Origin of the sequence: Paenibacillus sp. FSL F4-0097 (assembly GCF_038593125.1) — a bacterium.
GTDB lineage: Bacteria > Bacillota > Bacilli > Paenibacillales > Paenibacillaceae > Paenibacillus_AQ > Paenibacillus_AQ odorifer.
Window position 1 is genome coordinate 4,498,373 of the sequence record NZ_CP151965.1, and the last position, 57,671, is coordinate 4,556,043.

The window sequence follows — 57,671 nt, forward strand, 5'->3', positions numbered from 1 at the left end:
TGAGCGTGACCTGAAATCCTTGCTCCTCCAGCTTGCGGGACAAGCTCCCAGCCAGCCGTTGGCAATTCCCTGTCTGGGACCCAAACAACACGGTCACTTCACGTGAAGCTACAGGTTGACTAACGGCACTACCTTCCGCATTTCCTATCGCATTTGATTGCACTGCTTGAACCCCGGCACCTGCCGATGGTGCAGTAGTAAGGCCCATGGCCGACAAATAACCGCTAAGCCATATTTGCTGTGTCTCCGTTAAGGATGGTAGAAGACGATTGAGTAGCTCCACTTGGCTCTCGTTAAAAGGACTGTTCGTTACCTGTAGTTGCAACAATATCCACCTCTCCTAAACATGAAATCTTCTGATGATCCGTACCTCATGAAATCAGGCTATCACAATAATTGTAAACGATCAATGATGTCGATTTAACCTAATAATTGTAATTTATTGAAAAAGTATCTATATAGTACGTAAAAACCGATCAAAACAGTATGATTTAACCTGTTTTGATCGGTTTCATTATAAAAAGTGATACTATTTATAAAATATTGTGATAAATAAAAGCTATAATTTTTGCTTACTTTCGGGAAATAACACCTCGCCGATCCCCGTCTTAATCTTCACTATCTCCTCAAGCGTATTCGATAGCTCACCGGGCGGATAAGGTTTAGTTAAATATTTTTGAATTACATCGTTTAATTGATTCTTATCCGATTGATCCAGAGCAGAAGAAATAACGATAGGGATATTTTCAGTTCTTGGATCTTCTTTAAGCATTCGGATCAAATCCCAGCCATCCAGCTCTTCACCCAACATCAAATCTACCACTATCGCCACAAATGGTGTTTTCAAGGCCTGATCAAAAGCTTGCTGTGGATGGTAATGATGGGTAACACGGAAGCCCTTCCCTTTAAGCTCTTCTGATAAAAGCAACGAAAGACTGTAATCATCTTCAACGATCATTACATTAGGCTTGAGCTCTTTATCGGTGCTCCATTTATTAAGCTCATCCTGTTGCCGGCTCGCTTCCGCATGGAGGATAGGGAGGCTAAACCAGACGGTAGTGCCTTCTCCTTCTACGGAATCTATACCGATATTTCCCTTTTGCTTCTCAATGATCTCCTTACAGATAGCAAGTCCAAGTCCTGTTCCTCCAATTCTTTTAGAGGCGCTATTATCCACTCTTCTGAATTTTTGGAATAGCTGTCCTATTTGATCCTTAGGAATGCCAAGACCATTATCCTGGATACTTACAATAATCCTATCCGACTCGTTATGCAGCAGTACTTTAACTTCATTGTTATCAGGCGAGAACTTAATCGCATTACTTAACAGATTCGTCAGAACTTGGACAATCTTATCCTTGTCCACATCAACATCCGCATTCAAAGCCTCATCCACTAGGAGCACATGATGGGTACTGCTCAGTTTATATTGATCAATTACTCCTAATACAATTTCACTGAGATTCAAATGCTCCGTGATATATTGCTGCTTACCTGACTCCATTCTCTGCAAATCAAGAAAATCATTTATGAGCTCCGTCAGTCGTTTAGCTTCTTTATGAATCGTCTCCAGATATTTAAGCTGCTTCTCAGGCTTCATGGTCTTAGACAATAGCAGTTCTGTGAAACCAAGCACACTCGATAGCGGTGTTCTTAGCTCATGACTTACCGTACTGACAAGATCAGATTTCATAAGGTCCAGCTCATATTCTCTAGTGATATCTCTGTAGACAAACAATGTACCAATACGCAGCTCGCGACGGAATACAGGGATCGCATACACATCAATATGCTTCATCGATTCAGTTCCAATGGAGTATTGCATGCTGCTGGATTCCAGAGCATCCTCAGCAATCGCTTTTTCAAAAAACATCCGAAGTTCATGGTTCTCATTCGAGTGCTCGATGAAATAATCCATCCATTTCTGTCGGGGAATCAAAGTTCCTTCTGTCCACTCATAATTAAAAATGTTGCTCAACGCTTTATTCATCTGCAGGAGCATACCTTCTGTATTCACAAATTGTATGCCCTCGTTCACATTATTTACGATGTCCCGATTCAGCTTTCGTCCATGTTCAATCTCTTCATACATGAATAAACGTTCAATCGCCAGCGCTACGCGGTTCATCATCCCCTGAACCTCATTAATCTCTTCTTTGCTGAAGGAATGACCAATCCGGCTGCCACAGAACACTGCAAGAATCTCATCCTCTGCGTTCACAACAGTAGTGTAGAAGTCGTAAACATAGACCTCACTCGCAGAAATCCCTTGCTCTGGTTGTGTGGCCAAACGCTTGATTAGGTACGTTTTTTCCGCTTGCAAGCGATATAACATCTCATTGTTCTCATGATCAAGATAACGCTCCACATTCTCCTGCGGAATGCCTTTCACAGCTGCGATATTATCTTTCACAAGCAGGAAGAAACTCGAATCAAAGGCATACAAGCGATGCATAAACTCAATAAACTTATCAGCAAATTCATGCTTATCCAAGGTATAAGTAATATCATGATTCAGCTGATTATTAAGCTCAAGCATCATCTTGGTCTGTTCTGTATTTTTTAACGTTTCGGCTAGCTCCTGCTGTACGCTCTTCATTGAGGTGATATCGTTCGCAATAAGGATGTATTGATAAATCACACCCTCTTCATTCAGGTACGGCACAATCGTTAGTTGCAGCCAGATGGGCAATCCGTCTTTGGCTAGAATCTGCAGCTCATTGTTCCACACTCCGCCTGTATTTAATTTGTTAAAGATTTTCTGATAACCCTCGTCAGAGATATTATAAAGTTCAAATAACTTATAGGTGTAACCGATAATCTCAGACTTTTTATAGCGGGTATATCCACTTAAATTATCATTCGCGTAGGTAAAGACACCTTTAGCAGTAAGGATCCCGACCGCAGACGATTGATCCAAAGCTTTCATCATACTTTCAATTTCACTAAGCGAGCGTTGCAGCCTATATTGCTGATCCTGAAGTTCATCCTGCTGCGCATGCAGCTCTTCATTCTGCATCATCAATTCTTCTTCTTTATCTTGAATACTTCTAGCCATATTAAGAAAAGCATCATAAAGTCGGCCAATTTCATCTTGATTCTTAAGCTTGCCCAGAAGAATTTCTTCTCCTGCAGCCAGGGAATGGGTTGCCCCTTCCAGCTTCAGAATAGGATCTATAAGGTTCTTCAGAATCCGCCAGATCATAAAGGTGAAGATTAGCAGAATAATCGTGCTGAAAAAGAATGCGATAAAGGTAAATTCATTGGCACGTTTGATGTAATCCATAGCCATAGTATTTAATGCGGCATCGGATCGTTGCTTGTACTCTTTTGTATACATTAAAAAATCATTCACTGATTTCGTGTTGCCATCTGCGGATAGAGCTCTCAAAGACACATAATCGTCTGCCTCGACAAACCGAATCGCTTCAGGTAAAACTTTAGTTTTGTACTGAACATAAAATGCTTTCAAACCATCTCTAAACAAGGCTTCTTCCGGAGATAAATTGAGATTAGAATAGGTATCCAGAATCTTATCAAAGTTAACAAGTCCTAAGTTTAGGAGATCTAATTCATTGTCACTCTTAAGTGCGCTGAATCCCCTCGCTCGGAAAAAAACCTCATTTAATGCAGTCGCCAATTCGTTAATCGTGTCCGCCTTATTCTGCAGAACTTCACGGTCTCTACTTAATTTGTTCTGCTCATTATTTATGAAAAATAAAAATACAGATCCCATAATAATGATTAACGAAAAAACCAAGGCAATGATACGAAAATATCTATTTTTAATACTGTGATTAGAGCTGCTTCCCTTTGTCACTTAGGATCCCCTCCACAATCTGCAAGAGTTCCATCGGACTAAAAGGTTTTGGCATAAAATAACGTGCGCCTGCATCTACCGCTCGAAGACGATCTACATCTTGGGCTTTGGCTGTTAACATTAAAATAGCTGTAGCCTTCTTTTTCTCATCATCCAGTTGGCCTAGGACTTCAATCCCTGTCATTTCAGGCATCATATAATCCAATATCACCAAATCATAATGATCCTGTGACAATTTTGAAAGCGCCTCTAATCCGTTCTCGGCAGTATGGATCTCCACGTCTTCCAAATCTTCTAAGGTGTCTACAATTAACATTCGTAATACTTCTTCATCATCCACTACCATTACCTTTTGCATAGCTGCCTAATTCCCTCCGCTTTAGATCTCTCCTGGTGCTCACAACATATTCAGAAACCAATTAGAACAAAAATCTATGAGCCAACCGCTCTATTCTCGACAATAACTCAGGCATATGAACCGGTTTCACTACATAATCATCGGCACCCATCTGCAGGGCATGTACAATATCCGCCTGATTATTTCTTCCCGTCAGCATGATCACTAATATATTTACTTCCGGATACGTTTTGCGGATTCTTTCCAGAACTTCTACTCCATCCAGATCAGGCATCACACCATCCAGCAAAATAATATACTTCTCATCCACGGCATACCAATCCGATTGCAGAAAATCAAGCCCATTCGCATAGCTGCTAACCTTCACCTCAGCAATATTATCCGGCTCCCAAATGGCGAACTGACTGGTCACAATTCTACGAATTAGCGTATCATCATCTACAACAATCACATTCAGAACCGAATGCTTTTTAGTAGTGGATAAATGGTCCGAATAAAGCGTTGTCTGATTCCTTCCAGCATGCTTACTGGCATAAAGAGCCTGATCTGCTTCCTCAATCAATTTATCGGCTATATTCTCGGCATCTGTTACCTCAGAAATCCCGCTAGAGATGGTCACATGAAAGATTTCATTTTTCGCAAAAAAGTCAGTAGCCGCAAACCGCTCTTGAATACGCTGTATAACCAACATTGCAGATTCCGCATCCGTGTGAGGTAAGAACACTGCAAACTCTTCTCCCCCATAACGGCAAAAGGTATCCTCCAGACGGATGGAATTCTTCACAAGCTCGGAAAAGCCCTGCAGAACTTCGTCTCCAATTAGGTGACCATATGTATCATTAACGTTTTTAAAATAATCCAAATCAATCAGCGCTAACGAAAATACGCGGTTAGTCCGCTTAAAATCACCAATCAACTGCTTCATGACTTGATTAAAGTGTTTGCGATTGAATGCGCCGGTCAAATCATCCACGATGATGGACTCCTGCCATTCTCTCTTAAGCTGAAAGCGATTTTTGATCAATACCAGAAATAAATCAATATCTACAGGCTTCGGTAAAAAATCCATCACCCCCAGCGAATACGCATGCATTTGCGTCGCTTTGGAGTACTCCCCACTTATAATGATAATGGGAATTCGTTCCTTTTTAGCCTTGCCGATAATTTGGTTCAACACCTCAATCCCACTTTTATCCGGTAAAAGAATATCCAGCAGAATGAGATCTGGTTTCGTTTCATAAAAGATTTTGAGTCCCCGTTCAGCAGATAAGGCTATGCTTACATAGTAATTCTGCTTCTCCAACGACTCTTTCAGATAAGCAACTAACTCTACATCGTCGTCGATAAGAAGAATATCATTCTGCGTGAGCGTCTCAGCAGGTCCCTTTTTATCCAATGCTTTAACAGAGCTTGAAGCTGCCAATGAATGGACATTAAACAATGGAATCAGTGGATATAAATAATCCCCCCATTCCTCAACCGACCAACTCTTAAGACTGCTTTCCATGAAATAGGGCAGCGTATCCTCGGCAAATTGTTCGACATCTGGTAATCCGACAGTTCCAGCAGTGCCTTTTAAATTATGCAAAAAACGATAAATGTCCTTTTCCTTCACTTCCGCCTGTTCCGTCCATTCCTGGAGGGTCATCTTCGTTCTTTGCTCAACCATGTCTTTATATTTTTGTGTAGTCATATTTACTCCTTCAGACTATCATATCAAACTCTCAGTTCATCACATTTTTTATAGGCTGTCAAATGAATTTTCTATAATTTCAGCTGTCAAAATAAATATTTAATCAAACTGACAAAAAACCTTTGGTTGAAGCTTGTTTCATCATTTGCAATAATAGTTGGAATGGTTCATTCCGTATACACGGTGAAATCAATAAATATAAAGGGAGGCTGTATTCATGAAGGGAATTATTACTGTATTAGGAAAAGATAAAGTAGGGATTATTGCTAAAGTATGTACATATCTAGCCGAACACAATTTGAACATTCTGGATATTTCGCAGACGATCGTTCAGGATTATTTTAACATGATGATGATTGTAGACATTTCTAGCTCAACTAAAGCTTTTGAGAATATCGTAGAGGAATTACATTTGCTTGGCGAATCGATTGGCGTGGAAATCAAGCTTCAGCATGAGGATATTTTTAATATTATGCACCGAATCTAGGAGGATGGCTGACCATGATATCACTAGTGGAAGTACAAGAAACGAATAAGATGATTCGTGAAATGAATCTGGATGTGCGTACCATAACGATGGGGATCAGCCTCATGGATTGTGCCCACACGGATATGCGCACCTTTAATCAAAATGTATATGACAAAATCACCAGATCCGCTGAAAAGCTCGTAAAGACGGGTGAAGATCTGGAAAGACAATTTGGGGTTCCTATCGTTAACAAACGGATTTCTGTCACACCCATCGCTATTGCCGCTGGTGCGGTGAAGACAGATACCTATGTACCTGTTGCTGAAATCCTGGACAAGGCTGCAAAAGAGGTAGGCGTTAACTTTATCGGCGGCTTCTCTGCACTTGTACAAAAAGGCTGCACCAAAGGCGATCGTATTCTGATCGACAGTATTCCAGAAGCATTGGCAGTCACTGAAAGAGTCTGCTCCTCGGTCAATGTCGGTTCCTCCAGAAGTGGAATCAACATGGATGCTGTGAAATTAATGGGTGATATCATTATCCAAACTGCGGAACGCACCAAGGATCGGGATTCCATCGGCTGCGCCAAGCTGGTAGTCTTCTGTAATGCCGTTGAGGACAACCCTTTTATGGCCGGAGCATTTCACGGGGTTGGAGAGCGGGAATGTGTCATCAACGTTGGCGTCAGCGGTCCTGGTGTCATCAAACGTGCGCTTGAAGAGGTTCGAGGACAGGATTTTGAAACCTTATGTGAAACCATTAAACGGACAGCCTTCAAAGTCACACGTGTCGGTCAGCTAGTTGCTCAAGAGGCTTCCAAACGGATGAATGTTCCTTTTGGGATTATCGATCTATCCTTAGCTCCTACTCCAGAAATCGGAGATTCCATTGCCGAAATCTTTCAAGTCATGGGTCTGGAGGAAGCTGGGGCTCCGGGAACAACCGCTGCTCTGGCGATCCTAAATGACAATGTTAAAAAAGGTGGCGTGATGGCCTCCTCCTATGTAGGTGGACTTAGTGGAGCCTTTATTCCAGTCAGTGAAGATCACGGCATGATTCAAGCGGTTCAGCGGGGTGCCCTTACACTAGAGAAGCTGGAAGCTATGACCTGTGTGTGTTCCGTGGGACTGGATATGATCGCTATCCCCGGAAGCACCACCAAGGAAACCATTTCCGGCATCATCGCGGATGAAGCTGCAATCGGCATGGTGAATAACAAAACCACTGCGGTTCGCGTGATTCCAGTAATCGGCAAGGACGTTGGTGAAATGGTCGAATTTGGCGGCCTGCTCGGATATGCACCAGTTATGGCAGTGAATGGCTTCAACTGCGCGAATTTCGTTAATCGTGGCGGACGAATCCCTGCACCAATTCATAGCTTTAAGAATTAATAGAAACCTCTAACAGCAAGTCCCTATTTGTACTTAGGAGACTTGCTGTTTTTTTATATTCTAAAGCTGAGAATATTAGTTTATCTTGATTAAGCCCGTTGAATGCCGATATTAGGCGTTCCGCCAGTCAAATCGATAAATAATACATAATCATTTCCATCTGTGCCCTTCAGCACGAGACCCGTCTGACCTACAGCACCTACAGAAAAGTATCGAACCTGTTGCAGGCTGGTAGGAGCGCCTGGTGGCAATGTTGCTTGGTTCGTAGCGATCAACCGGGTTGCAGCTCTGATGGTGCCTGCCCCGCTAATTTCACCGGTAACCCCCAGATGACCGAGTATGGATTCACTGCCGTTCACATTTAGGCTTCCCATTATAGTCTGACTACCATTCAAATGCAGATTCGAATCGATAGTCTCATTTCCATTAACGTGCAGATCATTTTGAATGGTCTGACTTCCTGTAACTAGAACGCTATCGAAGGTTGGCAAGGCGATCATCCCTTTCAGGTTTTATAGTATATCTTATGTTAAACAAGCCAGCCCTGTCATAGATAGATATACAGCTTTCACTAAATCCGCTTTTTATCTTCGAGACTCTGATTAATGGTCTTATACCTAAAGTCAAAATAACCCCCTACACATATAATGATTAGCAAGACTCGGTGCTAGAGCGGACGACTGGCTCCACAGAACACAGGAGGAATTATGAAGAAGACAGCTAATAGGCTCACTCCTGAAAGGCCTTCAAGTCACGAAGTCACCATCAGCCAAGTTAATCCATCGCAACACCATAACCTCATCCTAGAGATGAACTCTTATAGAGCAGAGCCTTTGCAACGGGAACTCAAACAATTAAGAATATTGCTGCTGGTTCCTACAGAGGCAAGCGGTAAAATGCCTAATGTACGACTTTTTAAAGATCAACTAAGGCATCTGGTCAAAGAAGTACTTGCTATTAAATTCCAGCATAATCTGGAGGAATATTTAGCCCATTTTCAACCTGATCTAATATTAGCTCTAGGATCGGAGACCCTATTTCCGGAGGAGAACCTCCCTGCTCTGAAAGCTTCCAATGTTCCCAAAGCGGTATGGATGGCAGATGCCGCTTGTCTTACTCCAATAGAACGTAATCTGGCATTGTTATTCGATTATATTTTCACACAGAACATAGCTAATCTGATCTATTACCAGGGTTTATGGGGCAAACACTCCAGCTATCTCCCATATGCTGCGGATACGGATCTCTATTATCCAAGACGTGTGGAGGACTGTTATCAGAGTGACGTACTCATTCTTGGCGATTTTCAAATCGATAGTGTGCTTTACACGTTGGCGTATTCAGACCTACTTCAAGGCCTTAAGGTAATGATCGCCGGGCGTGGTTGGGAACCCCCCAGAAATTTCATTGATATCACCCATAGTAAAGATATGTCCAGCTATTATAATGGAGCAAAAATCGTCATCAATTGCACTGGTTCTGTGCAGCAGATTATGGAGGTCACCGCTTGCGGTGTATTTCAGTTAGTGGAGGATCATCCCCATCTTCATAATTACCGAATTGCAGAAGAAGATCTCATTCGTTTCCAGAACTTCAAAGAGCTCTCCGATAGCTTTAAGCACTATTTTTCACATAGTGAAGAAAGAAGAATTTCTGCCTCTCGTGCCCTAAAGGAACTTAAATATAACTATTCTTATATCCAGCAAGGAAAGTTACTGCTGAGAAAAATATTCAAGGAACCATAGGGGGTGACCTGACTTGAAATGCATTGCTTTTGTATTGCCTCAGTTTCATCAGATCTCAGAGAACGATTCCTGGTGGGGTGAGGGTTTTACAGAATGGACGAATGTCAGGAAGGCTGCAGCCCTTTATCCTGAACATGATCAGCCCAAGAAGCCATTAAATAATAACTACTATGATTTAACGGATCCTAAAGTGAAACAATGGCAGGCAGAGACCGCAAAGGCTCATGGCATTTACGGTTTTTGTTATTATCACTATTGGTTTAATGGCAGGCGACTGCTGGAACAACCGGTTCAGCAGATTCTTGCGAGCAAAGAGCCTGACTTCCCCTTTTGCCTTTCTTGGGCTAACGAACCTTGGACACGTAGCTGGGATGGCACCGAAGAGGATGTCCTGATGCCACAGGAATACGGAGAAGAACGGGATTGGCGAATGCACTTTTATGCTTTACTGGAAGCCTTCAAAGATGATCGTTATATCCGGGTGGAGGATAAGCCTGTCTTTATCATTTATCGGTCTGCTAGTATCCCGCACTGTGAAGAAATGCTTCAATATTGGCGCGAATTGGCTCTGCAGAACGGACTTAAAGGACTTCATCTGGTCCGGACACTGGGCGGTTTCCCCCTAAAGAAAGAGCAAGGATTCGATGCCAGTCTGGAATTTGAGCCGCATTACACATTCGCACATGGCGGGGTTAAGCATTTATGGAGCTCAAAGCAGGTGGAGGATCAGAGGCATATCGTAATTGATTATGATGAGTTATGGGAATCTATGTTGGAGCGGACACCCCATAGAGACGGAGAAATCATATATCCGGGAGCCTTTGTCAACTGGGATAACACACCACGTAAAGGCCCTGCCGGACAAAGCACCTTAGGCGCTAATCCTCAAAAATTCGGCCAATACCTTTCACGACAAATTGAGCGCGCCAAAAAAATGTTCAAAAGTGAATATATTTATATCAACGCCTGGAATGAATGGGCTGAAGGGGCCTACCTAGAACCGGATGTACGTTATCAATATCAATACTTGCAAGCCGTTAAGGAAGCCTTACAGTTTCATCACAAAGAAGATCCTTCTTAGCCGTAGCGCCAGAAGGATCTTTTTCATGGTATGTTATCTTTCCGATGACTGCACTCTGGCGCTTCTTGCACTCACCAATCTCCAGCCAGTTAATAAAGCAGCCACTAGACATATCGATGCCGAGGTTACAAACACTACATGCATGCCCTCGATAAATAACTCTGGCCGACCAGGAACTAGCCCTGTCACCCTATAGCCGGCTTTACTGCTCATCACTTGAAAAAGAATTGTAGTAGCAATTGTTATGCCGACAACCATACCCACATTACGAACTAACGAATTGACACTACCCGCAGAACCAAGCTGTGTTCTTGGTACCTTAGACATGACAAGCGAATTGTTCGGCGATTGAAATAAACCACTTCCTATCCCCAGCATAGCGATCCACACACCTACCAGCACAACAGAGCTTCCTACATGAAGCTGTGCTAATCCGAACTGCGCAATAACCATGACCACCAGCCCTGCAAAAGTCAAAAATTCCGAGCCTATTTTATCCGATAGCGCTCCACTCATTGGAGCCACGACTACCATACATATCGGCAACAGCATTAACAAAAAGCCTGCATAGAATGGCGATAAATTAAGCATGTTCTGTGCATAAAACGGCGCGATAATATTGAAGCAGAAATTCGCTGTAAATACGAGAAAACCACATAAGATACTTAAAGAAAACAACGGATTCTTAAATAATGACAGCTGCAACAGCGGTTCTTTTCTGCGAAGCTCCATCCATATGAAAGCAACGAAGCTGACTACAGCAACAATTATTGATGTAACAATTAAGCTGTTACCATATCCAAGCTGTTGACCTAGTAATAATCCTGCGAACAAAGTAATGATAAAGACAGCGAACAGTAAACTGCCCGGCACATCAATCGAAGATTTCACTCTCGTTAAATCCTTAGGCAATACCTTCCATCCAAAAAATATAGCGATCAGGCCAATAGGGACGTTTACCCAAAAGATATACTCCCAGCCTAAGGTGGAAACCATAATCCCGCCTAAACTTGGACCAGCTATACTTCCCAGAGACACGAATGTACCAATGAAACCAAGGGCTTTGCCACGCTCCGTGGCAGGAAAGATATCCGTAACAATTCCCTGACTGTTCGCCATGGTCATCGAAGCACCTAAGGCTTGAACAACGCGTGAAGCAATTAAGGCTGGTAAGCTTACACTAAGCCCACACAGCATAGATCCAATAATAAATACAATCGTGCCAATCTTAAAAATTCGAATCTTTCCTAGGATATCTCCAAGCTTGCCGAAGAAAAGGATCGCCGCACAGATCGCCATTAAATATCCTGTTGTTACCCATTCGATTTGCGCCATGGGCAGCTTCAGTTGTTTGGATAGCTCAGGCAGAGCAATATTGACAATACTACCATCAAGGGTGGACATGAACGTAAAAATATTCAGAACAATTAAGATCATCCAGCGCTTCTTCTGAATTTCTTTATCCTCCTGATAGGTTGCACTTACAGAACTCATAACTAACACCTCATTAAATATTAATAATCACTGTTTAGTTGCGCACGCAACCAAACTCGCCATACCCAGTGTACAACAATTTAGTTGCGTGCGCAACGACTTTATTGTACACTTTATTTCAAGGCAAAAAATGAGCGAACTTATAACCCAAAGAGGTGTCTATATTGGCAAGAGAGCCTATCGGGAAGCTAATTTCCCATCTTCACCGTCAAAATCAAAAGAAACTGGTTAAGCAGTTTGTCCCTTATGGAATCGGTAGTGGTGGACAGCATAGCTTTCTTAAATTGATTCTTTCTCGGCCAGGCATTACTCAGGATCAGTTAACTGCCGAATTGAAGTTCGATAAAGCAACTACAGCACGTTCTGTGAAGCAATTAGAGAATTCGGGGTATATCGAGCGCAAAGACGATCCTAATGATCGACGCTCCCACCTTCTATATCCTACCCCGAAAGCCATCGATTTCTTCCCAGTTTTACAGTCCATCTTAGATGAATTTAATAAAAGCCTTGTGGGCCATTTAACCGATGAAGAAGTAGAGCAACTACATTTCCTGCTGCAAAAAATCAGTACAAACGAAGAATAGAACATAAGAAAAAGGATGTCCCAAAGCCACTCGGCTGTTGAGGCATCCCACTTTTACGTTTACTTTTGCTTTACAATTTCAGCAACTTCTTCCGTAATCTCTTCCCCGCCCATACTCTTCCACTTAGCTACAAACACATCAAAATCACTAAGCGGTGAATCACCCACAATAATATTTAAGAACGTCTCATTCTCCAGATTCTGCAGTTCCGGCCACTTGGTCTTCATAAGTCGGGTGTTCCCATAAAAGACCCCACGCACTCCCTCTATAGCAGTTGAGGTTAACACAGCTACTCCATATTTATACGCATTCGCTGCTTTCCAGCCTTCAAGATCTTTTTTGGGCTGCTCTGTTTCCGCTACCCATTGATCATAAATGAGCCGGGTATCAGAATTTAATGTATCCGGGTCTATCTTTCCGTGCAAAGCCTGCTGGATATCAGCATAATGTTTCTCAATCGCATCCCTATAATCTATCAAAAGATCGAACGGATAATAAGCACGCAGCTGAATGCCTGTCTGCGCAGAGAAATCACCCAGCTTTTTTACCTCCTCTTGATTAGGATCTTGTCTTCTTTCGAGTCTTGTAAACACGTTCAATTGCTTGATTACAGCCTCTGGATGTTCAAACCCTTTACGCACAACAAGATATCGATCTGTTACCGGAGCCAAATGAGCGACAAACTTACCGGAATCATCAACTGGAGCTGCATATGCTCTCCATTCTGCCTTCGTATCCAAAGCCACTGCCTCTGACAAAGGATAATAAGGCATCCACCAAGGACCAAAAAACATCCCTGATTTACCTGTAATAATAGGCTCCTGAGTTTCCTTATATAGTGCAAAGTCCGGATCCAGCAACCCGTGTTTATACCAATCAGCAAGTTTAGCAAGCGCTTGTTTGGTTTCTGGTGTAATGGAGCCATACACGATATTTCCGTTTTTATCCTTAATCCAATTCGTGGGGAAAGCATGAAATGCACTAAAAACAGCATCCAGACCATTAACTAATGGTTTAGTTCCATATACGATATTTTTGTAGCCGCTTAGACCGACGGTATCTCTTTTTCCATTCCCGTCAGGGTCTTTTTCAATAAAAGCTTTGGCAATTTTCTCGATGTCTTCAAAAGTTTGTGGAGGTCGCAGCTCCAGCTTCTCCAGCCAATCCTGACGTACCCAGAGCAGCACGGGAGAGTCTGCATCAATAGCTACATTCGGCAATCCATATAATTTACCGTCGCGGGAAGCGTCCTCTAATGCCTCTCCCTTTGTAGAATTGTACATATCCTTGATAAGTTCAGATCCATATATTTTATATGTCTCTGTCAAATCTTCAATCATGTCATTATCAATTAATTTCTTCAATTGATCCCGATCCACAACCATGGCATCAGGCAAATCGTTGCTATCAATGGCAAGCTGCACCTTTTGCGTAAAAGCATCCTCACCCTTCGCTTCCCAGGAGTGAACCACTTTGATATTCGTAATGCTCTCTAAATAACGGGTGATTGGATTGTTATCGTTGCTGTCACCTGTATTAAGCCGCGAGTCGGGAACCTTAAATCCCACCCGGATCACAATCGGATCCTCATATTTACTATAAGCGATAGAAGTATCTTCATCCCCTGCCTGAGGGCTTGCAACTGAATCTACTGTACCGATATTGTCACGACATGATGTCATTCCAATGACCATAAACACTAGGAGGATAGATTTCCAAAATTTCATATTTGGTTTTTCCCCTCCGCACGGAATTCACTTGGTAATTTACCAATACGTTCTCTAAACAATCTGCTGAAATAACGATCATCCTCAAAACCGGACCGCGAAGCAATCTCACAGACGGGAAGTGTAGTCTCCAGCAGCAGTGATTTGGCAAGCTCCAGCCGCATTCCCCGTAAACATTCACCAAATGTCTCTCCGGCAAAACGAGCGAAACACTGGCTGAAATAACCACGGCTCATATTAATGACGGCTGCTACGTCGCTCTGATTGATTTTGTCACCTGCATGGCACTGCATATAACGAACTGCGCGAATAAGACAGGACATAACCTCTTTAGTTAATCCAAGCTCCAGCATTCTTCGTCCCACATGATCAGAAAATCGCCGCAGCCAGTTCTTCCAATGACACCAGTTCAGATTATGGGAAATGTCCTTTTCCAGTTGAGCAGCATCTTCAGGCTTTAAAAGTAAAGAACTCCAGCTTTGTATTAGAGAGTGTGCAAACGCCAGAAACTGATCAGAACGGGGTTTCTGCTGAAGTATGTTTGCTACAAATTTCTCCCACTCATTTCCATCAATTGTCCACTTCAAATTCTGTGCTTGCTCCAGCAAATTATCCGCCTCTTGTTTTGAATAGGGAGCCCCTGGTTCCTTCTTTATGTCTTCATATTTCAATGAGGTCAAATCCTCAGGTTCAGGATGATAAAATAGAATACGGCGTAATTTCGCAGTGAGCTGTTCCTCCAGTTCCTGCAACGGTTGATCTCTCAATCCACTGATCAGTGCGGTCTGCCATCGTCCGGATAGCTGGATCTTTAGTTCACGCTTGCTCTCATCTATTGAGAAACGATGCAATAAGGGCGACATCCACATCTCATGAAAAGTAATAAGCGGATTATTTTTCACACTGGACAGCTGAAATAATTCTTCTTCATTGCATTGATGATTTAATGGCAAATATAGCAGAGCCTTATCAGCAGCCATACGTTTACTCTCCCCACGAACCAGAGCATCCCGCGTATTGTCCTCCCATTTAATACGATCGACAAGACGTCTGATAGTTTCATCCGCATTTTCCATCTCAAGCAGTGTTTTTACAATATAGTCAACGGCACCTAAACGCATAGCCTCCTGAACATAGTCAAATTCATGATGACAAGTAAGGACAACACAGCGAATACCTGCGAACCGTTGTCTAACCATTTTAATAAGCTCGAAGCCTGAAATGCCAGGCATGGTCAAATCCACAAATAATAAATCAACTTCCTGCTGTTGAAGCAGCTCCAAAGCAGATTTACCATCACCTGCCTCCCCAACTATAACAATCCCTAAGGATGACCAATCAATCAGGGATATGAAGCCTTTTCGCACGAGTCTCTCGTCATCGACAACTACAGCCTTAATCATCGAAGTCCTCCTTACCTTTCCTCGGAATCACAATGGATACAACCGTACCTTCTCCTGGCTTACTGAACATCTCTAGCTTCATTTGTTCTCCATAATAGGTTCTAAGCATCCGGTTCACATATGAAAAACCAATTCCAAGTCCCCGTTTTTTCGCTCCATCATCAGACAACAGCTGATCTAATGTATCTGCATCCATCCCAGCTCCGTTATCTTTTACACATAACTGAACTTCTCCTTCACCATGTTTCATTATCTCAACATCTACCTTGCCATTATCGCTTAATCCATGATAAATCGAGTTCTCCACCAGAGGCTGAAGCAAAAATCTCGGGACAGCCACAGACAATACATCCTCATCAGCTTCAACGTTAAATTCAAATTCATAATCATAACGAATACGCTGCAGCTCCATATAATTTCGAATCGCTTCAATTTCCTCGCCAATGGTAACAATGATGCTTTGCTTGCCCAGATTATAATGCAGCACCTTTACAAGAAGAGTGACCAGCTTGTCGATCTCCTTCTGGCCGTTTAACCGGGCCATCCACTGTACCGTATTTAAGGTATTATGCAAAAAATGAGGGTTGATCTGGCTAAGCAACTTCTCAATCTCAAATTGGCTTTTCTGCTTCTCATTATGGGCAACCGCAACAATCAGCTCATTCACCTGTTTTTTCATCTGCTGAAAGTTGGTAAGCACAAAATCAAATTCTTCCACATTCGTATAGGCTACCGGAGCGGTAACATTTTCCGCCATTCGGTTGATTTCAAGGTTGACCTTACGCAACGGACCATAAATTTTCCTCCAGATGATCCAAGCCAGAAATCCGGCAAAAAGAAGGGTGGAGAAGGCAAGTAAGATCATTTTATAGAACCAAGAATAAATTTCACTGTTGAATTCTGATTTTTTCACAACGGCAATAAGCTTCCAGCCCTGAGGACTCGCGTAACGAAACAGATGATATCCACTTAGCGTTTCATGGGTGAGATTGGAGTTGCTTCCCGCAGCTTTAATAATACTTAGCGGAAGTTTGCCGTCGATCACTTTTGTACTATTACCTTGCTGATTAACCAGCAGATGATTTACTTTCATCCCGTAGGACTCCTGATTAAAGATTTTGCGAAACAAACTATAATTCGTCTCCAAATAAATATAAAGCTTATGCTGGCCCGGCACACGGACAATCCGCTGTTCCGAGAACACGAGATTATCACCAACAGCGTACATAGTGGGATGTGGTCCATAATAATCAGCCCCGTTATATCGCATAAAAGACGGCAATGTACTGATATCAAAATTTCTGCGTGCGCTCATGTTGGTGAACAGAACGGGATCATCGCTGTCCGGCATAATGTAGGCTGTAAGTCCAATATAAGGGTTCGTAAAATTAACTAGATTGATCTTCTGGTTGATGGAATTCATCATTTGCGATTTGCGAAAAATTTGTTTTTCCTGAATAAATGAGGACATCTCCTGCACAATCTGCCCGTCCAGAGCAAACTGCTTGGAGGCAAAATCCATATTGTCGATGGCATTCTCCAGGCTTGAGGCTTCCTGTCTCAGACTAGCGCTGATCCCGTTGCCAATTTTACCTGAAAGGATGGAGTAAATAGAGGTGTAGGTTACGAATCCTACTAAGAGAAGCGGAAGTAGTGTTCCGATTACCAGATAGATAAATAAGGTATTGCGTAAGGATTTGACAGCTGGAGTATGACTCCGCAGGGGTACTCTTACCATCTGGATCATCCTCTTCTTTCTATCTGAAAGCGTTTTATATTAATGTGAGAATACCACATTTATCCTTAATTGAATAGAATAAGGCAGAACAGCCTCCACGCCGCCCCGCCTTATTTTATAGTTACTAGCCGTGTTTATTTAACGCTTTTACGGGCCTCGAACAATTCCTCAGCCTTTTTAATCGAGAAATCCATAACTTCGGAATAACCAAGACCATTTACCTTATCATGCATTTCTTTATTCAACTTATCATATTCCGCTTGATCTTTAGCAAAGACCATTTTCCAGGAAATCTGTTGAATAACCGTACCGATTTGTTTATTCTTTTGTTCCACTGTTTTATCCATGGTTAACGGCTCTTTGCCAGTGAAGCCTTGTGGTGCTACAGCCAATAGATTGTTTTTCTCAAAATACTCCTTAGGAGTCAGAACGCCCATCTTCGCTCTCCAGTCACTATCAAGCTTGGAAGGGTTACGTTCCAGGGTTGTTGTCCACAGATTATGATCGAATGGCTCACTATTCTCTGGATTCACCATCGCCGGAACCACAAACGAGAAGTTCATTTGATTGGAGCCATAGTAGTAGTCACCCCCGCCGTATTCAGCAGGAACTTGAGTATTCTGTTGATCAGTATAAGCTTTCCAACCAAAATCAGTCACTGCAGGTTTGCCGTTTGCATCAATATCCCAAGTCAGACCTTGAGGTCCGTTAGGTACTGCTGTACCACTTCCTGCAGAAATCATTGCACCTTCCGGTGTGTACATCCAGTTAATGAATTCCATAATTCTAGCAGGTTCCTTAGCTTTTGCGCCGATTGCAATAATACCGTTACCACCGTAAACATTGAAGCCTGTGGAATACATCAATTCATCTTTGAACGGAACTAGCGCAAAACCTTTACCTTCGGCTGTTCTTTCTGGTGTATTGTAGTTAGCAGCTCCTAGCCATGGGAACCAAGAGAACAATAGACGACCATCTTTGTATTTCGCTACAACATCGTCGAATTTTTGCGTCATAGAGTCCGGATCAACCAGCCCCATTTGGTTAGCTTCAAAATACAGTTTGAGCGATTTCATGTACCAGCTATCTTCGGATAAAAAGTCATAATACTTTTCTTCATCTGCCTTAACATACACAGCAGTATCAGGAATTTCGTCATAGCCCATCATGTTTGCGAACTGTTTAGCCAATGTCATTTTATAGTTGCCATCCCAATCAGACCACATCGAGAAAGCATAGGTTTTTTTGCCTTGTTCATTCTTAGGCTCGAGCTCTTGCATTTTTTTCAGCACAGGCAGATAATCTTCAATCTTTGTAATTTCTGGCGCTCCAATTTGTTGGTAAAGATCAAAGCGCAGGTCTGGACCCCAAGTCATATCTTTTCCTTCAGAAGGTCCGGATGGGTTAGAAGCTACGCTGTTCCCCATACCAAAGACTGATGATCCACCGCCAAAAGCTACCTTAGCTTTTTCAATAGCTTTTGGAAAAGTGCTAGAAATGTCTTTTCCGTATTTGTCCAAAAGACCGTCCTGTGTCCAGTCCAAGAGCAGCTTTCCTTTGATGGCGTTTGGATAGTGGTTCTTGTCGTCACCGAAAATGATGATATCTCCAAGATCTCCGGAAGCCATCATTGCAGAGATTTTGGTATCTCCACCAGTCAGGTTTGAAGCTACAATGTCCATTTCGATGTTAAACTTATCCTTGATAATTTTTGCAAACCATCCGGTCTGTGGACCGGCATAGTTAGCGGTTGTTGAGAATACAGTCAGCTTCAGCGGCTTGGAATGATCAAGCGCTCCGTCATCCGGTGCTGCTGTCTCTTCCGCCGGAGCATTCGTGGCAGCCGACGTAGGTTTCTCTGTGCTCGTGTTTTTGCCCGAATTAGCCGTATTATTCCCCCCGCCACATGCTGCAAGAACGAAGACCAGGATTACGGATAGCATGACAAGCGATGCTCTTCTTAATCTCATTGTTTTATACCCTCCCTTTCATCTCTTCACTTATAGTTCAACTCTGCTTATAGCAGAGGAAAACCCAGTTCTGGTCTAGAGCGGCCACCCATCAGCCTTTAACCGCACCGATCATAATTCCTTTGACGAAGAAGCGTTGGAAGAACGGATACACGATCAAAATCGGCAATACGACGATCATCGTGACAGTCATCCGCACAGAGGTTGGAGTCTGCATATTCGCTGCACTAGCGGCCATATCTGGCGAATTACGAATTAAGGCCGCGAGCGAGCTGGATTCGTTCAAATAACGCCATAATAAGAACTGGAGCGTAAAGTATTTCGTATCTGTCATTAGAAACGCCGTATCAATAAAGGCATTCCACTGATTCACCGCTGAGAAAATCGTAATCGTAGCCAAGATAGGTGTTGTAAGAGGAACAATGATACTCCAGAACACCCGGAAGTAACCTGCTCCATCCATTGACGCCGACTCCTCAAGTGAGGGCGGAATAGCCTCGACGAAGGTTTTGACCAAAATGATATTAAAAGGAGTAATAATAGTTGGCAAAATATAAGCCAGGTAATTATTAGTCAGATGCAAGTTATGCATGGTGATATACCATGGGATCAGCCCTGCGCTGAAATACATCGTGACTACAACACTGCGGTACCAAATACTCCGGCCCCACATTTCCTTTTTGGTGAACAAGTACCCAAGAAATGCCGAAGATCCAACGGTGAGCAAAGTACCAACAACTGTTCTATAAATAGAGACTGTCGCCGCATGACCTAAACCACTGATTCTTAGAACTTTACTATAGTTATCAAAATGGATCTGCCTTGGATAAAATTTGATATCCCCCGCTGCGCTAAGATCATTCGAACTGATTGTATTAATGAACAAATAGTAGAATGGATAAATGCATGACAGGGTGAACAATCCAAAGAGTGTGTAGATAATAATTTGAAAGATTAATTCTCCAGAAGTTAGTTTTTTCTTTCTCAAATGGGATCACCCCTGCCTTAAATGATAGATTCGTCACGCACCATCTTGGATAATGTGTTTGCCGCGAACAGTAGAATTACACTGACGACCGACTTCAGCATACTGACAGCAGTGGCAAACGGAAAGTTGTTAGCGAACGCAATATTGTATACATAAAGATCCAGCACTTCTATGGAATCTTTATTCATCGCATTTTGAAAGGCAAAGTACTGCTCCATCCCGTTATTGACTAGGTTACCTATGGAGAGCAGCAGTAGGACAAAGAAGGTTGGGACAAGACCCGGAATGGTAATATGCCAGATTTTACGGAACCGGCTTGCACCATCCACCTCAACGGCCTCGTACAATTCTTGATCAATGCCTGCGATTGCAGCAAGATAGAGAATGGCACCCCAGCCTAACGATTTCCACCAATACCAAATAATCATCGTGACCCAAATATTCGAGCTGGAGGCTAAAAAGTTATAACCTTCATCAACGATTCCAAGCTGCACTAAAATGTGCGTGATGACCCCGTTATCAACGGAGAACAACGAGAAAGCCAATGCATATACCAGAATCCAGCTGATAAAGTTCGGAATCGTGGTTAGCGTCTGCACCATCTTGCGATACCAGCCTGACTTAATCTCGGTCAGAAAAATCGCAAAGATCACTGGAAATATCGAGGTAATTAGTCCAAGTGAACTCATGGCAAGAGTGTTCTTCAGCACGCGCACAACCTCTGCGGTCTGTGTTGGATTGGATACAATCGTCTTGAACCATTTCAACCCGACATATGGCGTGTCAGACAACGGTATTCCGGGAATGAAATCATAAAATGCATAAATCCATCCGCTGATCGGCAGATAATAGAAAATAAAGGTGACAACAAGAAACGGAAAAGCCATGAAGAACAATTTATGTTTGTTCTTCATCTTCCAGCGGGATCGATGAACCGGATCGACGCTGGGAAGTAATTCACCAGAAGGTACCCCCATGTCGGAATCTCCTATACCCAGATTTTGATTACGTTTTCATAGTATCAGAACCTTTATGTATGGCGAGATAGAACACAGAACGGCCTCACTGGAGAACCGTCTGATGCTTGTGAACCAAATTCGCATATATTTCGACCATTTTCTACCTAATCACTGTGGGTCTAGTGATGGAGAGCCTACATGCCTTTTGGCTTATAAAAAGTGGCAGGATGACGGGAATTCCCCTCATCCTGCCGCTGAAAGAGATGGTTTCTAAGGAGCGCTTGGGAGCTATGGGCAACTAGACCCTCCTCGTTCCTTATATCATCAACTATGGTGCGCTTTGTCCTCTTCATCTGCTACATCAACTATGGTGCGCTTTGTCCTCTTCGTCCGCTACATCAACTACGGTGCGCTTTGTCCTCTTCGTCCGCTACATCAACTATGGTGCGCTTTGTCCTCTTCGTCTGTTACATCAACTGTGGTGCGCTTTGTCCTCTTCGTCTGCTACATCAACTATGGTGCGCTTTGTCCTCTTCGTCTGCTACATCAACTATGGTGCGCTTTGTCCTCTTCATTTGTTATGGTCTTTCACACTTCATAGTTTTGGCATCGGACCCAGATGCACTTATTTCCGGAATTCAGCGCTTTTCATCGTGCTATCGGACTCAGGTGCAGCTATTCACACAAATATAGTCCAAATATGAGCAAATTCATGCCGATAAGAGCTATACAGTCCGAAACTACGGCAAAGTAGCTCAAAAATCAGCAATAGCGACTATACGGTCCGCAACATACTTCATGCAGCGAAATCAGGCACACTTTTATCGAGAATTCATCGCATTCACTCATACAGTCTGACTCATTCTTGGATCCACCGCATTCCCTCATGCTATTGGACTCAGGTGCAGCTATTCACACAAATATAGTCCAAATATGAGCAAATTCATGCCCATAAGAACAATACAGTCCGAAACTACGGCAAAGTAGCTCAAAAATCAGCAATAGCGACTATACGGCCCGCAACACAATTCATGCAGCGAAATCAGGCACACTTCTATCGAGAATTCATCGCATTCACTCATACAGTCTGACTCATTCTTGGATCCACCGCATTCCCTCCTGCTATCGGACCCAGATGCACTTTATTCCGGGATTCTGCGTTTTTCCTCGAGCTATCGGACTCAGGTGCAGCTATTCACACAAATATAGCCCTAATACGACCATACGCATGCCGGTAAGAGCTATACAGTCCGAAACTACGGAAAAGTAGCTCAAAAATCAGCAATAGCGACTATACGGTCCGAAACACTCCACGCATCATTTTTTGGCACACTTCTCTCGAGGATTCAGCGCATTCCCTCCTGCTATCGGACTCATTCTTGGATTCATCGCATTCCCTCATGCCGTCGGATCCAGATGCACTTATTTCCAGGATTCATCGCATTTACTCATCCTTCAACGCAGCTCCCTTACTTCGAGGGTTCATGCTCATTTGTACTCCCAACCACACATAAAAAAGCAGCCTCTCAAATGAGAAGCTGCTCCATCACTTTACAACCATAGTTTGTTTACACCAATCACTGCATTCCGAATAATACGCACTATTTTCCGCTCATTATTCGAATGCCCAACGTCTTCCGCCACAGCCTAATGCCCGGGCGTCTTAACTTCCCCCTCCGCGGAGGCATCCATTTTCTGACGCCCCATAAAAAAGGAAGCCAGCAAAGCTAATGCAGCTGGAATAACCGCCCAAGCGAAGGTGTTCGCAATGGAAGAGGAAAGTCCCTCTGTAATTTTGCTCAAAATTTCCGGTGGAATGAGTGCTCTAGTCTCAGGCGACAGCAGGGAATGCGGATCTTTAAAATCCATAGCCCCCACAGCCCCCGCAGAAGCAGCTCCTCCTCCATTTGCTGTGAGCAACTTAGTTAGACTGCCCGAGAAATAATGGCTTTGAATAATGCCAAATGTGGTAATTCCGATGGTCATGCCAAGCGAACGAATGAAATTTAGTGTTGCGCTGGCGGAGCCGCGTTGCTGCGCTGTCAGACCATGAATAGCTGCTGTGCTTAACACAGAGAAGGAAGCGCCGATGCCCAATCCGATTAAAATCATGTACAAGGTAACCAAGAGACGTGAAGCTTCCGGAGTAAGCGTTGCTACCAGTCCTGTGCCGATCACCAAAAGTACAAACGTAGGTATCAGCAGATTGCGGTAACTGGTTTTTGCCATCAGGAATCCTCCCGTTGTGGCGGTAATTACTGAGCCGACCATCATCGGCAGCAGGACAAGTCCTGAATTGGTAGCCGAACCCCCCAATACACCTTGAATAAAAATAGGAATGTATACGGAGGCCACGATAAATGCAGCACCGCTAAATAGCGCGCACAGAATGCTGACGGCGTACAGTCTTTTTTTGAATAAAGCAAAGGAAATGATCGGCTCTTTCGCTCTCGTCTCTACAAAAAGGAACACTGCCGCCAATATAGCAAAAGCTGCAAATAAGCCGAGGATCATCGATGAGCCCCAAGCGTACTCTTTTCCACCCAGCTCCAACGCAAACATTAAGCAGATGACAGAGCCCAGCAGTGTGCCCGCACCCAGCCAATCAATAGGTTGTTTAGAATGCTCGTGTGATTCTTTATAAAAGAATACGACCATCACAAAAGCCAACAGTCCAAGCGGCAAGTTAATATAAAATATCCACTGCCAAGCAATATGATCGGTGATATATGCGCCTAGCAATGGACCAAAAATACTTGATAATCCAAACACCGCACCAAATGCACCGCCCAGCTTGCCCCGTGTCTCCAGTGGTACGGCGTCGAACATTATGGCAAAAGCAATCGGCACTAGCGCGCCGCCTCCAATTCCCTGAACCGCCCGATAAGCAGCCAACTGAGTAATTGTATCTGCCGTCCCGCAAAGCGCCGAACCTGCCATAAATACAATAATCCCAAAAATAAAAAACTTTTTACGCCCATACATATCAGACAGCTTGCCAAAGATAGGCATCCCCGCCATCTCAGCTACAAGATAAGCTGATGTTACCCAGACAAATTTGTCCATACCGCCTAGTTCCCCAACAATATTGCCCATTGCTGTAGCAACGATGGTGCTGTCCATGGAGGCCATCAGTATTCCTAACAGCAGACCTGCGATAACAATGCCCAGATTGGGCGCTTTGGCAGCACTCATTTATTCCACTCCCCATTGTCAAAAGATCTATAACTATGTGTTACAACTTCACTTGATGCCTCACTATTGCATTCTTGTGAATCTCCAAAACACTACGGTATTCCACAGTATCAATCTCACAGTCCACACCGATGATTACCCGATCTCCTCTGACAATATTTGCTTTTGTATTATTCAGCTCTATCGTATCGCCTTCAATGAGCCCAGCCTCAAAAAGCACTTTAGGATTCTGCTTCATCAAATGCAGGAATTTTCCGGTCTTGCTTTTTTTGATCGTTAAAGCACTGCCTCCAACCTCTTTCGCTCTACTTATTCCATATAAATTGATCTCCAGTTGCTCCGCACTTAGCAGTCCTGCCACATTGAGAGCGCCCGAAATACGCAGATGTTCACCTTCACAATCACCATTGACCTCCAAATTACCATTAAGATGAATATCGTCGATTTTTACGGAGGTTGCTTTAATTTCACCCTGACCCCGCAAGGAATCCCCTTCAAGATTACCCAAAAGTGTCATCTCACCGGTTATTTTCATTTTGGTCATTAGCAGGTTTCCATCTACTCTGGCATTTCCAGTCAGGCTCAGCTTCTCACAATCTACATCACCTGCAAAATGACCTTCCCCAGTAACTTTAATGTCCCGAAAGAAGCCTCCCGCTGAGGTCGTTGTGCCTATTATTTTCAAATTACTCCGAGTTGTTTCTTCACTCACCGATCTTCTCCACCTTTCCAACCTTTGCTTCTGGATGTACTGTGATCTGATCACGATACTCTATCCGTTCGATAGTACAGCCTGGCCCTACAATCACAATATTGCCCCTGATAACATCCGCTATTGTATACTCTAAATCAATAAAATCTCCTTCAATAGTCCGAGCCCACAGCTCCGATCTTAATTTAGGGATGATTCCACTTAACATTTTGCTCCAGACTCCACTATTCGTTTGCCGGATCACTAGACTCTCCACACCAATTTCATGCGCCTTTCCCTGCCCTTGCAGTTTGAAGTCTACATGTCCTGCACTAAGTAAACCTCCGACACTAAAGCTTCCTTCCCCCGCAAAATCCTCAAGCTCACAATCACCCTTGATATTCAGCATTCCATGAAGAGTGCAACTTTCTCCCCGAAAGCTCTCACCGACAGTAATCATTCCATCCACCTTTAGGGAGTTAAAACGCAAATGTCCCAGCACTTTCATCGTCCCATTGCATTCCGCTTCTTCCGCCGAGAGATCATTCTTCAAATTCATATGCCCATTTCCTTTAAAAATTCGCGTCACGATGGGTCCCGTTACTTTGCCTACACCATCGATTTGCACACTGTTATAAGTACCTCCTGCCCCCCCGCTGACTCCGTTTATAATCAGATCCGGCAGCTGTCGTTTATCCATTACAGTAACCCCCTATTCAACAAGCTTAAAAGCAAGCTTACCTTTCAATTGTTCTATTACATCTGCACTGAGTATTTTACTGACCAGCTTTACCCCTTCATCGAACCATAACTCCGCTGGTGCCTGAGCCAGAATAAAGGATGACACCCCCATTTTGCGGATAAAAAACAACTCCCAGCTTTCACTCTCAAGATTGGAGGCTTTATTCATTAAGGTTCGAAACAGGAGCTCTGCTTCCTCCATATTCATCTCCCCTGCACTAAGCAGGCGGTCTACAGCCAATAAATAAGTGAGCTGATCGAAGCTATATCCATTCTTGACACCAAGCCTCTCTCCAAATTTCCCCAGTGTCACTGACGAAACAATGTTACGTTCTATAATTTCCGCAGCAGATACACTTACTCTGTCAAAAGAAGCCTTATCTGACAGCTTATCAGCCATTTCATCCAAAGAAAGTCCATCTTTCATATTCACAATATTATCGATACGGGACAAGATCATGTCTTTTGGAAAAAAAGTCTCCTGTCCAGTAAACGTAGATTTACGGATAAACCATTCCTCTGGAATCAACTGCTTCCGCTTCCAGCGGTACAATTGCCCATAGGATATACCGGTTAATTCCAATAGCTGCTTCTTCGAGATCAAATCCTCTTCCATGCTTATCACTCCTTGAAGCCATCGTAACATAACACTGTTACGTTGTAAAACCAATAAAATAAACTCACCTCATACCTACCTACGCTAGTGACCATCGAGTCCTAACGTCTCCCCCAAAGATTTTAAAGCATACCTTAAGAGCAGACCTCCGTCTTGAGAAGGATTTAACGGTTATTCACTATTTTTCCCACAAAAAAAGACTGCCCCCGCCGCTTATAAATGGCAGCATGGAACAGCCTTCTCTTAGAATGATTTTTACGAACTGCTAATCTTACTGAACAAAAGTATAATGTGCTGAATCATATTGCGGGCCGGATTTCTCATAAGTGAACCAGTACTCAATACTGCTGCCAGCGCTTAATCCACTCACCGTCTGCTTCCATGTTCCTGAGTTATTAGTCATCCGGTAATTAAGCTGGGAACCACCGCTAATCTTGTAATGTACATCTACATAAAGAGCACTGGTTACAGGTGTAATATAGATACTCGCCTCTGTAGCAGAAAGTCTCGTTACCCCTGCTGTAAAGTCAGCCGTCACATGATCACCGCCTCCGCTGCCTCCAGTGGAATTAGTAGTAACTGTTGCGGTATTACTAGCGGAGGATAAATTACCTGCTGCATCCGTAGCTTTTACTGTAAACGTATAGGCTGTGCTTGGAGTAAGTCCACTAACAGTAGCTGTAGTTCCCCCCACAGTGGACACCTGCTGTGTTCCGCGATAAACAATATAACCTGTAACGCCAACATTATCGGTAGAAGCGGACCAGGTTAAGCTAACTCCTGTATCCGTCTTACTGGTTACCGTTAGATTAGCGGGAGCGGTTGGCGCGGTTGTATCCCCAGTATTACCACCACCCGTCAAATATTGACCTGTGAATGGATTAAACCGGTGCAGGGACATTATTAACCAGCCTGTGCTGGAAACACAGTTTTGCTGCGCCATCACCCAATAACTGTTGCTGGACCCTTTCAGCGAGTAGGGAATACCCCCGAGCGAAGCACCGCTTGTGCCTTGTTTTTTAATAATCTCTGTATTAATGGCGTCTGCCTTTGAGGCATTGCCTTGCAGATAATAAGCGAGTGACATGAATGCGCTTCCTTCAAACCATACGTCAGCACCCGTATTGCCAATTTGATTTCCGTTATCGTCATACGCCGGCAATACTTCGTCTGTCCAGTCAAAATCGTATCCGGTGAGCGTATTCCCAGCATCATTGTAAGTAAGCGTCTGCTTGTAACGCGGATTTGCTAGTGTTCCCGGGGTGCCGGAGGCATTTTCCACATAGGTTAAGCTTGCGCCGTAGTTATGGGCCCCGGATACGCCTAAAGCTAACACTCCCCAAGGGTTCACGTCTAAAGGTATTTTGGGGTCGATCAGATTTGTATCGTTTTTCCAGCCCCCCTTGAAACGTTTGACAGTGTCATCCCACACATAATTATCCAGGAAGGTTTTGACTCCAGAAGCCGCACTGTTATAAGTGGCTGCCTTTGAGGAATCCACCGAAGCATAATACTGCAATACCCGGTAAATATCGATATTGTGCTCGGTTGAGCTCCAAGGCTCATCGGAATTACTCCAACCACTCCATCCTCCTGCAATACTGCCATTAGCCTTTTTATACTGTAAACTCCAATCGAGTGCTTTAAGTGCCATCGGACGATACCGTGTATCATTATATTGCTTCTCATAAGCCATAGCAGCCATTGCCATCCATACAACGGGTCCTACATGTTTACGGATTTCTTCTCCGAAGCCGTTGTTATACCAATAAGAATTCAGCCAGAAGCCGGAAGGATCTTGAATGTCCCGCATTTTGTTCAAAACCTGCTCTGCCCGCGTCCGTTCACCCTTTACAATAAAGGCGATAGCTGCAACCGCTTGATCATACGTGTATACAATCTGTTTGGGGTTGTTCGGTCCCCAGAAATCTTCAAAGCTATCTACCAGTCCCTCAAAAGCATACCCCGCTGTTGCATCCTGCTGGGCTTTCAACCAGATTAAAGCACGATTTGAAGCGTCACTTGCAGCATCTGCATTCGCTTTTCCACCAAAGGGTAGAGCTACCCCAAGCACCAGCAAACTTGTCATTAAGATCGAAAACAGCTTCCTCATCTTCATAACTTTCCTCCTCTTAATCATGATGAACTAGGCAATGAGAGTTCTTTGAAGCATAAAAACTAAAGCGTTTTCAAACAGCAACAACAGGGACTTTTGAATATTTCACCATGGTAATTGTCCTCATTTTCAGGCTTAGAAACCCGTTCGTCAACGATTTTATGTAAATTTTTAACTAAATGAGGCGAAACAACCAAAATTGCCATTTGAGAAACCATACGAAAGACCAGCATCTTTTTTTATGAATTCATATTTATGAAGGCAAAACAAAAAGAGCAGACAGCTCCTTTATAAGGATTCTATCTGCTCTTTACTATTTATCTCTATACTATTCTGCTTTATCTTCGCCAGCAGTTTCAGCTGCAGCGGGTTCAGCAGTATCTTCTTCTGTTGGCTCTTGCGCTGCTGGAGGTGAAATACGGACAATCAAAGTGTCCTCAGGCGTCAATACTTCCCAGCCTTCATGCTTCGGCAAATCAGATACCAGCAATTGATCACCAATATCTAGTCCACTGATATCCACTTCAAAGGATGCAGCTATTTTATCTGGAAGTGTGCGAATATCCAGCTCATGCAATTCAATTTGTTGCACACCGCCGCTCTTCACACCTACTGGTTCACCTGTAAAGTGGAACGCTACTTTTGTATCCAATTTGGCCTTCATATCAATCTGCTGAAAATCAATGTGCAGCAGTTGTTTGGATATTGGCTGACGTTGGATTTCTTGAATAACCACGTTCTTTTTGCCCGAGTCTGGCAATTCCAAAGTAAGAACAGCCCGTGGGTTGCTGGCTAAAATACCTGAAATTGTCTTAGCATCCGCTGTAAAGGACTGGCTATCTGAACCTGCACCGTACACGACTACCGGTACAAAGCCTTTTCTGCGCTGTGAAGAAGTCGAGCCGGATCTTTCTGTCAAACGTACTGTTGTATTCACGATGATTCCTCCTAAGTAGGGATTTTATACTAGACCGATTAGATATGTACGCCTAACCTAACCACTCTCTAATTACCCCATTGACCTGGCTTTGAAACCTCTCAAGACTTTTGAGCCCAGGCAAAAATAAGGTCAAATTGTATTATTATACAATTCAACATTAATTATTCATGTCTTAGGAGTAAATCATTGCTATATTTGTGACAACTATCAAACTAAATGACAAGCTACAAAATGGTTACTGCCAACATCACGAAATACCGGGATTTCAGATCTGCAAACCTCTTGCGCAAAGGGACAACGGGTATGGAATTTACAGCCAGAAGGCGGGTTCACCGGACTCGGAATATCTCCCTTAAGTACAATCCTTTCCCTTTTCAGCTTTGGAATAGGAATCGGAACAGCCGACAGCAGCGCTTTGGTATACGGGTGGAGCGGATTCTTAAACAGTTCATCTCTTGAAGCCGTCTCCATCATAGAGCCCAGGTACATGACACCGATTCTTGAACACAAATGCTCCACAACACTCAGGTCATGGGAGATAAACAAATACGTTAACCCTCGACTCTGCTGGAGCTTACTGAATAAATTAATAATCTGTGCTTGGATGGAAACATCCAGTGCTGAAACTGGTTCGTCTGCAATGATCAGCTCAGGATTCAAAACAAGCGCACGGGCGATCCCGATCCGCTGCCGCTGCCCCCCGGAGAATTCATGCGGAAAGCGATCAATATGATAAGAAGATAAACCGCAAGCCGCTAGCGCTTCAAGCACCAGATCTCGCACCTCGGACCTTGAGCATAAACCATGATCCAGTAAAGCTTCACCAATGGCATCACCTATACGAACCCGTGGGTTAAGAGAGCTATAAGGATCTTGGAAGATCAACTGCATTTGGGGCCTAATATTGCGTAATTCAGCAGGAGACAGGGAGTGAATGTCTATCCCTTTGAATTTGATCTCACCTGCCGTTTTATCCGTTAGCCGTAAAATCGTCCGTCCGACTGTACTTTTGCCGCTCCCAGATTCCCCTACAAGCCCAAACGTCTCCCCAGGTTGAAGTGTGATGCTAATATCGTCAACAGCCTTTACATGCCCAACGGTTCGGTTAAGCAGCCCCTTAGTAACAGGGAAATATTTCTTTAAATGATTGACCTCAAGCAGTGCCTCAGGCATGAACAACCGCCTCCTCATACAACCAGCAAGCTACCTTTTGTCTGCTGGCCACCTCTTTAAGCAGGGGCTGCTGGCTGACACATACAGGCATGCAATGCTCACAGCGGTCATGAAAATAACAAGAGGGCACCAGCTCAAGCGGATTTGGCACTTGACCTGGAATGGAATACAGCTCATCCTGTCGCTGATTGATTACCGGCTTCGATTTGAGCAGCCCTTTTGTATAGGGATGTTTGGGGTTGTTGAACAATTCAACAACTTCCCCCTCCTCCACAATCTTTCCGGAATACATAACAATCACATAATCGGCCATCTCTGCCACTACGCCAAGATCATGGGTGATTAGTAGAATGGACATGCCCGAGCTATCTTTAATTTCACGCAGCATATCCAGAATTTGCGCTTGAATCGTTACATCCAGCGCCGTGGTCGGTTCATCAGCAATCAAAAGTTTTGGACTGCAGGCAATGGCAATAGCAATCATGATCCGCTGCAGCATACCTCCACTTAATTCATGCGGGTAACTATCAGCAATTTGCTCTGGTCGTGATATGCCTACCTGCTTAATCAGTTCAATCGCCCGGATACGCGCCTGTTTCTTGTTCATCTTCAGATGTACAATCAGCGGCTCCATGATTTGCTCACCGATCTTGATTACAGGATTAAGGGAGGACATGGGCTCCTGAAAGATCATCGCGATTTCATTCCCGCGGATGGTTCGCAGTGTGTTTTTGTCCATTTTCAACAAATCCTCACCCTGAAAATCAATTTTCCCTTGGGCTACCTTGCCCCCGGGTTCCTCAACAAGCCCCATGATGGACATCGCGGTCACGCTTTTGCCGCAGCCCGATTCTCCAACGATACATACCGTCTCTCCCTCGCGAACACGGAAGCTTACATCATCAACGGCTTTCACTTTTCCTTCTTCCGTGAAGAAGTATGTACTTAGACCGTCTATATTCATTAAATCACTCATCTGAGGGTCACCTACCTCTTCTGTTTAGGATCAAGCACGTCCCGGAGTCCGTCTCCAAAGATATTGATCGCGATCACTGTCGCAAAAATCGATAACCCTGGTGGAATCCACAGCCACGGCCGATCCTGAAAGTCGATCATATTATTCGCAGCATCAATCATATTGCCCCAGGTTGGAGTTGGCGGCATAACACCTAGCCCAAAAAAGCTAAGAACCGATTCACTCAATATAGCGCCACCGATGTTAAGGGTAGCCATAACGATCAGCAACGGAACGATATTCGGCAGCAAATGATTAAATAATTTACGCCGATCACGGAGGCCTAATACTACCGCCGCCTGCATAAACTCACGTTCACGCAGGCTAAGCATTTGCCCCCGTACCATACGTGCCATACCCGGCCAGCTAACAATACTAAGCATCAGCATAACGATATACATCCGATAATCCGTTGGAATCTTCCACTCCGATAATAACGCACCAAAAATAAAGAGCAGTGGCAGACTCGGGACCGTCAATAAAAGATCCGCAATCCGCATAATGATTTGATCGGCAATACCGCGGTAATACCCAGCAATAGCCCCCAAAAGAGCACCGATAAACACCGAAAGAACCATTGATGCTAGTCCTACGGTCAGTGAAATGCGCCCCGCCTGCATTACCCGGGTCAGAATATCTCTGCCCAATGCATCAGTGCCCAGCCAATGCTTCATATTGGGTGCCTTGTTCATCATAGCCATATTAATTTTGTTATCCGTATAAGGTGAGAACAGCGGACCAATAAAACAAAGCGCAAACATAAAGATCACCACCACAAATCCGGATACCGCCAGCTTGTTCTTCAGCAACCTCCGCATGGATTGCCGGAATAAAGAGGATTTTCCTTTGGTGGTCTGCGGCTTCGCGATCCCAGCTACATTACTTTGAACTGCCACGTCAGCTTCCTCCTCTCTATAGCCGAACTCTAGGATCGGCAATCCGGTACAAAACATCCGAAAGCAACGTTCCTATGACGGTAAGTATGGCAATAAACATCGTAAAGCCCATCAGCAAAGGATAATCCCTTAGTCCGAAGGACTGCATATACAGTTGGCCAATCCCAGGCCAATTGAATATTTTCTCAATAATAAGTGATCCGCCAAATAGTGCTGGAAGCTCAAAACCAACCAGTGTAATTGCGGGCAGCAAGGCATTACGTAAGGCGTGTGTAAAGAGCACCTTGCGTTCTTTTAGGCCTTTGGCGCGTGCCGTACGGATATAATCCTGTTTTAAGACATCAATCATATTGCTGCGGAAATAACGGGTGAGCGAACCTAATCCCAGAAGGGTCATAACTACAACCGGAAGGGTCATATGCATTACGATCTCCTTAAAGTAAGCCAAACCCGTAGCATTACTACCCGTGGTGATTATTCCACCTGGAGGCAGCCACTTGAGATCGACGGCCAGGATTTTGATCAGGAATAAGCCTATAAAAAATGACGGCAGCGACATTGCTGCAAATATAGCGATCATCACTAGTGTATCGAACCAGGAATATTGCTTATAGGCAGAGATGACGCCAATAATGACCGCAATCACCCACGTTAGAAACGTAGATACGGCAGCCAGCAAAAAGGAATTCCAAATATAATCATTAAAAAGCTGCAGCACAGGCTTTTGTTGAGCTAAGGAATACCCGAAATCACCATGCAGCGCATTCTTCATCCAGATCCCATACCGTTCAAGCACAGGCTTGTTTAAGCCGTAGATTTCACGAAGCTCAGCTTTGCGTTCAGCGGTCAATTTAATATTTCCGGTTATGAAATCACCGGGAGTTGAAGCATACAGACAGAAGATCAATAATGATGCCGCAAATAAGATGATGACCATGTACAACAGTCTTTTCGATAAATAAGCGCTCATGACAGACTCCTTATGATTCGTCCCCTGCCCTTGAATCCAGTCAGGGCAGGGGACACTGGTTTATTTATTTCAGGCTCCAAGTTGGCAGACTGCCAGCAAGACCGATGAACGGGCTGACCGAGAGATTCTCAATACGTCCGTTATAGGCGTATACTGTCTTTTTATAACTTGTAAAAATAATAGGCAGTTCATCATTGAAAAGCTGATACAGCTCTTTATATACCGCTTTGCGTGCCTCAATATCAGTAGTGGCCAAGGCTTTGTTGTACAGCTCTAGGAATTTCGGATTGTCATAATCCGTGATTTCTCCATCGAAGAATTGCATGAACCCGTCAGACGGATCAGTCAACATGCTTGTGGAGAAGGATACGAGATCATAGTCCCCACCTTCTACTTTCGATACCAGTGAGTTAAAGTCTGCGAAAACCTCAGGCTGGAATTCGATACCCAGCGCTTCAAAATTCTCTTTAGCTACAGCGATGAAAATATCTGTGTTTTTGCTCTTCGAACCGAGGTAATGGATGCTCAGCGGTTTGCCATCTTTTTCACGGATCCCCCCCGCGCCTACCGTCCAGCCAGCTTCATCGAGCAATTGTTTTGCTTTTTCCGGATCATATTTGTAAGGATTAATACCTTCCTCAGTGTAAGACCAGGAAATCGGCGATGCCGGGATGTTGGCAATAGAACCTGCACCTTGTGCTGCATCCACATAAATACTCTGACGATCCAAACCGTACACAATAGCTTGACGTACAAGCTTATCCTTGAGCTGCTCATGCTTGAGGTTAACTTGCAAGTAACCATAGGTACTTGGAGTGTATGGAATAATATTCACAAAACCAAGTGCTTTCAGCTTCTCGATATTCTCGTCTGTCGCACTAAAGGAAGCGTAGTCCACTTCACCAGTTTCTACGAACTGCCATACGTCGCCTTCCGTAGTTTTGTAGATGAAATGCTCCGTCTTTGGTTTACCTTTGAAATAATTCTCATTCGCTACAAAACGCACTTCTTGACCTGGAATAAATTTTTCCAGCTTGTAAGGTCCATCGCCAAGTGGCTTCTCATGCAGCTTTTTAATGTATTCAAGATTTCCAATTTTATAGTCCTTGCCATAGTAAGCTTTCGATAGTACATTCGAGCCGAGCTGTACCAGCGCCGTTGCGTTTGGTTGCTCAAGGGTTGCTGAGATCGTCTGTGGATCAATTACTTTAATGCCCTCAACTGTAGGGGATGTACCTTCCTTATAGGCTTTGCCGCCTTTAACATTTAGCGATGGAAGCTGGGAGCTACCGTCATACGATTTGTCGTATTGGATCGTCCATGTAAATGCCACATCATCCGCTGTTAACGGTGAACCGTCGCTGAATTTCAAATCTTTTCTCAAGTGGAACGTGTATGTAAGCTGATCATCCGAAACATCCCAGCTCTCCGCAAGCTCCGGCGTTGGAACGCCTTTGTCATCAACAGTTACGAGAGAAGCGTATAGCAGTGAAGAGACATTGCCATCATAACCACTTTGTTGAAAATAAGGAGTGAACGCTCCGCTTGGGTCCGTAAGCCCAACGATAATGGTATCTGTACGTTTCTGGGCCACCGCTGGAAGTTTGGATAAATCCGTGGCAGTAAAAGGTTCGCTTAGAGCACCCGCAGGAACAATCTCTGGTGCAGTGGTTGCTTCCACATTGGTTGAATTGGAGCCTGCAGCCGCATTGTTTGCGGATGAGGATTCGTTATTACTGTTATTAGCGCAAGCAGAAAGTAACAGTGACCCCGTAAGCAGTAATGAAGTGATTACAATCGCATTTTTTCTCATGTACCTATCTCCCTTTTCTCTCTGATAGAATAATAACTATAATTCCTACCCGTTAAGTATGAATAACATCTGATGTTCATTATAGAAAGGTTTTCGAGTTCTGTAAAGAGAGAACTTCAAAAAAATTCTCCATAAACAGAATTAGGCGATAATTAAAACAAATAAAAAAGCCAAAACCCCTCTCTGCATAAGAGAAGCCCTGGCTTTCAGACGGTTATTTTTTTTCGAAATCATTATTTCAAATACTCGAATAGCTGCTCGTTCATCCGATGAATACCTTCAAGACGCAGACTGTATCCGGTGACATTCTCTCCTTCAATATAGGCATGAAGCAAACCTGCACAACGAAGATTAAAAATATGATCATGCACAATCCCCTTCGAGATCCCCGCATGCTTAACAATTTCGGTAAACGTCTTACGGCCATCACTAAGGGCTTGGAGGATTTTTAGCCGGCTTTTTTCACTCAGACTACGGATCGCTCTGTACATAAAAGGGGAGATTTCCTCATTCTCCATCGATATCCACGCCGCATAATGGCAGATCGTTAATTCCCCATAGCAATAGATAATATTAGCAGGCTGAAAATGATACTGTGGAATCAGTACGAGCTTCTTAAGCCCATCCGTAGGCATGAAGTAAAATCCGTTGGTCGTCTTGTTCACGAAATCCGCAGTGTCCAGTTCATTAAGCTCCGTGTTCTTCGAATCCGCATGCTGCTGCAGTTTGCTCAAAATCGCAGGATTGCATTGGCTAAAGTACTGGCGGTTCCACTCGGAAAGTAAAAATACTACGCGGTTACGGTAATCCTCCATATGGCTTGGAAATACCTTTACATACTTTGATAAGGTCTCATATAACTCACCAACCGATAACCCTTCAATCCAGTTCAACACCCTGTCTACATCATCTTTAAATGGACAACAGTAAATGAGCAGATTCAACATTTTCCACTCATTGTTTAGTTCGGTTTCTTTCAGACGGGATAACAGCTCTTCACTGAGCGTGCTTTCAATTTCATTAGCCCACGCTACCCCTAAATCAATCTTCTTATAGGATTTTTTGCAGAGATAAGTATGTAAGCTGTTCAACAATTCATAAATCGATCCAAATTCAACCTCAACCTTGTATTCCACAATGATTCCTCCTGCTAGCGGTTCTTTTCAGTAGTGAGATATTCTCTTAATCTTATTGTATTATCCTGAGAATACGCAAGCTACTCTATAAACGGGAGTGTATAAAAATTCATTAGCTGCTGTTTCAGCACCGAATTTTCTGCATTGCACGCTGGTTTAGCTGTCATTTCCGCGAGCGTGGGCGCTATCGGACACAGCTGAGCTTGTGCTAATAGCGTCTGCTCGATCCGCTGGCTTCAGCGGGAGATCAGGACTCTGCGCTATCGGACATAGTTGACCTTGTGCTAATAGCGTCTGCTCGATCCGCAGGCATTAGTGGGGAATTAGGACTCTGGTCCGCAAGCTTCTGCGGAGGAATAGGTTCCTACGCAATCTGACACAGTTGACTTATGCAAATAACGTCTGCTGGGTCCGTAGGCTTCAGCGGGAGATCAGGACTCAGCTCTATCGGACTCAGTTGACCTAATTCGCAGTATTATCTCCTTTTCAGCATGCTATCGGACTCCATAGGCACTATGGGCATTAAAAATACCTATTTCATGCCTATTCCAGAAGAATAGCTGCACTGGGGTCCGAAAATTTACTCTAACGGCTAAATATGTGCAAATAGCGTCTGCTGGGTCCGAAAGCATCAGTGGGAAATTAGAACTCTGGTCCGAAAGGTTCTGCGGAGAATTAGGATCCTACGCTATCGGAAACCTATCGGACACGTTGACCTTATTCGCAGTATTATCCTCTTTTTTGCGTGCTATCGGACTCCATGGGTGCTATTGGCATAAAAAACACCTATTTCGTACCTATTCCAAAGAATTAGCTGCTATGATGTCCGAAAATTTACTCAAAAGACTAAAAATGTGCAAATAGCGTCTGCTGAGTCCGAAAGCATCAGTGGGGAATTAGGACTCTGGTCCGTAAGCTTCTGCTAAGGATTAGTATCCTACGCTATCGGACACAGTTGACGTTATTCGCAGTATTATCCCATTTTTTGTGAGCAATCGGACTCCATAGGCGCTATTGACACTATAAATGCCTATTTCGAGCCTATTCATAAGGAATAGCTGCACTGGTGTCCGAAACTTTGCTCAAACGGCTAAATATGTGCAGATAGCGTCAGCTGGGTCCGAAAGGTTCTGCGGATAGGAAAACCAAGGGTTCGGAAGTTCGTGGTTACGGGGTTACGGGGTTACGGGGTTACGGGGTTACGGGGTTACGGGGTTACGGCATTCCAGGGTTACGGGTTCCGGCGTTCCAGGGTTCCGGCATTCCGGGGTTACGGGGTTACGGGGTTACGGGGTTCTGGCATTTCGGGGTTACGGGGGTCCGGGGGTTCCGGGGGTTCCGGGGGTTCCCAGCGTTCCCAACGTTCCCAGCGTTCCCAGTTTTCAGCTTACCAAAACAAATACTTGAAGTTAGTTAACTCTCACTTGCTATATTCTGCTTGACCAAGTTGCCCACATGAACAAAAAATACAGCGCAGCGATCCACGGGTAACAAGGAAAGCAACATTCAGCCCGAAGAACAATCAATCTGGTTCGTTCCTCGCTTTTTGCAATTCATGGTAGTAAAATATAGGCAATAACTAATTAGGAGTGAAGCCATAAGATGCAAATTCAAAATGAAAACGGACGTTTTTTTGTTGCTAATGACGGTAAGGACCTTGCCGAAATCACATACAGTTTGGATAAAGAAACCGGGGAATTGGTCATTGACCACACTCGTGTCTCCGAAGAACTGCGCGGTCAAGGTACTGGACAAGAGCTTGTACGTGCTGTTGTGGACAAGGCTCGGAATGAGAATTTAAAAATTGTACCCGTGTGCTCCTATGCTGCGCATCAATTTGAGAAGCACCCGGAGTACAAAGACGTGCTGAGCGGGAATACTGGCGGGAGAGCTTAAAACCTGCTCCCGTTTCCGCGAAGCTTTTTTAGTAACTATGCGAACTTATAATAGTTCAAATACACTTTAGGGGGAAACGGGTTTGACGACTGCCGACACTTTTAAGAATATTGAGGAATTGCAACAACGCTGTGAGCAATATGAAGGAATCTCATTAAAACTGAATTGGGATATGCTCCGCCAGCCATCAAGCGCAGGTGATACGGAATGGCTTGTGACTTATGAGGACGAATTACTGGTCGGTTTCTTGGGACTCTATGGTTTTGGAAGCGATATGGAGGTCTGTGGCATGGTTCGGCCAGGCTACCGTCGACGCGGAATCTTCACCTCTCTGTGGAACCGAGCACAAACCATAATCAAACGCAATAAAGTCTCTACTCTTCTTCTAAATGCACCCGCCGCTTCTTCATCTGGAACTGCTTTCCTGCAAACCTTGCCTCTACAGTTCAATCACGCTGAATATCAAATGAAATGGGATGGGAATTCCATGGTTTCTTCTGATGTTAGCTCAGCAACAGGGACTGTGGTCTTACGGCCAGCTCGTGAAGAAGAGGCACACATTCTGGTCGAACTGGATTGTGGAGGTTTTGATATGAAGACAGAAGATGCTGCCGAGCAGTATGAGTTGCACAAACAGGAAGGTATGCAAGAGAATATTATGATCGAGATGGACGGCAGGCCTGTTGGGAAAATGCGAGTGTGGACTGAAGATAATGAATCCTGGATCTATGGATTTACAGTCGACAAAAAGCTACGTGGGCTTGGCATTGGCCGCAGCGCCCTTCTTCAGACCATCGAACGAGAGCGCCAAAATTATAATGGTGTAAATCTGGAGGTCGCACTGGATAATCCCAATGCACTTAAGCTGTATGAGAGCTGCGGCTTTGTCATTCAGAATAAACAGGATTATTACCGATTTATCGGCTAATCCCCCGACCTAACTCTTGAGATTTTAATAAAGCAGTAACAATAAGACCTCCTTACTTGCTGGTGTTCTAACCTGCAGATAAGGAGGTCTATATTTATTATAGTAAATAATTCGCTTCGCCTCTCTCATTTCTACGATCGCTGCAGCTTAAGGAACCGTCAGCTAACACTTCACGCTCAAGAAATACGGATAACAAACGCACATAATCCAGTGACTCCATAAGCGAGATTGCCTCTCCAGCAAAGCAGTATTTACGTCCATCCAGCAGCGAGAAAACTTCCACGGTCTCCGCTGGCTCACCATAAGCATGATGGCAAAAAACATTGGCCATATGCATAAATCCAGTGATGATATCCTCATTGCCATTAACCATAAACTTCTGAATGTTCACGCTCCGGCCACTTTTTGAAGAGTTCCAAGCCAGCTGCGTAATCATCGATAACTCCAAATTCAGCGCTGGAACTGGGACATGCCACTGTTCATATAACATCACTGGAATCTCCTGTAGATGATTGCTTGAAACGATACGCATAAGCTCATCAGCTACACTCGTTTTGATATCCCAATATTGCAAAAGGGAGGGAAAAGCATCTCCCCTAGGAGGCCACCGGCGTTCTAACAGAAATTGTATAGGTGTCTCTCTTCGCACTTCCGGCAGCAGACTATAGAAGTCATTAAGTGTATGCCCCACAGCATAATGAACCTGCTGGCGCCAGCGTGGGAGCCCCGTCGCTGGAGCTCCGCTAGCTAAATTCTCAGTCCCGCCCAGCATAATATGCTCCATGCGATAATCGTGCAGCCGTTTATACGGAGGGGTATGTACATCCCTTGGTTTGTTAAACCAACTTCCCACTGGCCCACCCATCTTAGGTTACCGCCATACAGACTTCGATAAATTGACGGCCGAATTGACGGCAGGCTTCTTTTTCGGCAGCATTAGGGCCATACTCAATCTTTAGGCTATCTTGCAAAATGACTGCTCCACGCTCCTTTAACTTCTCCTCGATAACATCCACTGCCCCACAATAAATGGCGTAGCCTGTATCCCCACTACCAAAAACTGCTGACTTCATGGCAGTCAAATCAAGTTCATCCATCTCCTCATAGAAATCAAGAGATTCATCCGGCAACTCTCCGTCTCCCCAAGTATATGCCCCTAGCAGAACGCCTTCATATGATTTTATCTCAATCGCATTACATTCAGTGACCGACTTCAAAACAGCCTCACCGCCTGCTTGGCGTATTCCTTCTACAATCAATTCAGCCATTTCTTCAGTGTTGCCAGTTAAACTAGCATATGCCACAAGCACTTTAGCCATAAACTCCTGTTCCTCCCCTACTAACACCTTAAATTTAAATCATATACGCTTCACCTCATTCTATTTGATAATGATTATCATTGTCAATAAATAAAGTTAAAAAAACGCAAACTCCCCGTTATTACACACGGTTGAAGTTTGCGCTCCGTCTCATTTTTCTTAAAAAGAAGCTTAATAAGCACCTTCCAGCAAGGTTATGTGATTCCCATCAGGATCACGAAAATTCATTTCTTTACCGCCATATTCCATCGTAACAGGTGGCTGACAATCCAGTCCCTTAGCTTTCAACTGCTCGTATGTCTCATCAAGATTATCACAGCCGAATACTAAATTAACAAAACCTGTCGTAAGATTTTCCCACTTTGCAGCATCCCAAATAATAATTCCCGGCTGTTTCTTGTCAAAACCAAGCTTTGCCCCGTCGAAATTACCGTAGCCTTCGAAAGGCATAGGAATTCCCAGTACCTCCGTATAAAATTTAGCTGACGCCGCAGTATCTTTAGTGTAAATGTTAGTCCCTTCAAAAGACGAAATCATAACTTGTCCCCTCTCATTTTCATAATATGTCTCATTTCTTACATGGGTTTAGTCTAACAAGGTTAACACGCTTTGTATTGCAAAATTACGACATTCTTCGGCCTGCATAGACCAAGGCTTCAAGTGGGGTTCTTCCTGCATATTTTTTGAAATTATTGATAAAATGGGACTGGTGACTGTAACCATACGCGAAAATAAGATCCTGCATATTCTTTGTCTGCCCAGGTAAATGACACATCTCCCGCCATACATTCTGAAACCGCACGAGATCTGCTGTTTTTTTGGGCGATACACCTATATATTCTTGAAAAAGCCGTTCAAGTTGTCGTCTGCTTAAATTAGAACTGGTCTCCAAATCCTCAGAGGTCACAATCCCTTTTTGTTTTACCATAGTATAGACTGCGTTCATCATCCGATCGTTAGTCCGCCCTCTACGCTCAAGACGACGAAGCAGATAGGCTTCAGCGGCTGCAATCCTTTCGTCCATCGAGTTTACTTTCTCCAATAGATGACCAAGCTCTTTTTTAAAAGTGCCAAAATAATGTTCTACATCGACATGTGCATTCAAGACATTCCGCAGATGATCATCTGCAAAAAAATGAACCGCCCAGAAATGAAACCGGATACCAAAGGTTGAACTCCCCCCTGGCTTTCCGTCTGAAGAGACTTCAAATGGAGTGTCATTGATACCGGAGAAAAAAGTGTTTGTATTGCCTGATTCTCTATCCAAATCCCAAATAATATCCATACAGGTATCCGGAATTATTGTCTCCGTCTCAGGTTGTTGTATAGACTCCACATCTACAGAACCCCAAAAACAGCGAATAAACGGCTGCAAGGCATGGCTGGGCAGAAACTCACTAGTGTGGTTGGGTTTTGCAGTTATAGGGAAATACAGCGGTGAGAGATTGAACATAGCTTTAGTTCTCCGATCGTAAATAGGGTAAGAACTCTACTATCTGATCATACACAATCAAGTCTTGCAGCACCAGTTGAATAGCCGCATAAGCATGGGAATATTATACACCTCATTAGCATTGGACAAAATAATTGGTGAAGCTGGCTGAGGCGTAATTTGTTTGTAGCAATCAGGTGAAATGTTGTACAATAAAGGCTAAATGAATTTTTTTGAAGGATGGATTAAATCATGTATATAGCGAGCGATTGGAAAGACTATGAAGTAATTGATACAGGCGGTGGAGAAAAGCTCGAACGCTGGGGCGATATTATCTTGCGTCGTCCTGATCCACAGATTATTTGGCCTCTAAATAATGAGACCGCTAAATGGCGTGATGTGCACGGACATTATCACCGTTCCTCCGCTGGTGGCGGACAATGGGAAATGAAAAAAACCATTCCGGACGATTGGAAGATTAGCTATGGTAAATTAAAATTCCACTTACGTCCTACAAACTTCAAGCATACAGGACTATTCCCTGAACAAGCAGCCAACTGGAGCTGGATGATGGACAAGATTGCAGCGGCTAACCGTCCAATCTCAGTGCTGAATCTTTTTGCTTACACAGGTGGAGCTACTGTGGCAGCGGCGAGTGCCGGTGCGTCTGTCGTTCACGTGGATGCAGCCAAAGGTATGGTGCAGTGGGCGAAAGAAAACGTTCAGCTGTCTGGTCTTGGAGAACGTCCAGTCCGCTTTATCACGGATGATGTATTCAAGTTCGTACAACGTGAACAACGCCGCGGCAGTAAATATGACGCGATTATTATGGACCCTCCTTCTTACGGAAGAGGACCTGGTGGAGAAATGTGGAAGCTTGAATCAAGCTTGTACCCTTTCCTTGAGAGCTGTATGGAGATTATGAGCGACAACCCTTTGTTCATGCTCATTAATTCCTACACCACTGGTATTTCTCCAACTGTACTGCGCAACATGTTGTCCATGACCATGGGCAAACGTTATGGCGGAAAGCTTACCTCCGGCGAAATCGGTCTTCCGATCACCTCCTCCGGCATGAACCTGCCATGTGGTATCCTGGGTCGCTGGGAGGCGTAAGCCATGACACAGCATAGTTCCGGCAACAACGAGGCTGTAAGCGGCGGATCACAACGCTTTGAAGTGTTGTACGAAGACAACCATCTTCTGGGGATTGTAAAACCCGTGAATATTCCTGTTCAGGAGGATGCAACAGGCGATCCTGACCTGCTGAACCTGTTGAAAGAAGATGTGAAGAAACGTTTCAACAAACCCGGCAACGTCTATATAGGTCTGGTCCACCGTTTGGACCGACCAGTTGGGGGGGCAATGATTTTTGCCAAGACTTCCAAAGCGGCTTCAAGACTATCCGAGAGTGTCCGTACTCACGGCTTTCATAAGGTGTATTTAACAGTCGTGCATGGTAAACCGCCAGCCACTCGTGGCCGTCTTACAGATACGCTGCTTAAAGACGCAAAGAGTAACACCGTCACTGTGGTTCGAAAAGGAACTCCCGGCGGCAAGGAAGCAATTCTGGATTACACAGTGCTTGACAGTGCAGAAGGATACAGCCTGCTTAAGATTGATTTACTTACAGGGCGTTCCCACCAAATTCGGGTGCAGCTAAGTTCGATCGGCTGCCCATTATACGGTGATCAGAAGTACGGGGCTTCAGTGAACAGACCGGGGCAACAAATTGCGTTATGGTCAGCACTTGTAGGATTCCCTCACCCTGTTACTAAAGAAGAAGTGGAACTCCTCTCTCTGCCCCCACAAACCCATCCTTGGGATTTGTGGCCGCGTGAAACACTAAAAAAAGGGCTGTTCTAAAGCAGCCGTTTCTAGGCATTGAAACGATAAAAACGAGGCAGTGATTCTCCGGTTAGTGGAGAATCACTGCCTCGTTTTTGGTTCTGCGTCTGCTACTTGAACAGACTATGGGAAGAGGGTCCACGCACGCTGAAGTGTTCTTCCTAGCTCCGCAGGATATGCTTAGTCCGATTATTCCAGCCGGGCATTGAATATCCCTTTGAGATTAAACATCCTTTCGAGATTAAACATCCCTTCCAGCCTGAACTTAGCTAACGGTAACCCGCTCAGTTTAGCTGAGGATCAGTAGTGGTTCAGCAGTGGTTCAGCAGTGGTTCAGCAGTGGTTCAGCAGTGGATCCTAGATGGAATCTGAAATGAAAAGTAAGATAACTGCATTCTATACACTTATTCCGAATAAAAAAGCAGTAGATCGGATTTTAAGTGTACTTTTTACAATTAAAAATCAGGGAAACTGCAAAAAGAGAAGTAAATCAAGAAAATAGTTGTATAAAATACAGTTATATTTCATCAATCGAGTAATTAGCAAACAATAGCTGTACAAAATACAACTAAATGCATCTAGATTCATCTAGGTGCCTCTAATTGCTCTAAAACACTCTAAATGCTTCTACATACTCTAAATACTTCTAACACTCTAAATGCTTCTACATCCTCTAAATGCTTCTACATACTCTAAATGCACTAGTGATACAGCAAAGCTATTTGCTTCAAGGTGTAGAACCCTCCGGTGTAGTTGTAACAACCATTTTGCCCATTAAGTAGAGCAGTAACTGTTGGTTATGAGAGGAGATCGGATCAAGCGCTTCCGCAAAAAAATCACTGCGGATCTTTAGACCACGTGCAGTTTCTTCCTTTCCAGTCTCCGTTATGCTCACCCATACAATCCGCCGGTCCGAAGCATCTCTTTCCCGCACAATAAGCTCATGCTTCTCCATCCGATCAAGTAACATCGTAACCGCTGCAGGACTGGTCGCCAAATGTGGAGCCAGATCAGAAGGCTTCATCGCGTCGCGTTCCTGAAGCAGTTCAAGTACAGTAAGTTGGGCATCCGTCAGCGTTGGAGCAAGATTACTGTCCATATGTAATTTATAATCTTTTAAAATCTTATGCCAAATTTTACTGAATTCAGAAGCATGCACACTTATTCCTTCCTTTCCTCGCGGTTCTATCCGGTATATCTACATTTTCGCGAAACAACTTCCATTTCCTGCAAAAGAAGAAAAAATAAATCTGCCGGACCTTCAGCATAAAAAAATAAAAAACGACGCTTAGTCAACCCTCCAAAAGAGCGGACTAAACGCCGTTATAAAATCACTTGTTAATCGCTAGTTTTAATGAACTGATGGGAAAAGATTTATGATCTCATCCTTTTTCTCCACAGCTACAATCTGTTTGCCTGTAGAACGACGCTCGCCCAGCGGCGCTGATTCAGAGGAGAACGTATGGTGGGCATTCTCACGAGTAACGGCATTCAGTTCTAATGGCTCCTTGCAATAGAAAGCCCCTGCTAACCTGCTGCCATTTGGACGTATTCGTTTGCCTTCCTTGAATTCGAAGGTTGGCATTCCTTTGCCACCACGGCTTTGTGATGGATAATCCACAAGTAATGAACGTTTCGCATAACCAATATCAGAAATAGCAAGGATTTCGCCTTCATCTTCGCTGACCCAGAAGCAGGAAATCACCTCGTCGCCCTCGCGCAGCTGAATTCCTCTTACACCAGATGCAACGCGACCCATAGGGTTAACCTCATTCTCATGGAATCGGATACTCATTCCCTCACGGGTAACCAGCACAATGTCCTTGTCATTCGTACTGGAAGCCACTGTAATGATCTCATCACCCTCGGCTACCTTACAGGCCGCTACAGCTCCAGAACGGCTTGTAGAGTATTCCTTGAGCTCTGTACGCTTCACCTGACCCCGACGGGTGACGAACACAAGACTTTGCTGCGGATCATCTAGATTATTAACCGGAATCACACTAACGATTCCATCTCCTTTAGACAATCCAATGACATTCACAATCGCTGTACCAGGCTCTTTCCATTTAAACTCCGGAATCTGGTGCACAGGAAGCAAGAAGTATTGCCCCTTGCGGGTAAATACCAGCAGACTGTCACGGGTATTCACATCCAGCAGCCTGACGATATGGTCACCTTCTTTGACGCCTGAGGTATGACGCTCCCCACCTGAACGGGTGAAGGAAAGCATACCAGTCCGCTTAATATAACCATCTGCTGAAAGAGCAACTAGCACATCCTCCGCGTTGACCAGCGCTTCAAGGCTAACCTTGAGCTCCTCTACTTCGCCTTGGATCAGAGAACGGCGATCAATGCCGTATTTGTCGCGAATCTCCAGCAGTTCCTTACGGATTACAGAAACTAGCTTTTTGTCGCTTTCCAAAATGCCGCGCAGATGTGTAATCTTTGCCATCATTTCATCTAACTCTTTCTGGAGTGAAGTGATCTCCAGATTGGTCAGACGATACAATTGCAAAGTAAGGATCGAATCGGCTTGGCGTTCACTGAAGCCGAACATCCATACGAGATTGTTCTGAGCATCCTGACGGTTTTTCGACGCTTTGATCGCAGCGATAACCTCATCCAGAATGTTCAGTGCTTTAACTAAGCCCTCTAAGACATGAGCACGGTCTTCTGCGCGTTCCAGATCGAACTGGGTGCGATGAGTCACAACTTCACGCTGATGCGCGATATAAGCTTCCAGGATGGCTTTTAGACCAAGCTGCTGAGGCGCTTTGTTAACAATAGCAACCATATTGAAGTTATAGGTAATTTGAAGATCGGTTTTTTTGAGCAGATAGGCCAACACGCCTTGAGCATCAGCCTCTTTTTTGAGTTCGACTACAATCCGCAATCCCTCACGGCCGCTCTCATCACGAACCTCGGCAATGCCATCGATCTTTTTCTCCAGCCGAATATTCTCCATGGAAGTAACCAGCCGTGATTTTACAATCTGGAATGGAACTTCCGTAATCACGATTTGCTGCTTGCCGCCCCGCATATTCTCAATCTCTGTCTTGGAGCGCAGGTAAATACGGCCTTTACCTGTGCGGTAAGCATCCATGATGCCGTCTCCGCCCATGATCGTGCCGCCTGTAGGGAAATCCGGACCTTTCATAAAGGTCATAATTTCTTCCAGCTCAATATTTGGCTTCTGCATCACTGCGATACAAGCGTCAATTACTTCACGCAGATTATGTGGCGGAATTTCAGTAGCAAAACCCGCAGAAATCCCACTCGTGCCATTTACGAGCAGATTCGGATACCGGGAAGGAACCACAACAGGCTCTTTGGCGGTATTGTCAAAGTTATCTTTAAACAAGACGGTCCGCTTCTCGATATCACGCATCATCTCCATTGCAATGGGAGACAGCCGTGCTTCTGTATAACGCATTGCCGCAGCTGGGTCATCGTCCATGGAGCCCCAGTTGCCGTGACCGTCAACTAGCACATGCCCCATCTTCCAAGGCTGTGCCATACGTACCATACCATCGTAAATAGAGGAGTCACCATGTGGATGGTAATTACCCATTACATCTCCGACGGTTTTGGCTGACTTGCGGTATGGCTTGTCAGGTGTGTTGCCGGAGTCGTACATCGCGTAAAGAATCCGGCGCTGCACGGGTTTAAGTCCATCACGGACATCGGGGATTGCCCGGTCCTGAATAATATATTTGGAATACCGACCAAAGCGGTCACCGACGACCTCTTCCAGAAATGCCGGCAAAAATTGTTCTGATAAACTACTCACTTTGCTCACCTTCTGTTCCTCAAACTGCCCGTTTTAAAATAGTGTGGTGATTCTCGGGTACTTCAGGGATTTTTGGAATTCCGGGCACTATCGCTCCTACAGTTCCAAAAATCTTCTAGGTCCCATAAATCACCAAACTCTTAGAAAATCGGGATTATCGTCACTTGCAGCACTGACATTACTCTACAATTTCGGTGAAATCGACATTTTCAACAATCCAGCGTTTACGTGGATCGACTTTGTCACCCATAAGTGTTGAAACACGGCGCTCCGCCTTAGCGGCATCCTCAATCTGTACCTGAAGCAGCGTACGCGACTCTGGATTCATCGTTGTCTCCCACAGCTGATCGGGGTTCATCTCACCCAACCCTTTATAACGCTGAAGCTCGAAGTTTTTGCCGAATTCCTTTAAGTAATTTTGCAGCTCTTCATCACTCCATGCATACCTTACGGTCTCCAGCTTACCCGTTTTGCGGGTCAACTTATAAAGTGGAGGCTGAGCAATAAAGACCTTACCTGCATCTAATAAAGGCTTCATATAACGATAGAAAAATGTCAGCAGCAGCACCTGAATATGCGCTCCATCGGTATCGGCATCGGTCATAATGATAATTTTGGAATAATTGCTGTCTTCGACAGTGAAATCCGGACCAATTCCAGCGCCTATCGTAGAAATAATTGCTTTATACTCGTCGTTCTTCAGGATGTCCAGCAGCTTAGCCTTCTCCGGATTCATCGGTTTACCTTTTAGCGGCAATATCGCTTGAATCTTAGAGTCACGGCCTTGCTTAGCCGAACCACCCGCGGAATCACCTTCCACGATGAACAGCTCCGTACGTGTAACGTCCTTTGATTGTGCAGGAGACAGCTTACCGCCAAGATTCGAGCTTTCGCTGCGTTTCTTGCCTGTGCGGATCTCATCGCGGGCTTTACGTGCCGCTTCCCGGGCTTTCGACGCTTGAATCGATTTCTTCAGCAGGCTCTGCGCAACTTGTGGATTTTCTTCCAAGAAACGCGCCATATTTTCAGAAACAATATAATCTACTGCACTACGGGCGGAAGCACTGCCAAGCTGATCCTTTGTCTGTCCAACAAATTCAACCTCGGACATTTTTACACTAATGACAGCCATCATGCCTTCCCGCAGATCATTACCTTCCAGGTTTTTATCCTTTTCTTTAAGCAATTGCGTGCGGCGGGCATATTCATTTAATACACGAGTGTACGCAGTTTTAAAGCCGGTCTCATGTGTGCCCCCGCTGCGAGTTGGAATGGAGTTTACGAAGGAAGCCAAGGTTTCTGTGTAGCCTCCGTTGTATTGAAGAGCTACTTCTACCTCGATATCATCCTTTTCTGCACTGAAATGAATAACATCATGGAGAACATCCTTACCTTCGTTGAGGAACTGCACAAATTGACTGGCTCCACCTTCATAAAAGAATTCATCCTGACGGTTGCTCCGCTCATCTTGCAGTGTAATACGCAGACCGGAATTCAGAAAAGCAATCTCCTGAACCCGCTCTGCCAGCGTGTCATAATTCAGAGCAATTCCATTTGGGAAGACACGAATATCTGGCTTGAAAGTAATTTTCGAACCAGTTTTATTGGTGTTACCCAAGATTTCAAGACCAGTTACAGGTTCGCCGACATGCTCTTTGCCCTTCTTGTCCACCCAGTACTCAAACCGCTGACGATGGATTTTGCCCTCACGATAAATTTCTACTTCGAGCCATTCAGACAAAGCGTTTGTGACAGAAGCCCCTACGCCATGCAAACCGCCTGATTTTTTATAACCCGATCCACCAAACTTACCGCCCGCATGCAAAATTGTAAATACAACTTGCGGTGTAGGTACCCCTGTCTTATGCATTCCAGTCGGGATCCCCCGTCCATTATCGCTAACGGTTACCGAGCCATCCTTGCGAAGCAGTATGTCAATCTTTGTACAATACTTGGCTAAATGCTCATCTACGGCATTATCTACGATTTCCCATACTAAATGATGTAGTCCTGAAGAACTCGTACTGCCGATATACATGCCAGGTCGTTTGCGTACTGCAACCAGACCCTCGAGCACTTGAATGTCGTCAGCATCGTATCCAGTACGGCCATTCTCGCCGTTATTAGAAACTTCAGCAAACATATCGATCTGTTCGAGCATTCATGCTCCTCCTTCTTTTCTCTATACTAAGAAGAAACGGCTTGGCCGTCCTTTTTGTTAAGAACGGTATCCGTTACTGCCAAAAACCTAAGGATAGAATATAACGTGAAATTATACTCTCCTATATTTTTAAGAAATGCAAACAAACGTTTTGGTCACTTTGTTCATTCTAATTCAAAATATCCCTTTTCGTAAAGACGGCGAATGAAATGATCACCGAAGCGGCTCCCCATACAGCCAGCACAGCCATGGAAAATGACAAGGACATCCCTTCAATGGGGGCGGGAGTACCAGACAAATAGCTGGTCAGTCCAAGATTTACCATAAATAAATATTTCGCTGTTGTCCAGGCAGAGGCCATATTGGTCAGTATACTACCTGCAATCAACGCGGCCATCATAACTACTATACTCGCGGCAGTACTGCGAACAAGCACCGAGATCATGAATGCGAGCAGTGCAACCACTACGCTGACGAACCAAATCAAACCACCTTGCATAAGCATATATTTCCACTGAGGCACTGCATGTACAGTAGACATATCTAGCGAATCACCACTGATTTTAAAGCCTGTGAAAACAGGAATGTTAAAGCCTTTAAAACCAAAGGCGAGACCAGAGATAAAGTAGCTGATTGCAAATGTGGAAAGTACGATAAGCGAGACAAACATTAGCAGTGCTGTCATTTTGCTAAAAAGCACCTTCCAGCGCTTGACCGGCCTAGTCAACAGCATTTTGATAGTTCCAGTTGTCCTTTCGGCCGAGACCAAATCTGAGGCCACCGCCATAATAAGCAACGGAATAAATAATGTAACCGAATTATCCATAAATTCACGGGTAAAGGTAACCCCGCTAGGTTCATTCGGATTAACGTCATGGTGAAGATAATACTGAAGCTGTTGTACAAATATTCGCCGATAAGTCTTCCATTCCTCTGGAATCCGGTCACTTCCCAGTGAATTTTGATTATCGATAATCTGCTGCTGGATCTCAAGCCGCCAATCGGAATTAAACTTCTCCCGGCTCCGTTCGGCTGAACGCATCTGTGCATAGGTGAACATAGGCACCAGTACAATCAGAATCAGCAGTATAACATAAAACCGTTTCTTTTTTATAATCTTCAAGCACTCATTACGGATTAGCGGAAGCAAGTTACTCAACATTCTCACCCTCCGTTAGTTTCAAGAATAGCTGTTCCAGTGTCGGATTAATTTTATGCACAGCCCTCACCTCGATTTCAGCAGTAACCATTACGGCGACAATCTCGGGGATCAGATCCTGATCCATGATCGTTATTAAAGAATTTGGGCCCATCCCTGCAATAATTGAGTCATCTAATGTGACGTCTTCCAGTTTCTGAATCTGAATATCTGAACGATCAGCCAGCATTTCCCGAGCCTCAGCAAAAGGCTCCAGCTCCCAAAGTACATACGGTGAATTACGAGCGATCAGCTCATCTACCGCACCAACAGCCAATACACGCCCTTTACTAATTATCGCTACACGGTCGCAAAGAAGTTGAATTTCGCTTAGCAAATGGCTCGATACGAACACCGCCAGCCCTTCATCCGCCAGCTTGCGAATGAATTCTCGCAGCTCCTTAATACCTTTAGGGTCAAGTCCATTCGTCGGCTCGTCCAAAATAAGCAGCCGTGGACGTCCCAACAGTGCCTGCGCAATGCCTAATCGTTGTCTCATCCCAAGCGAGTATGTACTTACCTTATCATGTATCCGCTGATCTAATCGAACAATATCTACCACTTCGCTAATACGTTCATTGTCTACACCAGGCTGCATCCGGGCAAAATGCTGCAAATTCTCCCACCCGGTCAAATAGGTATATACCTCAGGATTCTCAACGATAGAGCCTACATATTGCAATGCTTTTTCCGGATTTCGGTTCACATTGTACCCACATACTGTAATCTTGCCCTCAGTAGGACGAATCAAATCCACAAGCATGCGGATCGTGGTCGTCTTCCCAGCGCCGTTAGGGCCGAGAAAGCCGAAAATCTCCCCTTTTCTCACATCGAAAGTAACATCATCTATTATCCATTTCCGTCCTATTTTTTTACGTACCCCGTCCACAGACAAGACGACTGTGCCGGAGTCTTCACTATTCGCTTTTGTCATATTTAATTTAGCTCCTTGTGACTGTCATTTTCTCGGTTTGTACTTGCTCAAAGGGCATTTACCTACATGATCTTACTGCAAAATTTAACACTCACCTATATACTACTGCACAGCCTGTATGAACCGTTCTCCGATTCGCTGATAGCCATCACCATTAGGATGAAAATGATCGGTGGATAGATACTTGTCCAAATGTCTGTTAAACAAGTCAAACGTAGGAACCAAGGTCATGTTGCTATGCTTATTAATAATATCCATTGCCGTATTATTCCACTTCGTTACCGCTTGATTGCCTGGTACCAGTAATTCTGGAATATCGCCAAAGGGATTATACAGCCCCATATAGTAAATTTGCGCATTTGGATTGATCTGTGAGATTTTATCGAGAATCTTCTCCAGTCTAGCTGCTGCCTCTGGCAGAGCGGCTAATAAAGACTCTGGAGTCAGCTCCTGCTCAGTGGTTGATGAAGTTGTGTTTCCTTGCTGCGCCCCATTATTCTCAAGAATATCCGAATCCTTAAACAGATCATTTCCTCCGACAGATAGCAAAACAACATTCGACATGCGCAAGGCATACTCCACACCATCTTCGTTCAGTTTGCTTAACAGCCCGGCAGTAGTCAACCCGTTAATCCCCATATTGCCTAAAAAGTCTACTGTGACACCTTTTGCAGATAAACCAGTAACCGTACGCTTAACAAACCCTTCTCCGGTGTTATCACCAGTCCCCTTGGTAAGCGAATCCCCGAGCGCAACAATTTTGAGGAGCTTGACAGTCTCCGTCACCGGTGCGGCTGTTTGCTGAGGCAAGCTGCTCTCGGTAACCTCTCCGACCGGATAGATAATATCTTTAACCGCATAAACTAAACCAACCATCAAAACTATAGTTGTTACTATGGAAATCAAGCTGACGCTGCGCCATGTCCATTTCGAATCCTTCAAAGCTATCCCTCCGTATGCCGTTCTATTATGTATTGTTCCACAATTTACAAAGATCTTAACTATGTTACATAAACATAATTCTTCCATAGAAGTTTTGCAAATGTCTAGCAAAGAAATAAATCCCGCTGTTACAGTGTTTATGCCGAGGAGCGAGTGTGGACTTTTTTGAAAATAAAAAAATACTGGCTTTTTAATTAATGCCATTATATAATATTTCCCGTTGACTCTTTAGACATTACGGGTTATTAGCTTAGCTGGTAGAGCAGCCGACTCTTAATCGGCAGGTCGCAGGTTCGACCCCTGCATAACCCATAGAGCTAGACAGAAGAAGTAAGGACAAGTTCCTTGCTTCTTTTTTTGTTGCATTTTTGATCTTCACCACACAAAAAAAACCGCTCCCCGACTTACATCGGAGAACGATTTCTTCCTGAAGCATCTACTCGTATTATTTACCAATAAACTCTTGAACCCAGTAATTATTATCATAACCTACACCGATATAATTGAAGTTAGCATTCAAAATATTAGCGCGGTGACCTGGACTATTCATCCATGCCTTCATAACTTCTTCTGGTGTTTTTTGTCCCATTGCGATGTTCTCGCCTGCGGCTTTATAAGTGATGCCAAAGGATTTCATCATATCAAATGGTGAACCATACGTAGGTGAAGTATGTGAAAAATAGTTATTCGAACGCATATCCGTAGCTTTTGTAGCGGCAACTTTGTGCAGGCTGTCCAATCCAGCTACAGGTGACAAACCAGCTGCTGCACGTTCTTTGTTTACCAGCGTTACGATTTGCTGAACATAGGTTCCTTTATTGCTCACAGCACCTGTTGTAGTTGTATTATCTGTCGGCTTAGTTACAGTAGTTGTGTCTGCTGGCTTTGTAACCGGTTTTGTAGTTGTAGTTGTGGTCGTGTTGTCTTTGTTTGGTACTGTTCCAGTTTGCGGCTTAGTTACCACGATTGTGCTATTCGAAAAAGGGAATCCCTCAAGATTAGCTTGTTTAAAATATTGTAATATTTGCTCATAACTTGTGCCTTTTATTGTTACTGTCGATTCATTCGATGCCGCATTTGCTTCCAATGGAAGAGAAATACTAAGTGCCATAACAGCTGCCACACTACCACCGATGATTGCTTTTAATGTCTTGTTCTTCAATCTGCCATCTCCTTTTTTCTTGCGTGTAATATATGCTTCTGCCTAGAGTGACCATCTACAAATGTTACAAAGTTGTAATTTGTTCCTCAGTCATTGTAGCATAAATCTCTCAAATGTGCGCTTCTAATTTTTTACATATAATAGTCTTGACTGTAAGATCTCTGATTCCTAGATACATTCGCTTTCTTTCGCTGTTTTCCTGCCTAAAAATACCAATTCATCTATTATTCGCGAAAGAAAGCACAAAAAAAGTCGCCCTCCCCGAAAGGACGGCAACTTCAGCAAACCTATGGATACCTGTCGATTAATGAAACGACTGCCAGAACTCGCCCTCCGTAGAGATCAATCCCATGATCTCCGCATAAGGAATCCGGAAGGTTGGAAAACCTGCAGAATACGGAGCGATCTCATAAGGTGCGAAATACAGATACAACGCTTCATTATCCACAAAGAAGGGCTGATCCGAGGTAATTCCTTTATACGTATCCGGAAAAACATATGAATATTGTGGATCGTTCTCGATCTGTTTGCCCACAATTTTACTGAGCTTCTCCACATATCTGCTGCCCGGCTTGAACAAATCTCCCAGCTTATAGAACCTGCCGCTGCGCAAATTAATATGCGGATAGATTTTGGTAGGCATTCCATGTGCTGCTCCAAAAGGAAAACGATAACCGGTCAGCTCCAGCACCAGCAGGTTTTTACGGAAGAAAGAGACTGAAAAATCACCATTATAACTAAAGTCCTGGGAAACCCCTCCACTCCCAACGTCTTCAGCAAGGGATAGCTTGCGCAGCTTATCGTTAACCTCTCGCGAAACTTCCGCACTGGCAATCCCTTCAACGACCGGATAATACACCAGATAATCCCTGTTCGGTTTGTATTTCTTCTCCACTACGGAATAGGGAGGTCTCAGCGGAATGACTCCATTTTGGCGCCAAACCTGCTTTCCCTGCCGATCATAATAAGATGTGCGTTGATCTACATCTGCTCTTATCAAACGTCCGCTAAGGGTGAGTGTTCCTGCACCTGGAATAACTGGAGGCTGGGCTGCCTTTTTTCCACTTCTATCGATAAAATAGGTATCTTTAGCATCAAATACAGACGCCAAGCCTTCCTGATAATTGTTCACGCCAAGCAGGGTGTGATTGCTCAGGACCGCTCCCGTTTCCGCATCTGCAATTACATAACGTGATCCGCGATAAGGCTGGCTGGGGAATACAGGCGTTCCTATGGCTACTCTGCCTTCACCTAGCTGCAATACTTCATAATATTTTGCCGGGATGATCATTTTCCCTTGTTTATCAATCAGCCCATAGGCGTTGCCATAATTCTCAGCGGTATTCACCACCGCACGTCCCTCTGAAAAAGGTAAAGCAGAGGTGAATTGCGGCTGAATAGCTACAGAACCATCCGTATTTAAATAGCCATATTTACCGTTTTCAGTCGCTTGATAGGCGAGTAAACCTTCTCCCGGACTTCCTACAAAAGGATGGTTGTAAGTATGCAGGATGTTCCCAGCCGGATCGATGAGCGCATACTCTCCTTCTTTGATTTTAACCAAAGCCACGCCGTTCATAAAATCATTGGCATCCACATAAATCGCGGGCAGCACCTCTTTACCTTTCGCGTCCACATATCCATATAGCGATTGGCCACCGGTTGTATTTTGTTTTGAAAATAGTGCACGCCCCTCATGTAATGAGTTCAGATAATCATACCGGGCGGACGTCACTTCTTTGCCTTTTTCATCAATAAAAGTGTACCCCTTGGCATCCGACACGACCGCGCGCTCTTCCGAAAAAGGCGCAATAAAGGAATAGATCGGCTTCACTCGTTCTCTTCCAGTGCTGTCAATGAGCCCGCTGCTATTTTTTCGCTGAACTACAGCAAGACCGTTCTTTTGAAAATCCTCAGCATATTCGTACCGAGGTTCAATCTGAACACGGCCTTCGTCATTAATATATCCCCAAAGTGTGCCCTCTTTGAGATTAAACGGCGCCGGATGCAGACCCGTGGTCCGCAGATCGTCCCCCACCCACTCCGGCAATAAGTATGGCGCCTCAAAAGGCTTATTAGAGTAATCTACACGATATAATCCCGCTTCTGCCGGAATCGTGACAAATAACTCCTCTTCCGTGCGTATGAAATCCTCATCCTGCTGAGTAATATATTCGTTCCAGCCAATGCCATCCCATTTCCATACATCCGCCTGTATCAGACCATTGTCATTCCCTTTCCCCAGCTCATTCAACCTAATCCTTAACATCCAGTCGCTCCCCTTTAACAAAGGCATTTGCCTATAGAATATGGGAGAACGTTGGTTTATGTGCTTTTTGATCTTTGGGGTTGGGGGGAGAGGAGCTTTGGTGGGGAATCCGCAGAGGGGGTAGGCGTATTCTAGGGCATTTTTGCCTCTCTTTCCTCCTCTGTATATCATTTCAGCTAATTCTGCGGGATTTGTACCTTTCATTCGCCTCACGTAGCTCGTTTCAGCCAATTCTGCGGGATTTTTACCGTTCTTTCACCCCACGTCGCTCGTTTTAGTCAATTCTGCGGGATTTTTACCGTTCATTCGCCACACGTAGCTCGTTTCAGCCCATTCTGCGGGATTTTTACCGTTCATTCGCCTCACATAGCTCGTTTCAGCCAATTCTACGGGATTTTTACCGTTCATTCGCCACACGTAGCTCGTTTCAGCCAATTCTACGGGATTTATACCGTTCTTTCTCCTCACATAGCTCAGGTCGGATAGATCTGCGGGATTTTTACCGTTCATTCGCCATACATAGCTCGTTTCAGCCAATTCTGCGGGATTTATACCGTTCTTTCGCCTCACGTAGCTCGTTTCAGCCAATTCTACGGGATTTATACCGTTCATTCGCCTCACATAGCTCGTTTCAGTCAATTCTGCGGGATTTATACCGTTCTTTCGTCCCACATAGCTCGGTTCAGCCAATCCTACGGGATTTATACCGTTCTTTTTCCTCACATAGCTCAGGGCGGCTAATTGTACGGGATTTATACCGTTCTTTCGTCCCACATAGCTCATTTCAGCCAATCCTACGGGATTTATACCGTTCTTTAGCCTCATGGTGCTTCTGTTCTGTTACTAATATTAGTTTGTTGATATTGTTGGGGAGCTATGATGAATATGATGTGTTTTCGTGGTGCTCCTGATGGCGATGGTCGTGTTATTGCTGCTGATATTGATTTGTGGGCGTGATTGCTGTGTTCATGCTGATAATATTGAGTGGAGTGTGATAGCCGTATTTGTGTTGATGACATTAATTGGTGATGGTAATGATGCTGTAGATGTTCCGTGGCGGTGAAGGT

47 protein-coding genes and 1 tRNA gene (1 of these 48 cut by a window edge) are annotated in these 57,671 nt (G+C 44.3%); 11 read left to right on the forward strand and 37 right to left on the reverse strand.

From position 1 onward, the window contains the following. The 4 genes from MHH86_RS20210 to MHH86_RS20225 form a co-directional block, all read right to left on the reverse strand. On the reverse strand, positions 1 to 325 hold the 5' portion of the coding sequence (locus MHH86_RS20210) for an assimilatory sulfite reductase (NADPH) flavoprotein subunit (protein ID WP_340893284.1). Its footprint begins 1,532 nt before the window's first position; only the first 325 of its 1,857 coding nucleotides appear in the window; it begins with the start codon at positions 323 to 325; its stop codon lies beyond the left edge, outside the window. Between the two features lie 234 nt (positions 326 to 559). Continuing rightward, positions 560 to 3,820: an ATP-binding protein gene (locus MHH86_RS20215; RefSeq protein WP_342479403.1), complete on the reverse strand. Its 3,261-nt coding sequence runs from the start codon at positions 3,818 to 3,820 to the stop codon at positions 560 to 562. Beyond that, a complete protein-coding gene (locus MHH86_RS20220; protein WP_036685780.1) occupies positions 3,798 to 4,178 on the reverse strand; it encodes a response regulator in 381 nt (126 codons plus the stop codon). Before MHH86_RS20220 ends, MHH86_RS20215 begins: the two co-directional genes overlap by 23 nt. A 61-nt stretch (positions 4,179 to 4,239) precedes the next feature. Then, positions 4,240 to 5,871: a diguanylate cyclase gene (locus tag MHH86_RS20225; RefSeq protein ID WP_076142304.1), complete on the reverse strand. Its 1,632-nt coding sequence runs from the start codon at positions 5,869 to 5,871 to the stop codon at positions 4,240 to 4,242. Between the two features lie 217 nt (positions 5,872 to 6,088). Here MHH86_RS20225 and MHH86_RS20230 point away from each other — a divergent pair, with 217 nt between their 5' ends. Continuing rightward, on the forward strand, positions 6,089 to 6,358 hold the full coding sequence (locus MHH86_RS20230) for an ACT domain-containing protein (protein WP_036685776.1): 270 nt from the start codon (positions 6,089 to 6,091) through the stop codon (positions 6,356 to 6,358). A gap of 17 nt (positions 6,359 to 6,375) precedes the next feature. After that, positions 6,376 to 7,731 (forward strand): PFL family protein, encoded by a 1,356-nt coding sequence (locus tag MHH86_RS20235; RefSeq protein WP_248548616.1) that lies wholly within the window; start codon positions 6,376 to 6,378, stop codon positions 7,729 to 7,731. A gap of 89 nt (positions 7,732 to 7,820) precedes the next feature. On the opposite strand, the gene MHH86_RS20240 is transcribed toward MHH86_RS20235, so the two are convergent. Beyond that, positions 7,821 to 8,231 carry a hypothetical protein gene (locus MHH86_RS20240; RefSeq protein WP_248548519.1) on the reverse strand — a complete coding sequence of 137 codons (411 nt, stop codon included), beginning with the start codon at positions 8,229 to 8,231 and terminating at the stop codon, positions 7,821 to 7,823. A 207-nt stretch (positions 8,232 to 8,438) separates the two neighbouring features. On the opposite strand from MHH86_RS20240, the gene MHH86_RS20245 reads away from it, so the two are divergent. After that, positions 8,439 to 9,476, forward strand: coding sequence for a glycosyltransferase (locus MHH86_RS20245; RefSeq protein WP_342479404.1), 1,038 nt, complete (start codon positions 8,439 to 8,441; stop codon positions 9,474 to 9,476). Positions 9,477 to 9,489: 13 nt separating this feature from the next. Next, positions 9,490 to 10,557 carry a glycoside hydrolase family 99-like domain-containing protein gene (locus MHH86_RS20250; RefSeq protein WP_076130767.1) on the forward strand — a complete coding sequence of 356 codons (1,068 nt, stop codon included), beginning with the start codon at positions 9,490 to 9,492 and terminating at the stop codon, positions 10,555 to 10,557. 33 nt (positions 10,558 to 10,590) lie between these two features. Here MHH86_RS20250 and MHH86_RS20255 read toward each other — a convergent pair whose 3' ends face one another. Continuing rightward, complete coding sequence (locus tag MHH86_RS20255; RefSeq protein ID WP_342479405.1) at positions 10,591 to 12,051, reverse strand: MFS transporter; 1,461 nt, start codon at positions 12,049 to 12,051, stop codon at positions 10,591 to 10,593. 164 nt (positions 12,052 to 12,215) lie between these two features. Here MHH86_RS20255 and MHH86_RS20260 point away from each other — a divergent pair, with 164 nt between their 5' ends. Next, on the forward strand, positions 12,216 to 12,635 hold the full coding sequence (locus MHH86_RS20260; protein WP_036685765.1) for a MarR family winged helix-turn-helix transcriptional regulator: 420 nt from the start codon (positions 12,216 to 12,218) through the stop codon (positions 12,633 to 12,635). A gap of 59 nt (positions 12,636 to 12,694) precedes the next feature. On the opposite strand, the gene MHH86_RS20265 is transcribed toward MHH86_RS20260, so the two are convergent. From MHH86_RS20265 to MHH86_RS20350, 18 genes are all read right to left on the reverse strand, one after another. Further along, complete coding sequence (locus tag MHH86_RS20265) at positions 12,695 to 14,362, reverse strand: extracellular solute-binding protein (protein WP_341122009.1); 1,668 nt, start codon at positions 14,360 to 14,362, stop codon at positions 12,695 to 12,697. Further along, positions 14,359 to 15,765, reverse strand: a complete 1,407-nt coding sequence (locus MHH86_RS20270) for a response regulator (protein ID WP_036685762.1) — start codon at positions 15,763 to 15,765, stop codon at positions 14,359 to 14,361. Before MHH86_RS20270 ends, MHH86_RS20265 begins: the two co-directional genes overlap by 4 nt. Further along, the gene (locus tag MHH86_RS20275) at positions 15,758 to 17,503 is read right to left on the reverse strand and encodes a sensor histidine kinase (protein ID WP_036685760.1); all 1,746 of its coding nucleotides are present in this window, start codon (positions 17,501 to 17,503) and stop codon (positions 15,758 to 15,760) included. Before MHH86_RS20275 ends, MHH86_RS20270 begins: the two co-directional genes overlap by 8 nt. Before the next feature lie 134 nt (positions 17,504 to 17,637). Next, the gene (locus MHH86_RS20280; protein ID WP_036685758.1) at positions 17,638 to 19,473 is read right to left on the reverse strand and encodes an ABC transporter substrate-binding protein; all 1,836 of its coding nucleotides are present in this window, start codon (positions 19,471 to 19,473) and stop codon (positions 17,638 to 17,640) included. A gap of 91 nt (positions 19,474 to 19,564) precedes the next feature. Next, positions 19,565 to 20,461 carry a carbohydrate ABC transporter permease gene (locus MHH86_RS20285; RefSeq protein WP_339210350.1) on the reverse strand — a complete coding sequence of 299 codons (897 nt, stop codon included), beginning with the start codon at positions 20,459 to 20,461 and terminating at the stop codon, positions 19,565 to 19,567. 17 nt (positions 20,462 to 20,478) lie between these two features. Next, positions 20,479 to 21,438, reverse strand: coding sequence for an ABC transporter permease subunit (locus MHH86_RS20290; protein ID WP_094903685.1), 960 nt, complete (start codon positions 21,436 to 21,438; stop codon positions 20,479 to 20,481). A gap of 1,629 nt (positions 21,439 to 23,067) precedes the next feature. Continuing rightward, positions 23,068 to 24,615, reverse strand: coding sequence for an MDR family MFS transporter (locus tag MHH86_RS20295; RefSeq protein WP_038572380.1), 1,548 nt, complete (start codon positions 24,613 to 24,615; stop codon positions 23,068 to 23,070). A gap of 40 nt (positions 24,616 to 24,655) precedes the next feature. Further along, positions 24,656 to 25,327 carry a hypothetical protein gene (locus tag MHH86_RS20300; RefSeq protein WP_038572381.1) on the reverse strand — a complete coding sequence of 224 codons (672 nt, stop codon included), beginning with the start codon at positions 25,325 to 25,327 and terminating at the stop codon, positions 24,656 to 24,658. Further along, positions 25,320 to 26,006 (reverse strand): hypothetical protein, encoded by a 687-nt coding sequence (locus tag MHH86_RS20305; protein WP_342479406.1) that lies wholly within the window; start codon positions 26,004 to 26,006, stop codon positions 25,320 to 25,322. Before MHH86_RS20305 ends, MHH86_RS20300 begins: the two co-directional genes overlap by 8 nt. A 12-nt stretch (positions 26,007 to 26,018) precedes the next feature. After that, positions 26,019 to 26,663 (reverse strand): YhbD family protein, encoded by a 645-nt coding sequence (locus MHH86_RS20310; RefSeq protein WP_038572382.1) that lies wholly within the window; start codon positions 26,661 to 26,663, stop codon positions 26,019 to 26,021. A 271-nt stretch (positions 26,664 to 26,934) separates the two neighbouring features. Then, positions 26,935 to 28,782, reverse strand: coding sequence for a fibronectin type III domain-containing protein (locus MHH86_RS20315; RefSeq protein WP_076100118.1), 1,848 nt, complete (start codon positions 28,780 to 28,782; stop codon positions 26,935 to 26,937). 325 nt (positions 28,783 to 29,107) lie between these two features. Continuing rightward, positions 29,108 to 29,716 (reverse strand): 50S ribosomal protein L25, encoded by a 609-nt coding sequence (locus MHH86_RS20320; RefSeq protein ID WP_051491406.1) that lies wholly within the window; start codon positions 29,714 to 29,716, stop codon positions 29,108 to 29,110. A gap of 210 nt (positions 29,717 to 29,926) precedes the next feature. Next, positions 29,927 to 30,892, reverse strand: a complete 966-nt coding sequence (locus MHH86_RS20325) for an oligopeptide/dipeptide ABC transporter ATP-binding protein (RefSeq protein ID WP_036685744.1) — start codon at positions 30,890 to 30,892, stop codon at positions 29,927 to 29,929. Beyond that, positions 30,885 to 31,868, reverse strand: coding sequence for an ABC transporter ATP-binding protein (locus MHH86_RS20330; protein ID WP_076148357.1), 984 nt, complete (start codon positions 31,866 to 31,868; stop codon positions 30,885 to 30,887). The genes MHH86_RS20325 and MHH86_RS20330 overlap by 8 nt, the downstream gene beginning before the upstream one ends. A gap of 11 nt (positions 31,869 to 31,879) precedes the next feature. Next, on the reverse strand, positions 31,880 to 32,803 hold the full coding sequence (gene opp4C, locus MHH86_RS20335) for an oligopeptide ABC transporter permease (RefSeq protein ID WP_036685740.1): 924 nt from the start codon (positions 32,801 to 32,803) through the stop codon (positions 31,880 to 31,882). A 16-nt stretch (positions 32,804 to 32,819) separates the two neighbouring features. Continuing rightward, the gene (locus tag MHH86_RS20340) at positions 32,820 to 33,773 is read right to left on the reverse strand and encodes an ABC transporter permease (protein WP_036685739.1); all 954 of its coding nucleotides are present in this window, start codon (positions 33,771 to 33,773) and stop codon (positions 32,820 to 32,822) included. A gap of 64 nt (positions 33,774 to 33,837) precedes the next feature. Next, on the reverse strand, positions 33,838 to 35,586 hold the full coding sequence (locus tag MHH86_RS20345) for an ABC transporter substrate-binding protein (protein WP_036685737.1): 1,749 nt from the start codon (positions 35,584 to 35,586) through the stop codon (positions 33,838 to 33,840). Between the two features lie 233 nt (positions 35,587 to 35,819). Then, positions 35,820 to 36,722 carry a winged helix-turn-helix domain-containing protein gene (locus MHH86_RS20350; protein ID WP_076317320.1) on the reverse strand — a complete coding sequence of 301 codons (903 nt, stop codon included), beginning with the start codon at positions 36,720 to 36,722 and terminating at the stop codon, positions 35,820 to 35,822. A 1,602-nt stretch (positions 36,723 to 38,324) separates the two neighbouring features. On the opposite strand from MHH86_RS20350, the gene MHH86_RS20355 reads away from it, so the two are divergent. Together MHH86_RS20355 and MHH86_RS20360 are read left to right on the forward strand one after the other, a co-directional pair. Next, entirely contained in the window at positions 38,325 to 38,618 is a 294-nt protein-coding gene (locus MHH86_RS20355) for a GNAT family N-acetyltransferase (RefSeq protein WP_036685732.1), read from the forward strand. A gap of 82 nt (positions 38,619 to 38,700) precedes the next feature. Further along, positions 38,701 to 39,546: a GNAT family N-acetyltransferase gene (locus tag MHH86_RS20360; protein ID WP_036685729.1), complete on the forward strand. Its 846-nt coding sequence runs from the start codon at positions 38,701 to 38,703 to the stop codon at positions 39,544 to 39,546. A gap of 97 nt (positions 39,547 to 39,643) precedes the next feature. Here the strand turns inward: MHH86_RS20360 and MHH86_RS20365 are convergent, their stop codons facing one another. The 4 genes from MHH86_RS20365 to MHH86_RS20380 form a co-directional block, all read right to left on the reverse strand. Then, on the reverse strand, positions 39,644 to 40,411 hold the full coding sequence (locus MHH86_RS20365; protein ID WP_076316382.1) for a hypothetical protein: 768 nt from the start codon (positions 40,409 to 40,411) through the stop codon (positions 39,644 to 39,646). Position 40,412: 1 nt separating this feature from the next. Beyond that, positions 40,413 to 40,865, reverse strand: coding sequence for a flavodoxin (locus MHH86_RS20370; RefSeq protein ID WP_036685726.1), 453 nt, complete (start codon positions 40,863 to 40,865; stop codon positions 40,413 to 40,415). Between the two features lie 171 nt (positions 40,866 to 41,036). After that, positions 41,037 to 41,402, reverse strand: a complete 366-nt coding sequence (locus tag MHH86_RS20375; protein ID WP_076104466.1) for a VOC family protein — start codon at positions 41,400 to 41,402, stop codon at positions 41,037 to 41,039. An 85-nt stretch (positions 41,403 to 41,487) separates the two neighbouring features. After that, positions 41,488 to 42,318: a helix-turn-helix domain-containing protein gene (locus tag MHH86_RS20380; RefSeq protein ID WP_076316383.1), complete on the reverse strand. Its 831-nt coding sequence runs from the start codon at positions 42,316 to 42,318 to the stop codon at positions 41,488 to 41,490. 231 nt (positions 42,319 to 42,549) lie between these two features. Between MHH86_RS20380 and MHH86_RS20385 the strand changes: the two genes are divergently transcribed. Both MHH86_RS20385 and MHH86_RS20390 read left to right on the forward strand, forming a co-directional pair. Then, entirely contained in the window at positions 42,550 to 43,413 is an 864-nt protein-coding gene (locus MHH86_RS20385) for a class I SAM-dependent methyltransferase (protein ID WP_036685718.1), read from the forward strand. A 3-nt stretch (positions 43,414 to 43,416) separates the two neighbouring features. After that, positions 43,417 to 44,163: an RluA family pseudouridine synthase gene (locus MHH86_RS20390; protein ID WP_342479407.1), complete on the forward strand. Its 747-nt coding sequence runs from the start codon at positions 43,417 to 43,419 to the stop codon at positions 44,161 to 44,163. 709 nt (positions 44,164 to 44,872) lie between these two features. Here MHH86_RS20390 and MHH86_RS20395 read toward each other — a convergent pair. The 6 genes from MHH86_RS20395 to MHH86_RS20420 form a co-directional block, all read right to left on the reverse strand. After that, a complete protein-coding gene (locus tag MHH86_RS20395) occupies positions 44,873 to 45,304 on the reverse strand; it encodes a MarR family transcriptional regulator (RefSeq protein WP_036685713.1) in 432 nt (143 codons plus the stop codon). 192 nt (positions 45,305 to 45,496) lie between these two features. Further along, the gene (gene gyrA, locus MHH86_RS20400) at positions 45,497 to 47,938 is read right to left on the reverse strand and encodes a DNA gyrase subunit A (protein ID WP_036685712.1); all 2,442 of its coding nucleotides are present in this window, start codon (positions 47,936 to 47,938) and stop codon (positions 45,497 to 45,499) included. Positions 47,939 to 48,116: 178 nt separating this feature from the next. After that, entirely contained in the window at positions 48,117 to 50,099 is a 1,983-nt protein-coding gene (gene parE / locus MHH86_RS20405; protein WP_036685709.1) for a DNA topoisomerase IV subunit B, read from the reverse strand. 169 nt (positions 50,100 to 50,268) lie between these two features. Beyond that, on the reverse strand, positions 50,269 to 51,258 hold the full coding sequence (locus tag MHH86_RS20410; protein WP_036685819.1) for an ABC transporter permease: 990 nt from the start codon (positions 51,256 to 51,258) through the stop codon (positions 50,269 to 50,271). Continuing rightward, entirely contained in the window at positions 51,251 to 52,231 is a 981-nt protein-coding gene (locus MHH86_RS20415) for an ABC transporter ATP-binding protein (RefSeq protein ID WP_036685707.1), read from the reverse strand. Before MHH86_RS20415 ends, MHH86_RS20410 begins: the two co-directional genes overlap by 8 nt. A 102-nt stretch (positions 52,232 to 52,333) precedes the next feature. Next, on the reverse strand, positions 52,334 to 53,173 hold the full coding sequence (locus MHH86_RS20420) for a GDSL-type esterase/lipase family protein (protein ID WP_076274742.1): 840 nt from the start codon (positions 53,171 to 53,173) through the stop codon (positions 52,334 to 52,336). Between the two features lie 239 nt (positions 53,174 to 53,412). Between MHH86_RS20420 and MHH86_RS20425 the strand changes: the two genes are divergently transcribed. Next, positions 53,413 to 53,485, forward strand: a tRNA-Lys gene (locus tag MHH86_RS20425). A 133-nt stretch (positions 53,486 to 53,618) separates the two neighbouring features. Here MHH86_RS20425 and MHH86_RS20430 read toward each other — a convergent pair. The 3 genes from MHH86_RS20430 to MHH86_RS20440 form a co-directional block, all read right to left on the reverse strand. Then, entirely contained in the window at positions 53,619 to 54,335 is a 717-nt protein-coding gene (locus MHH86_RS20430; protein ID WP_036685704.1) for a CAP domain-containing protein, read from the reverse strand. A gap of 304 nt (positions 54,336 to 54,639) precedes the next feature. Then, positions 54,640 to 56,604: a WG repeat-containing protein gene (locus tag MHH86_RS20435; protein ID WP_038572389.1), complete on the reverse strand. Its 1,965-nt coding sequence runs from the start codon at positions 56,602 to 56,604 to the stop codon at positions 54,640 to 54,642. A gap of 255 nt (positions 56,605 to 56,859) precedes the next feature. Beyond that, positions 56,860 to 57,387, reverse strand: a complete 528-nt coding sequence (locus MHH86_RS20440; protein WP_076101434.1) for a hypothetical protein — start codon at positions 57,385 to 57,387, stop codon at positions 56,860 to 56,862. Between the two features lie 127 nt (positions 57,388 to 57,514). Here MHH86_RS20440 and MHH86_RS20445 point away from each other — a divergent pair, with 127 nt between their 5' ends. Next, complete coding sequence (locus MHH86_RS20445) at positions 57,515 to 57,667, forward strand: hypothetical protein (RefSeq protein WP_155288159.1); 153 nt, start codon at positions 57,515 to 57,517, stop codon at positions 57,665 to 57,667. Positions 57,668 to 57,671 lie beyond the last annotated feature (4 nt).

Bases quoted from the DNA above. Each gene is read 5' to 3' on its own strand.
- MHH86_RS20225 (WP_076142304.1), bottom strand. From the start codon at position 5,871: ATGACTACACAAAAATATAAAGACATGGTTGAGCAAAGAACGAAGATG.
- MHH86_RS20220 (WP_036685780.1), bottom strand. From the start codon at position 4,178: ATGCAAAAGGTAATGGTAGTGGATGATGAAGAAGTATTACGAATGTTA.
- MHH86_RS20340 (WP_036685739.1), bottom strand. From the start codon at position 33,773: ATGAGCGCTTATTTATCGAAAAGACTGTTGTACATGGTCATCATCTTA.
- MHH86_RS20240 (WP_248548519.1), bottom strand. From the start codon at position 8,231: ATGATCGCCTTGCCAACCTTCGATAGCGTTCTAGTTACAGGAAGTCAG.
- MHH86_RS20230 (WP_036685776.1), top strand. From the start codon at position 6,089: ATGAAGGGAATTATTACTGTATTAGGAAAAGATAAAGTAGGGATTATT.
- MHH86_RS20280 (WP_036685758.1), bottom strand. From the start codon at position 19,473: ATGAGATTAAGAAGAGCATCGCTTGTCATGCTATCCGTAATCCTGGTC.
- MHH86_RS20265 (WP_341122009.1), bottom strand. From the start codon at position 14,362: ATGAAATTTTGGAAATCTATCCTCCTAGTGTTTATGGTCATTGGAATG.
- MHH86_RS20380 (WP_076316383.1), bottom strand. From the start codon at position 42,318: ATGTTCAATCTCTCACCGCTGTATTTCCCTATAACTGCAAAACCCAAC.
- parE (WP_036685709.1), bottom strand. From the start codon at position 50,099: ATGCTCGAACAGATCGATATGTTTGCTGAAGTTTCTAATAACGGCGAG.
- MHH86_RS20330 (WP_076148357.1), bottom strand. From the start codon at position 31,868: ATGAGTGATTTAATGAATATAGACGGTCTAAGTACATACTTCTTCACG.
- MHH86_RS20440 (WP_076101434.1), bottom strand. From the start codon at position 57,387: ATGAGCTATGTGGGACGAAAGAACGGTATAAATCCCGTACAATTAGCC.
- MHH86_RS20375 (WP_076104466.1), bottom strand. From the start codon at position 41,402: ATGATTTCGTCTTTTGAAGGGACTAACATTTACACTAAAGATACTGCG.
- MHH86_RS20290 (WP_094903685.1), bottom strand. From the start codon at position 21,438: ATGGGGGTACCTTCTGGTGAATTACTTCCCAGCGTCGATCCGGTTCAT.
- MHH86_RS20305 (WP_342479406.1), bottom strand. From the start codon at position 26,006: ATGGATAAACGACAGCTGCCGGATCTGATTATAAACGGAGTCAGCGGG.
- MHH86_RS20445 (WP_155288159.1), top strand. From the start codon at position 57,515: ATGGCGATGGTCGTGTTATTGCTGCTGATATTGATTTGTGGGCGTGAT.
- MHH86_RS20355 (WP_036685732.1), top strand. From the start codon at position 38,325: ATGCAAATTCAAAATGAAAACGGACGTTTTTTTGTTGCTAATGACGGT.
- MHH86_RS20370 (WP_036685726.1), bottom strand. From the start codon at position 40,865: ATGGCTAAAGTGCTTGTGGCATATGCTAGTTTAACTGGCAACACTGAA.
- MHH86_RS20345 (WP_036685737.1), bottom strand. From the start codon at position 35,586: ATGAGAAAAAATGCGATTGTAATCACTTCATTACTGCTTACGGGGTCA.
- MHH86_RS20275 (WP_036685760.1), bottom strand. From the start codon at position 17,503: ATGGTAAGAGTACCCCTGCGGAGTCATACTCCAGCTGTCAAATCCTTA.
- MHH86_RS20390 (WP_342479407.1), top strand. From the start codon at position 43,417: ATGACACAGCATAGTTCCGGCAACAACGAGGCTGTAAGCGGCGGATCA.
- MHH86_RS20310 (WP_038572382.1), bottom strand. From the start codon at position 26,663: ATGGAAGAGGATTTGATCTCGAAGAAGCAGCTATTGGAATTAACCGGT.
- MHH86_RS20365 (WP_076316382.1), bottom strand. From the start codon at position 40,411: ATGGGTGGGCCAGTGGGAAGTTGGTTTAACAAACCAAGGGATGTACAT.
- MHH86_RS20325 (WP_036685744.1), bottom strand. From the start codon at position 30,892: ATGCCTGAGGCACTGCTTGAGGTCAATCATTTAAAGAAATATTTCCCT.
- MHH86_RS20415 (WP_036685707.1), bottom strand. From the start codon at position 52,231: ATGACAAAAGCGAATAGTGAAGACTCCGGCACAGTCGTCTTGTCTGTG.
- MHH86_RS20255 (WP_342479405.1), bottom strand. From the start codon at position 12,051: ATGAGTTCTGTAAGTGCAACCTATCAGGAGGATAAAGAAATTCAGAAG.
- MHH86_RS20385 (WP_036685718.1), top strand. From the start codon at position 42,550: ATGTATATAGCGAGCGATTGGAAAGACTATGAAGTAATTGATACAGGC.
- MHH86_RS20270 (WP_036685762.1), bottom strand. From the start codon at position 15,765: ATGATTAAGGCTGTAGTTGTCGATGACGAGAGACTCGTGCGAAAAGGC.
- MHH86_RS20245 (WP_342479404.1), top strand. From the start codon at position 8,439: ATGAAGAAGACAGCTAATAGGCTCACTCCTGAAAGGCCTTCAAGTCAC.
- MHH86_RS20295 (WP_038572380.1), bottom strand. From the start codon at position 24,615: ATGAGTGCTGCCAAAGCGCCCAATCTGGGCATTGTTATCGCAGGTCTG.
- MHH86_RS20315 (WP_076100118.1), bottom strand. From the start codon at position 28,782: ATGAAGATGAGGAAGCTGTTTTCGATCTTAATGACAAGTTTGCTGGTG.
- MHH86_RS20435 (WP_038572389.1), bottom strand. From the start codon at position 56,604: ATGTTAAGGATTAGGTTGAATGAGCTGGGGAAAGGGAATGACAATGGT.